Annotated in this window: 48 protein-coding genes and 3 pseudogenes (1 of these 51 only partly in view); 29 read left to right on the forward strand and 22 right to left on the reverse strand. The window is 61.1% G+C overall.

Annotated elements, in window-relative coordinates:
• Positions 1 to 612: pseudogene (locus AC1D2N_RS22785) on the forward strand (ISNCY family transposase); the annotation flags it as partial.
• A 347-nt stretch (positions 613 to 959) separates the two neighbouring features.
• On the opposite strand, the gene AC1D2N_RS22790 reads toward AC1D2N_RS22785, so the two are convergent.
• The 3 genes from AC1D2N_RS22790 to AC1D2N_RS22800 form a co-directional block, all read right to left on the reverse strand.
• Entirely contained in the window at positions 960 to 1,985 is a 1,026-nt protein-coding gene (locus AC1D2N_RS22790) for an ABC transporter permease (RefSeq protein ID WP_018242044.1), read from the reverse strand.
• A 42-nt stretch (positions 1,986 to 2,027) separates the two neighbouring features.
• Positions 2,028 to 3,569: a sugar ABC transporter ATP-binding protein gene (locus AC1D2N_RS22795; RefSeq protein ID WP_130652405.1), complete on the reverse strand. Its 1,542-nt coding sequence runs from the start codon at positions 3,567 to 3,569 to the stop codon at positions 2,028 to 2,030.
• An 82-nt stretch (positions 3,570 to 3,651) separates the two neighbouring features.
• Positions 3,652 to 4,614 (reverse strand): sugar-binding protein, encoded by a 963-nt coding sequence (locus AC1D2N_RS22800; RefSeq protein ID WP_018242042.1) that lies wholly within the window; start codon positions 4,612 to 4,614, stop codon positions 3,652 to 3,654.
• Positions 4,615 to 4,963: 349 nt separating this feature from the next.
• On the opposite strand from AC1D2N_RS22800, the gene AC1D2N_RS22805 reads away from it, so the two are divergent.
• The 6 genes from AC1D2N_RS22805 (at position 4,964) to AC1D2N_RS22830 (ending at position 13,561) form a co-directional block, all read left to right on the forward strand.
• On the forward strand, positions 4,964 to 6,052 hold the full coding sequence (locus AC1D2N_RS22805) for a LacI family DNA-binding transcriptional regulator (RefSeq protein ID WP_018242041.1): 1,089 nt from the start codon (positions 4,964 to 4,966) through the stop codon (positions 6,050 to 6,052).
• 419 nt (positions 6,053 to 6,471) lie between these two features.
• The gene (gene ilvB, locus AC1D2N_RS22810; RefSeq protein ID WP_130652404.1) at positions 6,472 to 8,178 is read left to right on the forward strand and encodes a biosynthetic-type acetolactate synthase large subunit; all 1,707 of its coding nucleotides are present in this window, start codon (positions 6,472 to 6,474) and stop codon (positions 8,176 to 8,178) included.
• A 245-nt stretch (positions 8,179 to 8,423) separates the two neighbouring features.
• Entirely contained in the window at positions 8,424 to 11,666 is a 3,243-nt protein-coding gene (locus tag AC1D2N_RS22815; RefSeq protein ID WP_130729475.1) for an adenylate/guanylate cyclase domain-containing protein, read from the forward strand.
• 74 nt (positions 11,667 to 11,740) lie between these two features.
• Complete coding sequence (locus AC1D2N_RS22820; RefSeq protein ID WP_028731909.1) at positions 11,741 to 12,421, forward strand: peroxiredoxin-like family protein; 681 nt, start codon at positions 11,741 to 11,743, stop codon at positions 12,419 to 12,421.
• A 111-nt stretch (positions 12,422 to 12,532) separates the two neighbouring features.
• Complete coding sequence (locus AC1D2N_RS22825; RefSeq protein ID WP_028731910.1) at positions 12,533 to 12,874, forward strand: hypothetical protein; 342 nt, start codon at positions 12,533 to 12,535, stop codon at positions 12,872 to 12,874.
• A gap of 159 nt (positions 12,875 to 13,033) precedes the next feature.
• A complete protein-coding gene (locus AC1D2N_RS22830) occupies positions 13,034 to 13,561 on the forward strand; it encodes a YidB family protein (RefSeq protein ID WP_018445331.1) in 528 nt (175 codons plus the stop codon).
• Between the two features lie 28 nt (positions 13,562 to 13,589).
• On the opposite strand, the gene AC1D2N_RS22835 is transcribed toward AC1D2N_RS22830, so the two are convergent.
• Positions 13,590 to 15,098 carry a winged helix-turn-helix domain-containing tetratricopeptide repeat protein gene (locus tag AC1D2N_RS22835; protein ID WP_130653540.1) on the reverse strand — a complete coding sequence of 503 codons (1,509 nt, stop codon included), beginning with the start codon at positions 15,096 to 15,098 and terminating at the stop codon, positions 13,590 to 13,592.
• Positions 15,099 to 15,246: 148 nt separating this feature from the next.
• On the opposite strand from AC1D2N_RS22835, the gene AC1D2N_RS22840 reads away from it, so the two are divergent.
• The 3 genes from AC1D2N_RS22840 to AC1D2N_RS22850 all read left to right on the forward strand — a co-directional run bounded on the left by AC1D2N_RS22840 (position 15,247) and on the right by AC1D2N_RS22850 (position 17,699).
• Complete coding sequence (locus AC1D2N_RS22840; RefSeq protein ID WP_130653539.1) at positions 15,247 to 16,413, forward strand: MFS transporter; 1,167 nt, start codon at positions 15,247 to 15,249, stop codon at positions 16,411 to 16,413.
• A gap of 117 nt (positions 16,414 to 16,530) precedes the next feature.
• Positions 16,531 to 17,019, forward strand: coding sequence for a MarR family winged helix-turn-helix transcriptional regulator (locus AC1D2N_RS22845; RefSeq protein ID WP_130652402.1), 489 nt, complete (start codon positions 16,531 to 16,533; stop codon positions 17,017 to 17,019).
• Complete coding sequence (locus AC1D2N_RS22850) at positions 17,019 to 17,699, forward strand: GNAT family N-acetyltransferase (RefSeq protein WP_130653538.1); 681 nt, start codon at positions 17,019 to 17,021, stop codon at positions 17,697 to 17,699. The genes AC1D2N_RS22845 and AC1D2N_RS22850 overlap by 1 nt, the downstream gene beginning before the upstream one ends.
• 14 nt (positions 17,700 to 17,713) lie before the next feature.
• Here AC1D2N_RS22850 and AC1D2N_RS22855 read toward each other — a convergent pair whose 3' ends face one another.
• Positions 17,714 to 20,560 (reverse strand): M16 family metallopeptidase, encoded by a 2,847-nt coding sequence (locus AC1D2N_RS22855; RefSeq protein ID WP_130652401.1) that lies wholly within the window; start codon positions 20,558 to 20,560, stop codon positions 17,714 to 17,716.
• Between the two features lie 300 nt (positions 20,561 to 20,860).
• On the opposite strand from AC1D2N_RS22855, the gene AC1D2N_RS22860 reads away from it, so the two are divergent.
• A complete protein-coding gene (locus AC1D2N_RS22860; protein WP_130652400.1) occupies positions 20,861 to 21,829 on the forward strand; it encodes a substrate-binding domain-containing protein in 969 nt (322 codons plus the stop codon).
• 71 nt (positions 21,830 to 21,900) lie between these two features.
• Here the strand turns inward: AC1D2N_RS22860 and AC1D2N_RS22865 are convergent, their stop codons facing one another.
• From AC1D2N_RS22865 to AC1D2N_RS22890, 6 genes and pseudogenes are all read right to left on the reverse strand, one after another.
• Complete coding sequence (locus AC1D2N_RS22865; protein ID WP_112903089.1) at positions 21,901 to 23,166, reverse strand: ABC transporter substrate-binding protein; 1,266 nt, start codon at positions 23,164 to 23,166, stop codon at positions 21,901 to 21,903.
• Between the two features lie 26 nt (positions 23,167 to 23,192).
• The gene (locus AC1D2N_RS22870) at positions 23,193 to 24,029 is read right to left on the reverse strand and encodes a carbohydrate ABC transporter permease (protein WP_130652399.1); all 837 of its coding nucleotides are present in this window, start codon (positions 24,027 to 24,029) and stop codon (positions 23,193 to 23,195) included.
• Positions 24,026 to 24,949 (reverse strand): carbohydrate ABC transporter permease, encoded by a 924-nt coding sequence (locus AC1D2N_RS22875; protein WP_130652398.1) that lies wholly within the window; start codon positions 24,947 to 24,949, stop codon positions 24,026 to 24,028. The genes AC1D2N_RS22870 and AC1D2N_RS22875 overlap by 4 nt, the downstream gene beginning before the upstream one ends.
• Positions 24,942 to 26,189: an ABC transporter ATP-binding protein gene (locus tag AC1D2N_RS22880; protein ID WP_130652397.1), complete on the reverse strand. Its 1,248-nt coding sequence runs from the start codon at positions 26,187 to 26,189 to the stop codon at positions 24,942 to 24,944. Before AC1D2N_RS22880 ends, AC1D2N_RS22875 begins: the two co-directional genes overlap by 8 nt.
• Positions 26,186 to 27,016, reverse strand: coding sequence for a metallophosphoesterase family protein (locus AC1D2N_RS22885; protein WP_130652396.1), 831 nt, complete (start codon positions 27,014 to 27,016; stop codon positions 26,186 to 26,188). The genes AC1D2N_RS22880 and AC1D2N_RS22885 overlap by 4 nt, the downstream gene beginning before the upstream one ends.
• A 198-nt stretch (positions 27,017 to 27,214) precedes the next feature.
• Positions 27,215 to 27,599, reverse strand: a pseudogene (locus tag AC1D2N_RS22890) (hypothetical protein).
• A 156-nt stretch (positions 27,600 to 27,755) separates the two neighbouring features.
• Here AC1D2N_RS22890 and AC1D2N_RS22895 point away from each other — a divergent pair.
• Complete coding sequence (locus AC1D2N_RS22895) at positions 27,756 to 28,058, forward strand: hypothetical protein (RefSeq protein ID WP_193442466.1); 303 nt, start codon at positions 27,756 to 27,758, stop codon at positions 28,056 to 28,058.
• A gap of 144 nt (positions 28,059 to 28,202) precedes the next feature.
• Positions 28,203 to 28,391: a hypothetical protein gene (locus AC1D2N_RS22900; RefSeq protein WP_130652393.1), complete on the forward strand. Its 189-nt coding sequence runs from the start codon at positions 28,203 to 28,205 to the stop codon at positions 28,389 to 28,391.
• Positions 28,392 to 28,410: 19 nt separating this feature from the next.
• Here the strand turns inward: AC1D2N_RS22900 and AC1D2N_RS22905 are convergent.
• Positions 28,411 to 30,783, reverse strand: a pseudogene (locus AC1D2N_RS22905) (alpha-amylase family glycosyl hydrolase).
• 261 nt (positions 30,784 to 31,044) lie between these two features.
• Here AC1D2N_RS22905 and AC1D2N_RS22910 point away from each other — a divergent pair.
• The 5 genes from AC1D2N_RS22910 (at position 31,045) to AC1D2N_RS22930 (ending at position 36,046) form a co-directional block, all read left to right on the forward strand.
• Positions 31,045 to 33,168 (forward strand): calcium-binding protein, encoded by a 2,124-nt coding sequence (locus AC1D2N_RS22910; RefSeq protein WP_130652392.1) that lies wholly within the window; start codon positions 31,045 to 31,047, stop codon positions 33,166 to 33,168.
• A gap of 131 nt (positions 33,169 to 33,299) precedes the next feature.
• Positions 33,300 to 33,602, forward strand: a complete 303-nt coding sequence (locus AC1D2N_RS22915; RefSeq protein WP_130652391.1) for a hypothetical protein — start codon at positions 33,300 to 33,302, stop codon at positions 33,600 to 33,602.
• Positions 33,603 to 33,643: 41 nt separating this feature from the next.
• On the forward strand, positions 33,644 to 34,150 hold the full coding sequence (locus AC1D2N_RS22920; protein ID WP_130652390.1) for a winged helix-turn-helix transcriptional regulator: 507 nt from the start codon (positions 33,644 to 33,646) through the stop codon (positions 34,148 to 34,150).
• A gap of 119 nt (positions 34,151 to 34,269) precedes the next feature.
• Positions 34,270 to 35,535, forward strand: coding sequence for a beta-ketoacyl-ACP synthase II (gene fabF / locus AC1D2N_RS22925; RefSeq protein ID WP_130652389.1), 1,266 nt, complete (start codon positions 34,270 to 34,272; stop codon positions 35,533 to 35,535).
• Positions 35,536 to 35,617: 82 nt separating this feature from the next.
• The gene (locus AC1D2N_RS22930) at positions 35,618 to 36,046 is read left to right on the forward strand and encodes a DUF4864 domain-containing protein (protein ID WP_130652388.1); all 429 of its coding nucleotides are present in this window, start codon (positions 35,618 to 35,620) and stop codon (positions 36,044 to 36,046) included.
• On the opposite strand, the gene tgt is transcribed toward AC1D2N_RS22930, so the two are convergent.
• The 5 genes from tgt to coaD form a co-directional block, all read right to left on the reverse strand.
• Positions 36,043 to 37,173, reverse strand: a complete 1,131-nt coding sequence (tgt, locus tag AC1D2N_RS22935) for a tRNA guanosine(34) transglycosylase Tgt (RefSeq protein ID WP_130652387.1) — start codon at positions 37,171 to 37,173, stop codon at positions 36,043 to 36,045. The genes AC1D2N_RS22930 and tgt overlap by 4 nt on opposite strands.
• The gene (queA, locus tag AC1D2N_RS22940; protein WP_130652386.1) at positions 37,174 to 38,256 is read right to left on the reverse strand and encodes a tRNA preQ1(34) S-adenosylmethionine ribosyltransferase-isomerase QueA; all 1,083 of its coding nucleotides are present in this window, start codon (positions 38,254 to 38,256) and stop codon (positions 37,174 to 37,176) included.
• Between the two features lie 76 nt (positions 38,257 to 38,332).
• Positions 38,333 to 38,842: a peptidylprolyl isomerase gene (locus AC1D2N_RS22945; RefSeq protein WP_003559389.1), complete on the reverse strand. Its 510-nt coding sequence runs from the start codon at positions 38,840 to 38,842 to the stop codon at positions 38,333 to 38,335.
• A gap of 29 nt (positions 38,843 to 38,871) precedes the next feature.
• Positions 38,872 to 39,444 carry a peptidylprolyl isomerase gene (locus AC1D2N_RS22950; RefSeq protein WP_130652385.1) on the reverse strand — a complete coding sequence of 191 codons (573 nt, stop codon included), beginning with the start codon at positions 39,442 to 39,444 and terminating at the stop codon, positions 38,872 to 38,874.
• Positions 39,445 to 39,502: 58 nt separating this feature from the next.
• A complete protein-coding gene (gene coaD / locus AC1D2N_RS22955) occupies positions 39,503 to 39,997 on the reverse strand; it encodes a pantetheine-phosphate adenylyltransferase (RefSeq protein ID WP_130652384.1) in 495 nt (164 codons plus the stop codon).
• A 136-nt stretch (positions 39,998 to 40,133) separates the two neighbouring features.
• On the opposite strand from coaD, the gene AC1D2N_RS22960 reads away from it, so the two are divergent.
• The 3 genes from AC1D2N_RS22960 to AC1D2N_RS22970 all read left to right on the forward strand — a co-directional run bounded on the left by AC1D2N_RS22960 (position 40,134) and on the right by AC1D2N_RS22970 (position 40,878).
• On the forward strand, positions 40,134 to 40,409 hold the full coding sequence (locus AC1D2N_RS22960) for a hypothetical protein (protein WP_047621835.1): 276 nt from the start codon (positions 40,134 to 40,136) through the stop codon (positions 40,407 to 40,409).
• A 142-nt stretch (positions 40,410 to 40,551) separates the two neighbouring features.
• Positions 40,552 to 40,707: a hypothetical protein gene (locus AC1D2N_RS22965; RefSeq protein WP_003539654.1), complete on the forward strand. Its 156-nt coding sequence runs from the start codon at positions 40,552 to 40,554 to the stop codon at positions 40,705 to 40,707.
• A gap of 36 nt (positions 40,708 to 40,743) precedes the next feature.
• Positions 40,744 to 40,878: a hypothetical protein gene (locus AC1D2N_RS22970; protein WP_018445350.1), complete on the forward strand. Its 135-nt coding sequence runs from the start codon at positions 40,744 to 40,746 to the stop codon at positions 40,876 to 40,878.
• 178 nt (positions 40,879 to 41,056) lie between these two features.
• Here the strand turns inward: AC1D2N_RS22970 and gyrA are convergent, their stop codons facing one another.
• Positions 41,057 to 43,897, reverse strand: coding sequence for a DNA gyrase subunit A (gene gyrA / locus AC1D2N_RS22975; protein WP_130652383.1), 2,841 nt, complete (start codon positions 43,895 to 43,897; stop codon positions 41,057 to 41,059).
• Between the two features lie 236 nt (positions 43,898 to 44,133).
• Between gyrA and AC1D2N_RS22980 the strand changes: the two genes are divergently transcribed.
• Complete coding sequence (locus tag AC1D2N_RS22980; protein WP_018242015.1) at positions 44,134 to 44,781, forward strand: MarC family protein; 648 nt, start codon at positions 44,134 to 44,136, stop codon at positions 44,779 to 44,781.
• Positions 44,782 to 44,881: 100 nt separating this feature from the next.
• Here the strand turns inward: AC1D2N_RS22980 and AC1D2N_RS22985 are convergent, their stop codons facing one another.
• Positions 44,882 to 45,391 carry a single-stranded DNA-binding protein gene (locus tag AC1D2N_RS22985; protein ID WP_130652382.1) on the reverse strand — a complete coding sequence of 170 codons (510 nt, stop codon included), beginning with the start codon at positions 45,389 to 45,391 and terminating at the stop codon, positions 44,882 to 44,884.
• Positions 45,392 to 45,674: 283 nt separating this feature from the next.
• On the opposite strand from AC1D2N_RS22985, the gene uvrA reads away from it, so the two are divergent.
• The 3 genes from uvrA to AC1D2N_RS23000 are packed head-to-tail and all read left to right on the forward strand — an operon-like array spanning position 45,675 to position 49,885.
• Entirely contained in the window at positions 45,675 to 48,596 is a 2,922-nt protein-coding gene (gene uvrA, locus AC1D2N_RS22990) for an excinuclease ABC subunit UvrA (protein ID WP_018242012.1), read from the forward strand.
• Positions 48,593 to 49,054: a GNAT family N-acetyltransferase gene (locus AC1D2N_RS22995; RefSeq protein WP_477982066.1), complete on the forward strand. Its 462-nt coding sequence runs from the start codon at positions 48,593 to 48,595 to the stop codon at positions 49,052 to 49,054. The genes uvrA and AC1D2N_RS22995 overlap by 4 nt, the downstream gene beginning before the upstream one ends.
• Before the next feature lie 24 nt (positions 49,055 to 49,078).
• The gene (locus tag AC1D2N_RS23000) at positions 49,079 to 49,885 is read left to right on the forward strand and encodes a DUF72 domain-containing protein (protein ID WP_130652381.1); all 807 of its coding nucleotides are present in this window, start codon (positions 49,079 to 49,081) and stop codon (positions 49,883 to 49,885) included.
• A 109-nt stretch (positions 49,886 to 49,994) separates the two neighbouring features.
• Here AC1D2N_RS23000 and AC1D2N_RS23005 read toward each other — a convergent pair whose 3' ends face one another.
• Positions 49,995 to 51,014: a DUF808 domain-containing protein gene (locus AC1D2N_RS23005; RefSeq protein WP_018242009.1), complete on the reverse strand. Its 1,020-nt coding sequence runs from the start codon at positions 51,012 to 51,014 to the stop codon at positions 49,995 to 49,997.
• A gap of 476 nt (positions 51,015 to 51,490) precedes the next feature.
• Entirely contained in the window at positions 51,491 to 52,963 is a 1,473-nt protein-coding gene (locus AC1D2N_RS23010; protein ID WP_018242008.1) for a bifunctional ADP-dependent NAD(P)H-hydrate dehydratase/NAD(P)H-hydrate epimerase, read from the reverse strand.
• A gap of 343 nt (positions 52,964 to 53,306) precedes the next feature.
• On the opposite strand from AC1D2N_RS23010, the gene AC1D2N_RS23015 reads away from it, so the two are divergent.
• From AC1D2N_RS23015 to hspQ, 3 genes are all read left to right on the forward strand, one after another.
• Positions 53,307 to 53,645, forward strand: a complete 339-nt coding sequence (locus tag AC1D2N_RS23015) for a P-II family nitrogen regulator (RefSeq protein WP_003579240.1) — start codon at positions 53,307 to 53,309, stop codon at positions 53,643 to 53,645.
• 78 nt (positions 53,646 to 53,723) lie between these two features.
• A complete protein-coding gene (gene glnA / locus AC1D2N_RS23020; protein ID WP_011651961.1) occupies positions 53,724 to 55,133 on the forward strand; it encodes a type I glutamate--ammonia ligase in 1,410 nt (469 codons plus the stop codon).
• A 159-nt stretch (positions 55,134 to 55,292) separates the two neighbouring features.
• Positions 55,293 to 55,622, forward strand: a complete 330-nt coding sequence (gene hspQ, locus AC1D2N_RS23025; RefSeq protein WP_018242006.1) for a heat shock protein HspQ — start codon at positions 55,293 to 55,295, stop codon at positions 55,620 to 55,622.
• 113 nt (positions 55,623 to 55,735) lie between these two features.
• On the opposite strand, the gene AC1D2N_RS23030 is transcribed toward hspQ, so the two are convergent.
• Positions 55,736 to 56,398: an invasion associated locus B family protein gene (locus AC1D2N_RS23030; RefSeq protein WP_017994059.1), complete on the reverse strand. Its 663-nt coding sequence runs from the start codon at positions 56,396 to 56,398 to the stop codon at positions 55,736 to 55,738.
• Positions 56,399 to 56,682: 284 nt separating this feature from the next.
• On the opposite strand from AC1D2N_RS23030, the gene AC1D2N_RS23035 reads away from it, so the two are divergent.
• On the forward strand, positions 56,683 to 57,474 hold the start of the coding sequence (locus AC1D2N_RS23035) for an extracellular solute-binding protein (protein WP_130652380.1). It continues 1,011 nt past the right edge of the window; the window shows 792 of its 1,803 coding nt (coding positions 1-792); the start codon lies at positions 56,683 to 56,685; its stop codon lies beyond the right edge, outside the window.

Genomic DNA, 57,474 nt, shown 5'->3' on the forward strand with positions numbered 1-57,474 from the left:
ATGAACCAGACATTGCAGGACCGATTGATCAAGGATATGCGATTGGCAGGGATCTGCGACATGCAGGCGGGCAATGCGTTTCTGCCGACGTTCATGGAAGGCTACAACGCGCGGTTTGCGGTTGCCCCTGCCCGATCTGACAATCTGCATCGGCCGGTGAACCTGGCGTTGGACCGGCTCAAGGACATTCTGTGCAAGCGTGAGCAGCGGTATGTCGGGGCGCAGCTGACGTTCTCGTTCGAACGCAAGAGGATCATGCTGGAGGAGACCGAGGTGACACGCGGTCTGGTCGGCCGCTATGTCGAGACCTATGCTTATGCGGATGGTCGCCTCGATGTGCGCTGGAAAGGGTATTCCCTGCCCTACACAGTATTCGACAAAGACCAGCGAGTGACGCATGCGGCAATCACCGAGAACAAGCGGCTCAGTGATATCCTGGCTTACGTCAAGGAGCGCCAGGACCAGCAGGTGCCGCCGGTCATCAAAACCAACAGTGACAAAAATGGCTATAAGCCGAGAGGTCGCAAGCCCGGAAGGCGCACAGATTACATGAACGATCCGGCGGTGATTGCCCGGCGAGCGAAAGCGCTGTCGCGACCTGCTGCCGAGTGAAGGATCGTTCGAATAGCCTCAAAGCTAAAGCCGAAGGGGTGGTTCTCACCCGCCCCGATCTGATCTTGCAACCGGGATCAGCCCGGTCAGATCGGGGCTGATCGTTGTGACGGGTAGCAGCCGAAATTGACATTTCTACTTTGCAAACCGGCGGACAATTCAACCTTGCCGCCACAATGTGTGTAGCCGGGTACATTCTATTTCCAAGTGCGACTTGCGAAAGATGCCAATGGGTTATCGTTCGCAAGGAAAGCGCAATGAGACACACCTACTCCCATATCGACCTGGATGAACGCCGCAAGATCGCTCGCTGGTCACGATACGCGTGGCCGCTCCCATCCACTGACCTAGTCCTGATTGGCAACCACTGGTAAACTGCCTTCGTTGGAATGACGGGTATCGGTCTGCCGGGCGGCAGAGACAAGGCGGCGCTTTGCGCGGATCGCGTGCCATTGTTGGTCGATCAGAACGCCGATGAGGATCACGCCACCCATGACAGCGAAATTCAACGACGAAGGGATACCAAGTAGATTCACGAGATTCTGCAACTCTTGGAGCAGGACCGTCCCCAGCACGACGCCGACGATCGATCCCTCGCCGCCGCGGAGCGAAAAGCCGCCTAGTACGGCAGCGGCAATCGCGTAGAGTTCGTAGAACTGACCATGGCTCGCCGGCGAGATCGAGCGTGTGTACATGGCGAAATAAATTGCCGAAAGCGCCGTTAGCAGCCCGCAGATGACATAGGCCGACATGACCATGCGGCCGGTACGGATACCAGAATAGCGGGCCGCCTCCTCGTTCTTGCCGATTGCGTAAAGATAACGCCCGAAGACAGAGCGATGCAGCATGACCCACATGACCACGGCAATGATGACGAGTGCGATGAAAGTGTTGGGAACGCCGTAAAACCGCCCAGCGGTGAGGAATTCGAGGTCTGGGAAATTCTGGCCGAAAGCAAAGCCCGCCGTTCCGTCGGCCGTATAGAAGCGCGCTGCCCCACGATAAATCAGGAGGCCGCAGAGGGTGACGACGAAGGGCTGCAGGTTGAGCCGGGTGATCAGCCAGCCGTGGACGGCGCCTATGACCGCGCCAAGCACGAGAATGAGCGGCAGCGCCAGCATCCAGGACATATCCTGGACCGCGATGAAATCGACGAACAGCACGCCGAGAAGCGCGACGAGCGAGCCCACGGAAAGCTCGATACCGCCGGTAATGATGACAAAGGCTTGGCCAATCGACAGGATGCCGAACAGGCCGATCAGGTTGGCGGTGTTGGCCAGGTTGATCGGTAGCAGGAAGCGCGGATTGATGATGGCGACGACGATGCCGACGACGACGATCAAAAGCAGCAGTCCGAGATCTTTTTTGATCATTCGAGATCCATCCCCGATACTTATTTATATTGGCCGCAGCCGCTATTTTACCCGTTTGCCGACAGCAAGCAAAAGGACGCTTTCCTGGCTGATTTCGTCCTCTTCCAATATGCCGGCGATCTGGCCCTCGTGCATGACGGCGATGCGGTCAGAAACGCCGATCACCTCTTCCATGTCGCTGGAGATCATCAGGATCGCCACTCCGGCATCGGCAAGCGCTCGCATCAGGCCGTAGATCTCGTTCTTCGCGCCGATATCGATGCCGCGCGTCGGCTCGTCGAAGATCATCACCCTCGGGCTCATCGACAACCATTTGGCAAGCACTACCTTCTGCTGGTTGCCACCGGATAGAGTGCCGGTTCGCGTCGAAACGGAGGGCGCCTTGATACCCAGGCGAACGCGCTGCTTTTCGGCAGCCGCCCTCTCCTGCTCAGCAGAAAGCATGAAACGGCTGGAGAGCTTGGGGAGGTCGGCAAGGGTTATGTTCTGGGCGATCGGGAAATCAAGAAGAATGCCGTTGCGCTTGCGATCCTCCGGTACCAGGAAAATGCCACGAGCGACGGCGTCCCGGGCAGAACTGACCGCAATTTGCCGTCCGTCCTGCAGAATGGCTCCGCCGTAGCTCCGGTCGATGCCGAAGAGTACTTTTGCAAGCTCGGTGCGGCCCGATCCCACGAGCCCTGCAAGCCCCATGATTTCTCCATAGCGGATTTCCAGATCAACGGGACGGCCGGGATAGGCCTCGGTGCGCACGCCGCTTGCCTTCAGCGCCACCGAGCCGGGCGAGCGCTGCGGTTTTGCGGTCCGGGCCGCAAGCACCCGGCCGATCATCAGCTTGACCATCTGGTCGTGGCCGATGTCTTTCTTGGCGAGCGTGCCCGCAAGCGTGCCGTCGCGCAGGACTATGACCCGGTCCGCGACGCGCTCAACCTCGTGGAGGCGATGCGAGATGAAAATTACGCTGATGCCGTCGGCTTTCAGCGATTTGATAATGCTCAGGAGCCGCTCGGTTTCGGCCAGCGGCAGGCTGGACGTGGGTTCGTCGAAGATGACGAGCCTGGCGTTGATGGACAGCGCCTTGGCGATTTCCACCATCTGCTGCTCGGCAAGGGAAAGCGATGCCACGGGTGTGTCGGCGGAAAAATGGGCCCCTACCCGCTTCAAGAGCGGCTTCACCATGTCTCGCAGCCGATCGCGGTCGACGAGCCTGAAAGGTCCGGCCTTCAGCGGTTCGCGGCCCAGGAAGATATTGGCAGCAACGTCGAGATTCTCAAAGAGATTGAGTTCCTGGTGCACAAAGGCGATGCCGGATGCGATGCTCGATTCCACCGTGAGGAAACGAAGCTCTGTGCGGTCGAGCAGGATCGTGCCTCGGTCGGGTGCGATCACGCCGCCAAGAATCTTCATCAGCGTCGATTTTCCAGCCCCGTTCTCGCCGACGAGGCCGATGACCTCTCCTGGCATGATGTCGATCGACAGGCCCTCAAGCGCAACGACGCCTGGATAGGTCTTGCCAACGCCGGAAAGCGACAGGAATGGCGTTGCAAGCGCGTCCGGTGACGGGATGTCGGAGCTGTGGTTCATCGCCTGTCCATGGCTGCCAATGGCTGTGTCGGCATGAGACGTCTTTCGCGGCAGCGGCAAGTGCCACCGCCGCGAAGGAGGATTATTTTCCGGACATAGCCTTCAGGCTGGCGGCATATTTGTCGACGTCATCCTTGCCGATGATCACCGTCGGGATGATGATCAAGCCGTTGCTGGGAACGCCTGATTTGTCGCCCTTGAGGTAGGCCGCCATCAGCTTCATGCCCTGATAGGCCCATTCGAACGGCTGCTGCACGACGGTCGCTGCGATCGTGCCTTCCTTGACACCGCCGAGCGTGATCGGATCGTCATCGAAGCCGACGACGGTGATCTGGCCGAGTTTGCCGGCGTCGCGCAGCGCCTCATAGATGCGCGGCGTATTGTAGGAGTAGAAGCCGACCATGCAGGTGACGTCGGGGCTGGCCACCAGCGCGTCCTCGACGTTCTTCTTTGCGCGCGTCTGGTCGATATCGTCGCCGCGTACATCTGTCAGCTCGATCTTCGTGCCCTTCAAGCCGTCCTTCATGCCCTGGATGCGTTCTTTGGCATTGTCGGCGCCGAGCAGGCCGACGAAGCCGATGCACTTGCCGCCGTCCGGCATCGCCTTCTTGGCGATTTCGGCGGCCTGCAAGCCGGCGTCGATATTGGACGAACCGATATAGGCGACGCGGTTGGTCTGCGGCGCGTCACTATCGGTCGTGAAGAGAGCAGTCTGCGAGCCGATCTTGTTCAAGCCGTCCGTCTGGGTCTTGGGATCGACCGCAGAGACCATGACCCCCTTGACGCCGGCACTGACCAAGTCTTCCATAAGCCGTTGCTGAACGGCGACAGATGCCTGTTCAGGGTACTTCAGCTCCATCTGGTAGTCAGGCATCTCGCCCTGCGCCTTCTTCACGCCCGCTTCTGCGGCTTTCCAGAAGTCGGATGCGCCGTTGACGACGAATGCAAGTGTCGGTTTGTCGGCAGCATGCGATACGGCAATCGGCGCCGCGCTCAGCATCAACCCGGCGAAGAACAAGGCTGCGTTGCGTTTCAGCTGTTTCATAATACACCTCCCGAGGGGCCGCGGTTGCACGGGCCCGTTTCCGATTTACGGCCGGCCGGATGCGCGCCCCCTCCTAGGGCCGTCGCCAAGCGACGAGTGGCATAGGTTCCGATCGCTCCCTGACGGTATACAAGAAATTTAATTAGTAAATAGTATTATCAATGCAGATCAAAACATTTCATCACGCAGTGGCCAGGATGGCTATTTTGTACTGGCAATGGCCAATAACTGATAGTGTTGCAACAATTCATGCAATTGCCAGCGCTTTCAGATAGATGCTAATATTAATTAGCCGAAACGACGATCAATCCACCCGACCCTATTATCCCGAGAGAGACAGTTTCCACGAATGCGAAAACCCAAGACCCAAAATAAGCCTGCGCGCGTGACGATGATGGACATCGCCGCGGCGGCTGGCTGCTCGCAGGCGGCCGTCTCCTTCGTCCTCAACGACACGCCCGGCACCCGTATCTCACAGCAGACGCGCGACCGCGTATGGGAGGCGGCGCGCGCGCTCGGCTACATGGAGAAGACCTATACGACGAAGGCCTCCTATTCGGGACTGGACAACGTCATCGGTTTCGCCGTGGATCAGCTCGCCACCAGCCCGGAAGCGATCGTTGCGATCGAAGGCGCGCGGCAAGCCTCCTGGAACGCCGGCAATGTCCTTTTGGTAACCCAGACGCTGAGTGATCCCGTCATGGAGCCGAAAGCAATCGAGGCGTTGACGAGCGGAGGCATATCGGCGCTCATATATATGACAATCTATACCCGCCAGGTGGAGCTTCCTTCCTATGTCCGCAAGCTTAACATCCCGACGGTCCTGCTGAACTGTTATACGGCGGACCATGCTTTTCCCGCCGTGGTGCCGAGCGAGATCGCGGGAGGGCAGAGCTCCACGCGACATCTGATCATGCATGGACACCATCGTATCGCGACGATCACCGGCGAAATCTGGATGCAGGCTGCGCAGGACCGGCTGACGGGATATCGCCGCGCGCTGGCGACCGCCGATATACCCTTCGATCCGGAATTGGTCATTGAAGGCGACTGGTCGGCCAGTGCCGGCTATGCCTCCACGATGAAACTGCTTGCTTTGAAAGAGCCGCCCACCGCGATCTTCTGCCAGAACGACCGCACCGCCATCGGGTGCTACGAAGCGCTCAAGGATGCAGGGCTTCGCATTCCCCAGGACATGTCGGTGGTGGGTTATGACGACGAAGAAATTTCACGACATCTCGTACCCCCGCTGACGACTTCGGTCCTTCCACATCTTGCCATGGGGCAATGGGCGATCGAACATCTCAACCCGGAAAGTACGCCCGGCAAGCGCTATCCGATTGCGAAGCTCGAATGCTCGCTGGTTAATCGTCACTCCGTAGCCGCGCCGCGGGCCGAGGCGCGGCAAATCCTCGATGGCGCATATACCTCGCCATAGGATTTGGGTTCGCGCCGGGACCGAACGCCGCCGGCTGGCACGGAACCCCTGACCGGCGCGCATTGGAGGAGTTGGTCGAAGTCGCTTCGCGGACGATAGAACGGGAGAGTTTGCCTTTGGTCGATAGGTTGCGAACGGGTTGCCCCCTGCCCTTGCTTTGTCACTGACCGAACCACTGATCTCAAAAATTCTCAACCACAGATAAAATCTGCGCAGAGACGTCGTTGACGACGTGTAGATTTGGAGCTAGCTCTATCGGCCATGAAAATCGCAATGGTTCTCGTAGTGGTGATTTCGCGCATGGGCAGGACGGTCTGATCGTCCGGCAATAGCCACCCATGCGCCGAAAACAGGTCCCTGACGGGGCCTTTTTTTATGCCCCGTCGCACCTATCACCTCACTCACGACGGAACCCAGATATGACCGGCGAGAAAGCCAACTCTTCCCTCAATACCCCTTCTGATCGTCTCATGAACGGCGGCGAGATCGTTCTGCAAGCGCTGCGCGACAACGGTGTCGAACACATTTTCGGTTACCCCGGCGCAGCGGTGCTGCCGATCTATGACGAAATCTTCCAACAGGAGGACATCAAACATTTCCTGGTGCGCCATGAGCAAGGCGCCGGACACGCAGCCGAAGGCTATGCCCGCTCGACGGGAAAGGTCGGCGTCATGCTGGTGACATCGGGACCAGGGGTCACAAATTCGGTTACGGCGCTGCAGGATGCGCTTATGGATTCCATTCCGATCGTCTGCCTCTCCGGTCAGGTGCCGACAAGCCTGATCGGCACGGACGCCTTTCAGGAATGCGATACGGTCGGCATCACCCGTCCCTGCACAAAGCACAATTTCCTGGTCCAACACATCGACGATCTGGCCAAAACGATCCATCTGGCTTTCCGGATCGCGGCGGCCGGTCGACCCGGCCCTGTTCTCGTCGACATGCCGAAGGACGTGCTCTTCGCCAGCGGGACCTACGTCTCACCTGACAAGGTATCTCCCCTGCCCAGCTACCAGCCCGCAATGCAAGGCGATCAGAACGCGATCCGGGCGGCTGTCGCATTGATGGCCGTAGCGCGACGACCTATCATCTATGCCGGCGGCGGCGTCATCAATTCGGGGCCGGAGGCGTCACGATTGTTGCGTGAGCTCGTCGACCTCACCGGCTTTCCCATAACGTCCACCATCTTGGGGCTTGGAGCCTATCCCGCCACCGGGCCGAACTGGCTGCGCGTCGCCGGACAGGGCGGCTCGCATGAAGCCAATATGGCAATCGGCGATTGCGACCTGATGATCGCCATCGGCGCGCGCTTTGACAACCTTGCGACCTCGCGCATCCATGAGTTTTCGCCTCACTCGAAGAAAATCCACATCGATATCGATGCCTCGTCGATCAACAAACGCGTTCCCGTCGATATCGGCATTCAAGGCGACGCCGCGCACGTGCTGGCGGATATGCTCCATGCCTGGCGGTCACTTTCCTCTGTCCCCGACCAGAAGCGGCTGCGGGCGTGGTGGACACAGATCGACCATTGGCGAGCCCGCCATTCGTTTTCCTACGAGCGGCTGGACCATACAATCATGCCGCAACACGCCCTGGAGCGTCTGCATGCGCTGACAAAGCCACACGACCCCATCATCGCCACGGAGATCGGTCTGCAGATGTGGGTGGCGCAGTTCTTCGGGTTCGACAAACCTAATCGCTGGATTACCTCAGGGGGATTGGGGACCATGGGCTTCGGTCTTCCTGCCGCCCTGGGGGCGCAGCTCGCAAATCCCGGCCGCCTTGTCATCGACATTGCCGGCGACGCGTCGGTGCAAACGACGATGAAAGAGCTGTCGACGGCGATACAGCATCAAGCGCCGATCAAGATCTTCATCTTGAGCGACGAGCATCCGGGCATGGCGCGAGAATGGGGTCAAGTGCCGGATGGCAATGGTCGATCGCGCGCATATTCGGCCTCGCTGCCCGATTTCACCAAGCTCGCCGAAGCCTATGGTGCCATCGGCCTTCGTTGCGAGAGCCCTCGCGAACTCGATGCCAGGATTGAGGAGATGATCAACGTGGACCGGCCGGTGCTCTTTGACTGCCGGGTTGCAAGGCTCGCCGACGCCCATCCGCAGTGACGGCGGATGATCGACACCCCAAAAGCAAGCCGTGCGATCCAGCAGCCGCCGCACGGTAAGTCCATTCGTTCGTGAACGCTCATGACGCCAAGATCGCCGTTCTCGAGCTGCCGAAGCTGTCCCCAGATCCGCCGCTCGTTTAGTGCTTGCGGGCCTGGGGCAGCAGGTTCATGCTTGTCCCCTGTCTGAGGCCTGCTGGTTGCGGCTGAAATAGCCGTACATCGGGGTTTCGTGAGATGCGTCCGATGGAGTGCAGCGGCTGCGGGTTCGATATTCAGAGCGGTTTTGCTTTCTGTCCGCGATGCGGCGCAAAGCAACCACTCTCCTGTGCTGCCTGCGGCCATCCTTGTCAGCCCGATTTTGCCTTCTGCCCCCGATGTGGTGCGTCGATACCAGGCACAGCGCAGTCCGCATCGAAGCCGAAGATCGAGGCGGTCCTGTCTAAATCGGAGGGTGACGCCGACCGGCGGCCGGTGACCGTGCTCTTTGCCGATCTCTGCGGCTTCACGACGCTGAGCGAGCAGATCGACCCTGAAGTCATGCGGGTGCTGCAGAACGAATTGTTCGAAGAGATGACCCAGGCAGTCGAAGCCTATGGCGGCTTCGTCGACAAGTTCGTCGGCGATGCGTTGCTGGCGCTGTTCGGCGCGCCGGTCGCTCATGAGGATGACCCCGTCCGGGCGCTCGGTGCCGCACTTGACATGATCGGTCGAGCGACGCAGGTCGGCGAGCGCTGGCATGCACGCGCCGGTGTGCCGCTGCGTCTGCATATCGGCATCAATAGCGGCCCTGTCGTCACCGGTGGCTTCGGTGCGGTCAGTACAAAATCCTATTCCGTGACCGGCGACACGGTGAATACCGCCCAACGCCTGCAGTCCATGGCCGGCGAAAACGATATCCTCGTCGGGCCGCTGACCTATCGCCTCACCCGCCACGCCTTTGCCTTCGAGAGTCTCGGCGCGCAGGCGTTGCGCGGCAAAAGCGGAAACGTCCTTGTCCATCGGCTGACCGGGCTGTCGGAAGCGCCGCATACGGCGCGCGGGCTCGAGAGTCTCGGCCTTCAGGCACCGATGATCGGACGGGATACGGAAATGTCGCGGTTGCTGACATGCCTCGACCTTGCCTGCGGCGGCGCGGCGCAGCTTGTCCGGCTGATCGGCGAAGCGGGCATCGGCAAGTCGCGGCTGGTCAACGAATTCGTCGCGATTGCCGGCAGTGCTGCCCGTTTCCAGGGCCTCGCCATCCGCAAAGCGACCTGCTCTCCGCTCGGCGAACAATCCTATGGCACGCTCGGCGCGGTCGTGCGCAGCGCCTACGGCATCGGCGAGCGGGATGATCTCGACAGGGCGCGGCAATTGCTGGCAACGGGGTTCCGCGCGCTCGATCTGACCCAGGATGAGGTCGAGGGACTTTTGCCGCTGTTTCTACATGTCCTCGGCCTCGGCGATCCCGATGGCGCGTTGCGGTACATCGAGCCGGAGCAGTTGCGGCGGCAGATCTTCTATGCCGTCCGCACGGTCTTCGAGCGGCGGCTGGCGCAAGGTCCCCTGCTGCTTGTCATCGAGGATCTGCACTGGGCGGACGCCACCTCTCTGGAAGTGCTTCGCTTCATGATGGACCGGCTGGAGCGCAGCCGGTTGATGCTACTTGCGGTCTACCGGCCGACATCGCAGACCGACCCTCTGGACTCCAATCGTGTCAGCGTCACCGTGCAGCGTCTTGCCCCACTCTTTGTGGCCGACGGGCAGAAGCTGCTTGCTGCGTTTTTTGGCGTGGATCATGGCAAGTTGCCGGCCACGATGCGCAAGCGCATCCTCGACCGCGCCGGCGGCAATCCGCTTTTCATCGAAGAAATCCTTCGGGCGTTGATCGACATGGGCACGTTGCACAATGACGGCCAGCGCTGGCATGTCGCAGCGGAAGACACGGATGTCGATATCCCGGTGAACCTGCAAGCCCTGTTGCTTGCCCGCGTCGATCGTCTGCCACAGGAGATCAGACGGCTGGCGCAAGAGGCGGCAGTGGTCGGCCCGAAGTTCGATACCGCCCTGCTCCGCACCGTCGCCACAGAGCCGGCCGCCATCGATGCTGCATTGGATCATCTCTGCGATGCCAATATCATCGAAGAATTGCGCGGGCCCGATGCGGGGCAATCGCCGGGCTATCGCTTCAGCCAGACGCTGATGCACGACGTCATCTATCACAATCTCCTGCTGCAACGGCGCATGGAACTTCATCGACGGATCGGCCAGGTTCTGGAACGTCAATATGGCGCAGCACCCGACCGGCCCGAGCACCTGGCGCAGCTCGGCCATCACTTCAGCCTGACCACAGAAAGGGCCAAGGGGGCCAGCTATCTGATGGCGGCGGGCGATCTGGCGCGCAAAACCTACGCCAATGACGATGCGATGCGCCTCTATCGTCAGGCCCTTGCCGCCCTCGCAAACGAGGTGGAGGTTACACCAGAGCAACGCGCGCTGCTGGAGCGTCTTGCCGATCTCTGCGGTCCCGCCGGTCTCCGCGACGCTGCCTTGAACCACTATCAGCGAGCGCTTGCGATCCACCGCAACAACAACCCTATCGCCGCAGCGCGGATATTGCGCAAGGTCGGCCGTTTGCATCTCGATGCAGGACGCCGCGATCAAGCGGAGACACATTTGGCCGAAGCCGAAGCAATAATCGCAACAATCGATGCGCCGGTCGAACGTGCACATGTCCTGCAGGAGCGCGGCCATCTGGCCTTCCGCATGGGGGATCAGGCCGCTGCCGCCGAGTGGGCGACGCTGGCACTGCAATCCCTGCAAACGCTGCCAATCGACGGGACGACCGAGGCCGGACGGGAGACGGCGCGAGCGATGGCGGAGGCGCTGAACACCAAGGGTGCGGCCTTTGCGCGGCTCGGACGTCGCCGCGAGGCCGTGCAGGAAGTGGAGCGCAGCCTCTCGGTCGCCGAAAAGGCCGATCTGCAAAGTGCTGCCTGTCGTGCCTATTCCAATCTCGGCGTTCTCTACACGATTGTCGATCCGGCCAACGCCATCAAGATCTGCCGGCGCGGACTGGAGCTTGCGACCCGTATCGGCGATCTCGGCTTCCAGGCGCGGCTTCTCGCCAACCTCGCAGTTGCCTGTTGCACCTTCACCGATCGCTGCGCTGCCGAGGGTGTACCGGCTGCGGAAAAGGCCGTCGAAATCGACCGGGCACTAGATCAGCGCGACCATCTCTCCGTACCGCTGATCGTGCTGGGCCAAATTCATCAATGCCACGGGCAGCCGAAGCTAGCTCGTAAGTATTACGAGGAAGCCCTTGAGGTTGCGAAGGAAATTGATGAACCTCAACTGCTCTTTCCGTGCTATGATGGCTTGGCGACACTCAGCCTTGAGCATGACGACATGGACGAGGCGGAACGGTATTTCACCCTGGCACAGGATGTGTGCATCCGCCACAACCTCGATCCTGGCACGCTCGTCGTCCTGCCGTTTCTCGACTGACTTGCCCTCGTTTCAGTGATCGCCGGAGATCGATTAGGCAAATCGATTCAACAATATAAAGGGAGGAACGAAACATGCATGAGAACCACGCCGGAAGCCCGCTAAAGCCGGGAGATCGCGCGCCGAACGTGGTGCTGGACGCAATCACCCGCCAGGGCAAGGTCGCCATCGACGATTTTCGCGGCCAGAAACCGGTGCTCGTCGGCTTGTTCCGCGGACTTCATTGCCCGTTCTGTCGCCGGCAGATTGCCGCCATGGCCGAACTCACCGATGCCTTGCAGGAGAAAGGCATCGACAGCCTGACCGTTGTCAACACGCCGATCGACCGCGCTCGCCTCTATTTCCGCTACCATCCGCTTCCCAATCTGCTGGCGGCCTCGGATCCGGAACGGGTATCGCACAAGGCCTTCGGCCTGCCGAACCTTGAGTTTACCGAAGACGAGAATGACTGGCCGCACAAAATCAGCATGAGTGCGGTGACGTCGATGCGCATCGACATGCCGGACGAGCTTCCAGCGCCCATGGACCTGATGGCGGCGGTGGACTACCTCGACAAGGCGGACGGCTATGAATTCACCGAGGACGACAAGCAGATGATCGCCACCGGCCACGGCCAACTTGTCGGCGAATTCCTGCTCGATCGGGATGGAATCGTGCGCTGGTGTTTCACGGAAGTGGAGGAGGATGGTCGCCATATGTTCGGCGGTCCCGCCCCTCGGGAAGTGATGTCGGCAGCGTCGAATATGGCTGTTTGAAGCGAATGATCTGGGACGGCGCGGCGTGCCCGCGCCCATTCCACTTATCTTGAGGAACAAAACTCGCATGTCGATGTTGTCCTTGCGATGGCATGGCCATGGGAGGTACTCATGCGGAAATCACTTCAGTTCATACTCATCGGCTCGGCGGCCTTAATCGGGTTGACGATCTCGCCGACGATCGCGGCGGCGCAAGATTTGGAGTTGCGTGTCGGCCCCGGTGGCCTCGGCGTTTACGAACGTGATCGCGACCCTGATCGATATGACCGATATGACCGGCGCGGACCACGGGGCTGCGATCCTGACGACGCTCTCGACATCGCACGCAGCGAAGGGTTTCGCAGGGCACAGATCGTACGCATGTCTTCCCGCACTATCGTTGTGCAAGGGATGACGCGCCGTGGACCGGAACGAATGACCTTTGCAAACAGGCGAGGTTGCCCGGAAATCTGACCGCTGCGTGAGCAATGAGGTGGACGGCCGGGCCTTCGAGGCCGCAAACGAATGCGGACGGCGCGGCCTTGTTTCCAAACCGGCCGGAACCTTTGAGCACTCAGGACATTGCGTCCTTGCGGCGCGCCGCGCTGCAGGAGCACCATAGGAGGATTCATCATGATGAGCGGTCAATTGAAGGCGCTTCTCGCCGTCCTTGCCGTTGCCGGCTACCAAAACAGAGACAAGATCGGGGAGCTCCTGCGGGGCATCCAGAACCCTCAGCAGGCGGGCGCAGGAAACCAGCAGCCCGGCGGACTTGGGGGCCTTCTTGGCGGACTGGGCGGCTCGGGTGGTCTCGGCGGCCTTCTCGGTGGGCTGACATCAGGCGGTATCGTCAGCGGTGGTCTCGGCGACCTGCTGAAGACGTTTCAGCAGAATGGTCAGGGTGACAAGGTGGAGTCGTGGATACAGCCCGGTCCGAATGCCGACATCGATGACGGCCAGCTCGCGGAAGCACTGGGTCCGGACGTTCTCAACGAGATCGCTGCCAATACCGGCCTTTCGCATCAAGAGATTCTTGGGCGACTGAAGCGCGATCTTCCCAAAGCTGTCGACGACCTGACCCCGAACGGAAAACTGCCCACCGCCGAAGAGGACTTTTTGTCTTCCGCGAGCCAATCAACTGCGCGGCCCGGCACCGTCTAGATCGAGCCGTCTTCGAGGCACGCCGGCGTCACCCCGGAAGCCCCGCCTTGCGGTAGCCGTCAACGAAATGCTCAAGCGTCCGAGCGTCGCGGAAGGGTTCCGTCGCCGCCCAGTGGCGGGTTGAAAAATGCGGGTTGGCGACGAGGAACAGTTCGGCCTCGGCGCGAGCCTCGTCGAGCCGGCCCAGTTGGGCAAGACTTGCCGCCAGGAAACGGCGTGAGCTTGTCCGATAGGTCTCGTCCCTGCGCAGCGTCTCGACGGCGGCTTCGTACTGGCCGGCGGCATATTGCGCCTGGCCGAGCGCCAGATAATACCAGCTTGCCGGAAATGGGTTCAGCCGGAAGGCCTTGGCGATATGCTCAAGGCCCTCTCCGACCCGCCCGGCCAAGACCGCAATGTCGGATAGTGCCGCAAAGGTGTCGGCCTCGTTCGGGTCAAGCTCGATGGCCTTGGCGAATTCCGCATCCGCCTCGGCAAAGCTGCGCTCATAGGCAAGCAAGTATGCCAGGATCCAGCGGCAGCCGGCATCATTGGGATCGATCATTACCGCTTTGCGCGCCAGCTCCAATGCAAGGCTACGGGTGGGGTGCGTTGGTCCGCCGGAATGCACCTCTCCCATCCAGTGGTTCATGGCAAGCCAGCGATAGGCCTCGGCATAGTTGGGATCGAGGGAAATCGCGCGCGTCAGCATCAGATGCGCTTCCCGCGCCGCCTGCGGCGTATCATCCATCAGTCTGCGCGCCCGCACGCAGAGATCGTAAGCCTCGAGATTTGTGGGCCGATTGCGCGATGGCGGTGCGCGCAGCCGCCCGAGCAGCGCTTCGACGATCTTGCCAGTCACCTCGTCCTGAACGGCAAAGATATCTTCGAGGCTGCGATCGAAGCGTTCCGCCCATAGATGATCGCCACTTGCCGCATCGACCAGCTTAGCATTGACGCGCACGTGCCCTGCTACGCGTCTTGCGCTTCCCTCCAGCAGGTAGCGCACGCCGAGCTCCTCGGCGATCTCGCCTACGTCCCTCGCCTTTCCCTTATAGGCGAAGGCCGAGTTGCGGGCGATGACGAACAGGCCCGGCATCCTGGACAGGTCGGTGATCAGGTCTTCGGTCAGCCCATCCGTGAAGGATTCCTGTTCGGGATCGTTGCTGATATTCACGAAGGGCAGCACCGCGATCGATGGTTTGTCAGGCAGCGGCAAAGGTTTTCGCTTCACGCCGCCAAGTTGATTGATGGCGCCTATGAAGCGGTAGCCGACGCGCGGCACCGTGGAGATCCATTCGCCGCCGTCACCGGTCGGACCGAGCAGCTTGCGCAATTGCGCGATCTGAACGGTGAGGTTGCCTTCCTCGACCGCCCTGCCCGGCCACGCCGCATCCATCAACTCGGCCTTACCAAGGATTTCGCCGGGCCGCCCGACGAGTGCGGCAAGCAGCATTACCCCGCGGTGGCCAACGGCAACGGGATCATCGTTCCGAAGAAGCGTTCCCGCGGCCGGATCAAGCACGAATGGTCCAAAGGCAAAACGCGATCCCTGCATGGGGCGCATCTATAGTCCCTTTGGACGTTTTTGAGAACTTTTTGGGAAAACTTAAGTACGGCATTCCCGGCCTCCTGCAGAATTCATCCTCTTTGACGTTGTGGCTTTCTCGGCCCTTCAAACCATACGGTCTGACGAGGACATCTGCATGACTGCTGAAAGCATCACATCAGCGCGCACTGATCGGATCCCATGGGCCGCCATGGCGGGTATCATCGCGGCCGTCACGGTATTCGCCGTGGCACAGGGGCTGACCTATCCGCTGCTCAGCTTCATCCTGGAGCGGCAGGGAACGACATTTGGCCTGATCGGCCTGTCGGCGGCGATGACGCCGTTGGGTTTTATCCTATCCGCGCCCTTCATTCCGGCGCTGTCGCAGTGCCTGGGCGGGGCGCGGCTGGCGATCCGTTGTTCGATCCTGGCTGCCCTCACCCTGATTACGATTGCCTGGATGCAGGACATCTGGGCCTGGATGCCGCTGCGCTTCCTGCTCGGCTTCTTCGCCAATCCGCTTTACGTGATCAGCGAAACCTGGTTGATTTCGATCACGCCGGCGCCGCGCCGGGGCCGGATCATGGGCCTCTATTCATCGATCGTTTCGGGTGGCTTCGCCATCGGCCCACTGTCGCTCGGCCTCACCGGCACCGAGGGATGGCCGCCCTTCATGATCGGCATTACGGCCTTTCTTCTTTGCGGCCTGATCGTGCTTGCCGTCGCCGCGCGCCTGCCCGAGATGCCTAACGAAGGCGAGGCAACCTCGGTCGGAGGCTTCTTCGTACTGGCGCCGCTGCTGCTGTTTGCGGTTTTCACGGCCGCCGCCTTCGAGCAGATTCTGCTTTCCCTGTTCGCGGTCTATGGCTCCGCACTCGGCAGCGCCGAGGGACGCATCGCGTCGCTCATCACCTGTTTCATCGCAGGCAATGCCGCGCTGCAGATTTTGCTCGGGCGGGTCGCCGAACGGTTTGGCTCGACGCGGATCATGTTATTCTGCGTCCTGGCTTGCCTGGCCGGCTGCCTGCTGCTGCCGTCGGTCTTCACCACGTGGCTTATCTGGCCGCTGGTGTTCGTCTGGGGCGGGGTCTCGTTCGGGATCTACACCCTGTCGCTGATTCAGCTCGGCGAGCGTTTCACCGGTCAGGCCCTGATCGCCGGTAACGCGGCCTTCGCCTTGGTATGGGGCGTCGGCGGCATCGTCGGCTCGCCCGCGACAGGACTGGCGATGCAACTGATTGGACATCAGGGTCTGCCATTGTCCCTTGGGCTGCTCGGCTGCGTGCTGGCGGTGTTTCTGATGGCCAGGACATGGCGGGGCTGATTGAGGCTTTTGCTCGTGCCGCCGTGCCCTGGCCTCGTCTGCCGACCACATTCGAAGGAGAATTGCCATTCAATATATAACACGTTATATAACATCCAATACAAATGAGGAGTTGGCATGGTCGAGGATGTAGTCCGGACGCTGGGGTTTCTGTGCATGGGCAGTCGGCTGCGGCGCATCGGAGAAAGGCTGCAGGCGGATACGCAACAGGTCATCGACGAGGCCGGTCTCAGGATCCAGGCGGGCCAGTATCCGTTCCTTGCAGCAATCGACCGGGCCGGACCGCTGACGATCGGCGAGCTTGCGCAGGCGGTGGGCATCACCCAACCCGGCGCAACGCGGACCACCGGCCAGCTTCTCGAACTCGGTTACGTCTACATGCAGCCGGCACCGGACGATCAGCGTCGCAGACTGGTCTCGCTGACCGCCAAGGGACAGGACCTCGTCGATCATTCGAAGAAGGTGATCTGGCCGCGCATCGCCGCCGCCGTTGCCGATCTCTGCGGCGATCTCGACGGACCGATCCTCGAACAGCTGGCCGCCATCGAGGACGGGCTTGCGGTGGCGCCGCTTGCGCGCCGCAGCCCTGTCAAGGAGGAAGGATGATGAAACATATTCTCGACCGGCCAATCTGGAGCGCACTGGAAACCGCACATGCAGATCTCGCAGAAGGCAATGAGAAGGCACGGCGATACCCGCCGTCGATCGTCCCCTTCGCGGCGTCCGCCGACGATGCGCCGGAAAGCCTCGACGCCCTGGAGGAACTGCCGGCGCCGGAGGAGAGCATGATCCTCGTCGAAGCCGGGCCGATCGCCATTCCACCAGGTCTTGCCGTCGTGACCGAGGCGTCGGTGGTCCAGATGGTGGCCGAGCGGCCCCATGAGAGGATTTCAGATTCCCGCATCGAGCCCCTGACGGAGACCGATGCCGCCGACATGCTGGCGCTGGCGACACTGACCAAACCCGGGCCGTTCACCCTGCGAGCCCAGAGCCTCGGCAGCTTCTGGGGGATCAGAAGCGAGGGCCGCCTGGTGGCGATGGCCGGGCAGCGGATGCGGCAGACTGGCTTTACCGAGCTTAGCGGGCTTTGCACCCATCCCGATTTCCAGGGGCGCGGCCTCGGCACCCTGCTCTTCCGTTTCGTCGCCGGCGAAATCGCATCCACCGGCGACACGGCCTATCTACATGCCTATGCGGCGAATACCTCGGCCATTTCCCTCTACGAAACCCAGGGCTTCGCTCTTCGCTCGGAAATGAAAATGCGCGTGGTCAAACGCCGTTCGTGAGCGGAGCTCGGCACCTATCGTACCGCCGCCGGCAGCACCTCGAATTTCCAGAATTTTTCAGGGCTGAAATAGGCCGTGGCAAACGCGCGGATATCCCCGGCAGTGACCTTGCCGTAGCCGCTGAGACTATCGCGTATCCGGTCTAAACGACGCGAATCCTCTTGGGCGTGGTGCAGGTATGCGATCCAATATTCGTTGCCCTGCTGCTGATGCTTCAAGGTCTCGATGATGGGTTCCCGGGCGCGCGCGAGCTCGTCTTCGGAGACGTCATGCGACCGCAGATCATTGGCGGTCTCGTCGACAAGTGCATAGAAACGCGCAACCTTTGCCGGCTCGGTCTCGACGTAGAAATATGCGTAGCCGTAGCCCGGGATTTCCCTTGACAGGTCAACGTCGCCCTGCACGGCATAGCTTGAGCCTTCTGCAATGCGAAACTGGTCGATCAGCCTGTTTTGGATAATCTGGGTGGCAATATTGGCGGTGAAGGACCGGGGCAGATCGGAGAGCAAATCGCCGATGGAAGCCCCTACGGCGGCGGCGGCATTGTCTGCCCTACCGCTATGGGTCTGCAAAACGGGCTTCTCGGTCGTCGCCGGAAAACGCACGTCGTCCCGATCGTTGCTCAAGGCCGCCTCCGGGCGCGGCGGCAATGCGCCAAAGGTTTCAGCCGTCAGGCGGATTGCGTCGTCCACTGTTACGTCGCCGACGATGGTGATGTCGATCGGGCCATTGGAAACCATAGGCCGGAACATTGTCTCGAATTCGTCTGGCTTGGCGGCGGACAACTGCGCGCGGTCGGGGAAGGTCCAGCGCGGGTCGCCGGAATGCACGAGACCTGCGAAATCGCGGCTGAAAACGCCGCCGGGCGACGCGTCATACTGATCGAGGCCGCTCAAATAGGCCTGCTGCACACGCTTGAACGCCTCGGCGCGATAGGCGGGATCGGAGGTGTATGCGCTCATCAGCTGCAGCTGCGTCGCAAGATCTTCAGTCCGTGTACGACCGTCGAACCTGAAGGAACTGTCGCCGACCGAGAAGTCGACGCCGACAATGTTGGCCGTCAGCGCTTTCTGTATATCCTGGTAATCCATGGCCTTTACGCCAGACAGCACGACGGCCGGAGATGCCCAGATCGCGGCGGAACGGTCGTGCGGCAGGTCCAACCGACCGCGGCCGATATCTTCGCGCACTAGCACTTCATTGGCACGCAGCTTGGTTGGCTTGACGGTAAGCCGTACGCCGTTGGAAAAGCGCACCATGGTCAAGCCGAGATCTTCAACCGCACGACGTTCGATCACAGCGCCCGGTTCGCCGAAATGGGTGTAGGGCCAGGCAACGTCAGTTGTACCGGATGGTGCCGAGACGGCAATGGCCTTTGAAGCGTCATAGACCCGCCGAACCGTGTCGGCTCCGCCCTCAGGTGATTGGTCCGCCTGTAGCACGACCTGCGGACCGTTGCCGGAGAAAGCACGCTGCAGGGCCTGATTGACCTCGTCCGCCGTGACGCCGTTCGTCATAGTCTCGAACATCGAGAGGTCTTCGGCGGGCGAGGTGAAGACTTGATCGTCATCGACGCTGCGAGCCAGCATGGAAGCAATGTCGGTGGTCATCCGCGTCGCGGCTCCGGCCGCAGCAGCCTGCAGGGCCGAGCGATATTCGCGGATTTCGCGATCGATCTCCGCCTGCGCAACGCCGAACTCCTGGATCCGGCGCTGTTCCTGGTCAATGGCCGCGAGCGCCGCTTGCCATTTGTCCGGCTCCGAATTCGCCGCGATCAGGACGACATGGGCGGAATCGAGGAGATCCTGGGAGCCGACGTCCGCACTGATGAAAGGAGCATCCGCCTTGCTGGCGATGGCGCTCACCCGACGTTTGAGCACCAGGAAACCGAGATCCTCAATAAGCCCAGCGCGGCGCTTGGCGAAGGTGTCAGGCGCGGCGTCATAGGGACGCGTCCAGGCGATCTGTATGCTGGTCATGCCGCCGGGAACGACGATGACCTCGGCGCTTTCGCGTTTCGTCACAAGCGCGCCAAGATCCGCTTTTTTCGGCGCCAGACCCACGGCCTTCCAGTCGCCGAAGCGCTGCCGGATTTCGACTTCCATGGCGGCGGGGTCGATATCGCCCACCACTATCAGCGTTGCCCTATCGGGTCGGTAATTGGCCCGGTAAAAATCACGGACGAGCTCCACGGGCGCATTGCTGATGATGTCGGCTTTACCGATCGGTGCGCGCATGGTCGCGCGCTGGCCGGCGAGCAGCGAATTCATGATTCCGAGTGATGCGCGATACTGCGGCGTGTCGCGCAACCGCTCCTCCGACAGGATGACGCCGCGTTCGCGATCAAAGGCGCTGGCATCGAGGGTCAGCTCGCTCGCCGTGTCGCGCATCAGCATCAGGCCCGTCGAAATTGTGTCTGCATCGACCTCGGGCAGATCGAGCGCATAGACGGTCTCGTCATAAGAGGTATGGGCGTTGGTGTCCGGCCCAAAGGCCAAGCCCTTGCGCTGCAAGATACGGACCATCTCCCCTTCGGCGACATGTGTCGAACCCTTGAAGGCCATGTGCTCGAGAACATGCGCCAGGCCCTGCTGGTTGTCGTTTTCGTCGAGCGAACCGGAGCCAATGCGAAAGCGGATAGCTGCCTGTCCGGGCGGCGTGACATTGCGCATGATCGCAAACCGCATACCGTTGGCGAGCGTGCCAAAATGCACGTCGGACTCGGCTTGGATGTCGCTTTGCGTTTGCGGCCAGGGCACGGACGGGGTGTCCGCATAGGCTGGCAACACGAAGTTTGCGACAAACGAGGCCGTCGCTAAAAACCGCCACGCCGTGGAGCATTCTATTTTTTTGTGAGACATTCTTGTCCAGGTGATGAGAATGAAGTGGGTAGATGGCGTCAACCTGACTATTCCACAGGTTGCATTCCCCAGCAACTTCCATGTGTGTGAATAAATAAGAAGTCGATAATTCTGCCTAGAACAGGATGATTTTAGGCCCGTCGGCCTAAAATCTGAATCCTGTTCTCAATTGAAGAGTTAAGCATGATGTCGTCCGAAAACCGCTCACACTTTTCGGCATCATGCTCTGGGTGTCAGATCATTGTCATCGAACCCGCCTAAAGGATTGCGCCTCGATGCTGTCACCAGGAGGCGCTTTCGATGGCGACATTGGAGCAGGTCGCATTCCGGGCAGGCTGCTCGCTGGCGACCGCAAGCCGTGTTCTCAACCGCAACGGACCAGCCAGCGATTTGATGGTGCGCAAGGTGCGCCGCGCGGCCGCGGAACTCGGTTATCACTCCGCCGGCCGGCTGGGGCGCAGGCCGGTGGTCGGCGTGCTGATCCCGAGCATCACCAATCCGGTCTTTGCCTCGTCGCTGTCAAGCATCCAGAATCGCATGCTGGTGGCCGGCCACGGCGTCTTGATCGCCCAGTCGAATTACGATCCGGCGCGCGAGGCCGATGCCGTCGCCGCACTCTTGAATGACCGGCCGACCGGGCTGATCCTCACTGTCTGCGATCCATCGACCAGCAAGGCGCTGCTTGCGAAGCTCCCGCCGACCGTGCTGCTCAACAACCTGCCGACGGCGCAGTTTCTGGCGGCTGTTACCGCCGACAACCGCGGCGCGGGCCGCGACATCGCAAGCTTCCTGATCGGCATGGGTCATCGCCGCATTCTCTTTCTCTCCGGCAATTTCGCCACCTCCGACCGCGCCCATCTTCGCTACCGTGGTTATCTCGACGCGGTGGCCGAGAACGGGCTGACACCCCTCGATGCGGTGCAGATCCCCTTTGTCAGCGGTTATGACCAGCTCGATCTTGGCGTCGCGATGAGCGCCCTTGCGCCGACGGCGATCATCGCCTCCAATGATCTCCTGGCGCTCGGCGTCATCGGTGCGCTGAAGCGCGAGGGGCTGTCGGTGCCTGGAGATGTTTCAGTCGCCGGCTTCGACGGCATCGCCATCGGCCGGCTGATCGACCCGCCGCTGACGACCATCGAAATGCCGGATGCCAGCATGGGCGCGACGGCCGCCTCGCTGCTGCTCGACATGGCGGAGAATGCCGCGCCCGCCCGCCATCTCGACGTCGCCTATACGCTGCGCCGCGGCGGCACGGTGCGCGCCATCTGAAGCTTGCGAAACGGGAAGGCCGCCACACGCGCGGCGTGGCGGCCCTGCCCTATTCCCAGTAAGGAAGGCGATCAGCTGCGCGGCAGCATGTCCTCGACGTCAGCGGCTGCGTCGTCGAGTGCTTCCTTCGGTTCGGCCGACTGGTCGACGATGCGCGAGAGGTTGTCGACGATCGTCTGCGTGACCTTGACGCCGTTCGAGCCGGGGAAGGCATACCACGGGGTCATCACCGGCATCTGGCTGAGGCCTGCCTGGAACAACGGGTTCTGCTTGTAGAAGTCGCCGAGATAGTCGGCAGATTTCGCGGCGAGTTCGTTGTTCGGGACATAGCCGGTGCCGGGGACGACGACGGAGGCGCCGTAAGGGCCGGCAGCGAATTTGGCAAACTTCCAGGCAGCATCCTGCTTGGCGGCGTCATGCGTCAGGATGACGACGGCGTTGCCGCCGGTCGGCAGATGTCCGTTCACCGGATCGATCAGCGGGATCTTTGCCGTGCGCAGATCGAACTTGTTGCCGACATTCTTGATCGTGTTGCGCAGCGCGCCTGTTGTCTGGAACTCGAAACCGACCTTGCCGGCTGCAAAAGCCTGTTCGCCGGCGGCCTTGGTGAACACAGGCATGCCGCCTTCGGTAACCAGGCGATGCAGGACCTCGACGGCCTTCTGGCCTTCCGGACCGTTGAAGGCGACCTTGCTTTCGTCATCGCTCAGCATCTTGCCGCCGGCGCCGAAGAGCAGTGCCGAAAACATCCAGTCATCGCCCTGCCAGCGGAAATCGATGCCATCGACACCATTGCCGAGCGCCTTGATCTTGCCGCCGAGCGCGATCACCTCATCCCAGGTTTTCGGCGGGTTTTCAGGGTCGCCACCGGCCGCCTTCACGAGATCGGCGTTGTAATACATGATCGGGTTCGAGGTCGCGAAAGCCAGGCCCACCTGCTTGCCCTTGACCTGGGCGAGCTTGAGGATCGTGTCGGAGAAGCCCTGCTCCGCCATGTTGCCGTCCTTCTGGACGAGCGGGCCGAGGTCGACGGCGACGTCGCGTTCATTGAGCATGCGCAGGCGGTTGAGGCCGATGAAGGTGATATCGGGCATTTCGCTGGTACCGACCTGGCGAAGGATCGTCTGGATGCCTTCTTCATAGGTGGCCGACGGGCTGGCGAACTGGATCTTGATATCGGGATTTTCTTCCATGAATTTCTTCGAGATCGTGTCCATCACGTCCTTGAAGAAGCCCGGCATCGGGTAATGAACCGTCAGCGTCGTCTCGGCATGCGCGGGAAGCGCGATTGCCATCGAGACGGCCGCTGCGGCGAGAAGCTGGGTGATATGTTTCATCGCTCGTTCTCCTGGGTTGAAACCGGTCAGCCTTTGAGACCGGTCATGGTGATGCCCTCGACGAAGCGCTTCTGCGCAAGCAGGAAGGCGATGACGAGGGGAAGGGTAATGATGAGGGTCGCCGCCATCAGCGCGCCGTAGTCGTCGCCGGCCTCGGCGGCGCGGAAATACATCAGGCCCAGCGGCGGCGTGGCGTAATCCTGCTTGCTGATGACGATCAGCGGCCAGTAGAGATCGTTCCAATGGGCGACGACCGAAAAGATGGCGAAGGCGGTGACCGCCGGCCAGGCATTCGGCACGATGACGCGGGCGACAATGCCGAGTTCCGACATGCCATCGAGACGCGCGGCATGGATGAGGTCATCAGGCATGGCGCGGAAGAACTGCAGGAACATGAAGATCGCGAAGACCGAAATGGTGAAGGGCGCGACAAGGGCGGCATAGCTGTTGAGCAGCGCGGCGCGGTCGAAGGCGACATAAAGCGGCAGCGCGGTCGCATGAATCGGCACCAGCAGACCGAGCATGACAAGCACCATCATGGCGCGGGCAGCGCCGAAGCGCAGCTTCGCCATGGCGTAGGCGCAAGGGATCGCCACCAGCACCTGGAAGAAGAAGATCAGCCCGCAGACGACGACACCGTTCCACAAGAGCTGCGCCATCGGCACCCGGCTCAAGGCCTTGGTGAAATTCTCGACATAGGTCAGGTGCGCCGGGATCAGCGACAGCGACGAGGTGAAGATGTCGCTTTGGGCCTTGCCTGCAGTCGAGATCATGAAGACGTAGGGCGACAGGAAGATCATTGCGCCGAGGGAAAGCAGTGTCAGCCGGATGATCCTGCCGAGGGAAAGAGCGCTCGTCATCATGTGTAATGCACCCGGTGATCGAGAACGCGGTACTGCAGGAACATCAGCACCACCAGGATCAACAGAAAGACCACCGTCATCGCCGAGGCATAACCGACGCGCAGATAGACGAAGCCTTCCTGGTAGATCGTGAAGAGCAGCACTTCCGACGCCTTGTTCGGGCCACCCTCGGTCAGCGTCTTCACAGTCTCGAAGACCTTGACTGAATTGGTGATGCTGATGGTGATGACGAAGAGCGTCGTCGGCCCGAGCATTGGCCAGGTCACGAGCAAGAAGCGGTCGAGGGAGGATCTGGCCCCATCCACTTCGGCCGCCGCGTAAAGCTCGCGCGGGATCGCCGTCAGTCCGGCGAGGAACAGCACCATGTTGAAGCCGGCCGATTGCCAGACGCCGATGATCGAGAGGCTGTAAAGCACCGTGCCGGAGCTGCCGAGCCAGTTCGGGCCGGGAAGGCCGACGAGGGCCAGCAGCGCGTTGAGCGGGCCGATTGTGGGGTGGAACATATATTGCCAGACGGTCGCCATGGCGACGATCAGCGAGGCGACCGGCAGGAAATAGGCAGTGCGGAAAAAGCTGCGCGCCTTCGTCTCGCTCTCGATCAGCATGGCGATGCCGAGGCCGAGAAGGATCGAGACGGGTGCGACGATCGCCGTGTACACCGTCGTATTCCACAGCGACTTGCGAAACGTGCGGTCGGTGATCAGATGCGCGTAATTCTCGAAGCCGACGAAACGGAACTTGCCGTAGCCGAGTTCGAAATCGGTGAAGCCGAGCACGATGACTGATACAACCGGCAAAAGCACGAAGAGGAACAGCAGAACCATCGCCGGCATCACCAGCATCCAGGCGATGCGGGCCTCGCTGCGCCGATGCGCAACGGCGGCATCCTGCGGCACGGCCATGGAGACGATGCTAGCCATGCGCCCTCTCCCGCTGAGCATCGCTATCGGCGAGCCCGGCATCGCTTGCAGCAAGCCCGGCATCGCTTGCAGCAAGCCCGGCATCGCTCTTGGCGAGCCCGGCATCACCCATTGCAACGCCGCCGGCCAGCCGGCTGCCGTCCTCGGCAAAGATCAGCGTCCGGCCGGGCGAAAGCCGCAGCCCGACCGGATCTCCGGCCACAAGGCCGGAGGCTTCGGCCGGTTGAACTTTGGCGACGATAGTCTCGCCGATCGCTTCGAGCCGGCAATGGAGGATGACTTCGGAGCCCAGGAATTCGACGCGTTCGGTCCGGGCGGCAAGGCCGTCATGCCGGCTCTTGGAAAGAAAGACGAATTCGGGGCGAATGGCGATCGTGACCGGCATCTTTCTGTCAGGTGCATTTTCGAGCGTCAGGCGCAGGCCGCCGCAGAGAATGACGCCGCCTTCGGCAAAGGCCGGCAGCAGATTGATGCGCGGCTGGCCGATGAAGCGGGCGACCTCGATATGGGCGGGATCGTCATAGATCACCTCGGGGCTGGCAATCTGCAGCAACTTTCCGCCCATCATCACAGCGACCCGGTCGGCCATCGACAGCGCTTCCGCCTGGTCGTGGGTGACATAGAGCGTCGGCACGCCGGCGCGGCGATGCAGGTCAACGATCTCGCCGCGGGCGTGGACGCGCAGATTGGCGTCGAGATTGGAGAGCGGTTCGTCCATCAGGAAGATGCTCGGCTGGCGCACCATGGCGCGGGCAAGCGCCACGCGCTGGCGCTGGCCTCCCGACATCTGGCCGGGCTTGCGGTCGAGCAGGTGATCGATCTTCAGCGACGTAGCCATATCCCTGACGTCGCGGGCGATCGCCCTGCGGGTGGCGCGCTGGCCCGGATTCAACGACCCGATGAAGGGCAGCCGCTGCATCCTCGACAGCCGGCGCATCGCTAATGGCACGGCGATATTCTCAGAGGCAGTCAAATGCGGATAGAGCGCGTAGGACTGAAAGACCATGGCGATGTTGCGGTCGGCGGCCTGAACGCCAGACATGTCCTGCCCGCCGATCAGGATCTCGCCGCGGTCGGCATGATCGAGGCCGGCAAGGACGCGCAGCAGCGTGCTCTTGCCGCAGCCGGAAGGGCCGACCAGCGCGATGAATTCGCCGGCGGCGACATCCAGGCTGACGCCATCGAGGATCTGGTTGCCGCCGAAAGCCTTGGTGATGCCGCGAAGCGAGAGCGCGCTCATTCGACGGGCTCCCGCTGCTTCACCGCCTGGGGATAGACCTCGTGCACGACATCGTCGAGCACATATGCGGTCATGCCGGGAACGGCAACGATCATGCTTTCGACTGTCGTATCGAATTCGTGGACGACTGCGCCGATCAGGCGTTCGCCCGGCATCTCGCGCTCCATCTTGTCGATGATGAAGGCGGCCGACGGACCCCATGTCAGCTGGGTATTGTCAAAGCGCCCCTGCCAGGCCCAGTGAAGATGGCCGCTCGCAAACAGCGCCACGTCATGAGCCGCGATCAGATCATAGAGCCGCCGGCGCTGAGCCGGGCGAACGCTCCAATATCCAGTATCGCCTTCGTCGGGGGCATCGACGAAGAGCGGCTTGTGCGCGAACAGCGCCACGCGCCGCCCTGCCCTGTCGGAGAGCGCCTGATGGAGCCATTCGAACTGAGCCTCCTCCTCGTCATCCTCATGACCGAGAAGCAGCGAGTTCAATCCGATGAACCGCCAGCCGGCCGCATCCTCCAGCCAGCGGTCGTCGCCGGCAAGGCTGCGCCAGCGGGACAGCCGCTCGGCATTGACGGGCTGGTCCGATCCCTTGAGGTGGCCGACATCATGATTGCCGGGCACGATCAGCATTGGGATCGATACCTGGCGCATCAGATCCATCGAGAAGGTGATATCCGCGTCCTTGTCGGCGCCGTCGACGGTGAGATCGCCGGTATGGACGATCAGGTCTGCGCCGGTCTCTTCGATCCAGGTCAGAAGCGGCGCCCAGTTACCGTTGAAATGCGGCTTGTCTGGGCTGAAGTGGGTGTCGGTGATCTGAATGATTTTCATGGGCGCGTCTCCGAGACGTCGGCAGCGCGTCACCCGCGCCCCTTCTCGTGCCCTCTCTAGAAGGCTCCCATGTCAATCACACAGCTGAAGTTTTCAGCTGTTTTTCAGTTTTGACATCAATCTGTCATGCAAGAAGAAGGCTGCCCGCGGGAACCGGGGCAGCCTTCGCCTGCATCTGGAATTGAGATCGCGGCGAAATCAATGCCGTGGTGCGTTGGCGGGAATGGACGACACCGTTGCCGAGACCGGGTCGCTTGCAGGAAAGCTGTCCTCAAGGCCCTCATCGAGTTCCTCTTCCAGCGTTTGCTTGTCGCCGGCCGAGCGGACCGATCAAGCCCTTACTGCCTTCGTCGAAATTGCCGTTGCTCAAGGCATCGTAGCGATTGATGCTGCCGTCTGCTTCCGCGCCGGCAAATGCGGTCATCTGAACCATCATGACCTTGGCGCGGTCGACCGCCGTCGTATTGTCCAGCTCGCCGTGGGAGCTGTCGATTTTGACGGAAATCGATTCTCCTCCCTCGCCCAGGAATTCGACGGTGAAGATGTCGCCGGCCTGTGTCACTCGCGTATCGATCAGCTGCATGGAAACCTCCTGTGTTCATGCACTCAACGGCCATCCAGGTCCGGAGTTCCACGGCAACGCCATTTCCGCGCAAGGCGATGGGTCACCGAGCAAATGGGCCAGCTCGGAACAAAAAACGCTTATGCGAGTTCACAGGCAGTTCAACAGGTCGCATCCATGCCGAAATCGCCGCTATCGCCTTCGGAGAAACGCTCGTTCTCCAATATTCCAGCAGACCAGAAACTCGCTTTGATATCGAGCTATTCGGAGGCACTGCGTAAGCTCGCGAGATCGACTGAGGCGGTCGGACGCGCCGATATGCTACCGAAACTGATCCAGGTGGCGGACGGACTGGACGGAATGGCAACCGCGATTGCCGAGACGGAGGCCGGAACCGAGGTGATGGCGCGTACAGCGCGGCTGATCCGGGCGACCGAGGGGATGCTGGCATCGATGTCCTCGTCATCAATCGTCCACTAATGTCAGCCCTTGCGAGGATGACGGGATCGATAAGGCGATACCCTTGCCCTTAAGCTTTATGGTTAATTTATTAATAATTCGGGGTTTATAAACGGAACCAGACGGCCTTTTCGAGTGTTGATGGTGCGCCGTGGAGGAACCCGGATGATCCTGAAAATTCTTGCCCCCAAGCTCGATGCCGATTGCCATGACACCGGCACCTGGCCCGACGGGATCTTCGCCGAAAACCGGATCGATCTGTCCGCTCGCGGCGACAGCCGTCGTCGCTCGCCGCATGAGCGCGATTACGGCAATGACAGGAAAGTCGAAAATCTGCCGCTCGGCTTCGTCTGACCGTTCCGGGCGTGGCGCGTCACAGCCTGCGAAAGACCAGAACGCCTGATGCCGGCAGCACGGCATCGAGCACTCCTGCTGTCGCTCTAATTCTTCCGCCGCCGTTGCCGACGTTCCAGCCGCCATATTTGTGAGCATCGGTATTGAAGATCTCCTCCCAGAGATCATCCCCCAGACGTTCGCTGTGCAGCCGGTAGCCGTGTTCGAAGGGAGCGTCGTTCAGCGACCCCACGACAAGGAAATCCTCGCCGTCGTCCCATCGATGAAACGCGATCACCCGATTTTCGTCGTGAACCAGGGGAATGGCGATATTGCGCGAGCGAATGGCGTCCTGGTGGATGCTGAGCGCAATCAGATCGCGATAACAGCTGATCATCCCTGCCCCGTCACCATCCGATTCGCCGAGAATATTCTCCCGGTTCTCGAGGAAATCATTGTAGCGATAGGGCTTCTGGGCGCCGATTTCCTCGCCCATGAAAAACATCGGCGTCCCAGGTGACAGCAGCGTCATCGCCGCTGCGAACCTCGATCTCGCCTCCGCCCATGCCCGGGTCTCGCCGACAACAGGCGCGAAGTTGACCGCAATAACCGCCGTTCGTGCCGATCCTTCACGATTGCCGCAATCGTCATGCGACTGGTTGTAGACCACCTTGGATCGCGCGCTCGTCTGCAATGCGCCGGCAAAAGACGACATGGTCAAAGCCCGCTTGTCTCCGAAACCGGCATTCTTCAACAGCTGCGCCTGTGCGCCGCCGTGATATTCGACGAGGTTGTGATGAAAATCGCCGTACCAGGTCGCATCGAAGCCGAGTCCGTCGCCGGTCAGGCTTGGTTCCGTCATCGCCGACCAATCCGAATAGTCTTCGGCCGTCAGGAAAAGCTGTGGCTTGATCAGCCGCATCGTGCGGGTCCACTGCTTCAGGAATTTGGCGCCGAAGGCGGCAGCCCGATCGGCGCGCCGGCCGTCGGCATGCAGGACCGGATATTGATGGATCGAACTCGGCTGATCGAGCCGGAAACCATCGATATGGCAGACGGAGACGAGGAATGCAGCGCTCGAGATGAAAAGCTGGCGGACGGCTTCCTCATCGAAGCGAGGCGCCCACCCCGTGGAGATGTTGTCGATGTAGCCGCCTCTGGGATCGGCGTAGTCGCCGGGATTTCCCTCCTACCAATAGTAGATATTGCGGGTGTGATCGTTGGAATCATAGGCCCATTGCGCCCGCTCGCCATCCGGATCGAAGTGATTGTAACAAACATCGAGGATGACGGCGATGCCGCGCTGGTGGCAGACCTTGACGAACATCTTCAGGCGGTCGGTGCCGCCAGCACCCTGGTCGGCGGCAAAGAAATGCGAGGTGCCGTAGCCCCAGTTGGCCCGGGTCTCGAATTCCGCAATCGGCAGCAATTCCACGGCGTTGACGCCGAGCGCTGAGAGATGCTCGACGAAGGCGATGGCATCATCAAGCGTGCCGGGCGCGGCCTTGCCGAAACCGAGGGCGCCGACGTGCAGTTCATAGATCACCAGATCCTCGAGCCGATCGGGAAGCTTTCGGCCAGCAATGAATTCGTCAGCCCAGAAGGCCTCGGCGGCAAGCTCCTGCCCGGACGGGAGCACCACCCGCTTCGGGTCGCAGACGACCGAACAGCTTTGCGGTCCGTCCAATGCCGCCGGCGATCCGTGATAGGTTGCTCCATCGGGATCGAAGTCTCCGGCGCCAATCTGCATGAGGGACCAGATATCGGTGCGGTAGGCGAGCGATCCATCATCCTTGGTAACGCGGTACATGTACGGCGTGCCGACCATGCTGTCGAAATCTAAAAGGCCATCATCGTCGCCGGTTTCGGCGATCCAGAATCCGTCGACGGTTCTTCGCATTTTGATGGTTGCGACCGCCCCGGTGCCGTCATCGGCGATATAGCCGATGGCCGGATCGGCCAGGACCAGCAAGACATCCTGGGCGTTCGGCGCCCAGACCGAAAAGCGGATGCCATCGGCAGCGTCGCGCTTTTCAACCCGGTTCGCTCCCAGGCGGCCGATCCATGTCAGATAATAGGTCTGCGGCCCGATCCCCTGCTGGAGATCGAACGAGCGTTCGCGACGCGACGAGGCCTCGTCGTCCAATTCGCCGGCGATCGCCCACAGGCTTGAAGCGCCGGGTCGACCCAGTTCGATCCCCCATCGAAAATGCGTGCCGATCTCGTCATCGGGAAAGGGAACCCTGATGACAAAGATATCATAGCCATCCTCGTCACGAGAGCGCTGCATAGGAACAGACGTCCAATCATTCGAGGGGTGACCTTGCTCGTCCCAACTTCCGCGGAGACGGACATTGTCGAACGCCAGTAATGGCAAGCCGCTGCGAAACCGGAATTGAACATTGACGGTCATCGCATCCTCCAAAACCATGTCGGATTTCGCCAGACTCTGCCTATGGGCCGCCCCACTCGCGCATGATCAGCCGGCCGAACGAAAAAATGCAAGCGCAGATTACATAATAAATACAATCCGAATTGAGCCACATTCGCAACAATATATCATGGATAACGAGTCATCGCCGCACGACCCTCCTCGTGTATTAAATTGAATTGGCGCCAACAAATGGGGATTCATTCCCATTGCCACTTCCCTCGTAAACCGGGAGAAAAGCTTATGGCTCAAGCCGTTAGAATAAACGATATTATTCGTTCCTTTGGAATTGATACGCATATCGACTACACCGACGGAAAATATTCCAATGTCGGAGAAGTTGTTAAGGCTCTCGATTATCTTGGCCTTGATACGGTTCGCGATCACGCCCCCAACTCCGCTTCCGATCCCAACGGCCAAACGCATCTCGGCGATGCGGCAGAGGCCGGCGTGCAATTCGTCTTCAGCGCCCAGCGGGAAGTCGACCCCGCCACCGTGGCCCAGCGGCTGCATGATTTCGTGCAGGCCCATCCCGGGTCGGTCGTCGGCATCGAAGGCCCGAACGAAGTCAACAACTGGCCGGTCAGCTATCACGGCCTGAGCGGGCAGGCAGCAGCGGTCGCCTATCAGAAGGACCTCTCAGCCGCCGTCAACGCCGATCCCTTGTTGAAAAATATCCCGGTGCTCGGCTTTACCGGATATACCGTCGCTTCCGCCTCGGACTACACGACGATCCATACCTATGCGAAGGATGGCGACCAGCCGTACTCGTGGCTTTCCCGAGAAGCCGGCGTTCAGCGCGCTGCCGATCCGGGCAAGCCCCTGGCAATCACCGAGACCGGTTACCACACCTCGCTGACTGCCGACACCAATGGCGGCTGGGAGGGCGTCAGTGAAGCGACGCAGGCAAAGCTCCTTCTCAACACGCTGATGGACGGCGCCGCACTCGGATCGAAAAATACATTCATCTACGAGCTGCTGGACGCCTATTCCGATCCTCAGGGCACCAATCAGGAAAAGCATTTCGGCCTTTTTCATCTCGACTATTCGGCCAAGCCGGCTGCGACGGCGATCCATAATCTAACGGAAATCCTTGCGGACGACGGCGCTCAGAAGGCAAGTTTCAGCGCGGGGACCCTCAATTATTCGATCGACGGCATGCCGTCCTCGGCCCGCAGCCTGCTGACGGAGAAATCGGACGGAAGCTACCAGATCATCATCTGGAACGAGCCCGATATCTGGAACCAGTCCACCGACACGGCCATCCAGGCCGCGACGACAGGCGTCAAGGTCAATCTCGGCGCATCCTTCGGCTCCGTGAAGGTCTTCGACCCTCTGACCGGAACGACGGCGATCAAAAGCCTCAGCAACGTCTCGTCCCTGACGCTTGACGTCGTCGACCATCCCCTCATCATCGACATCGGAGGCGGCAGTGCCAGCACGCCGCCGGCAACCAACCATATCTATGGCGGCACCGGCAACGACATATTCACCGTGAGCAACCCCGCGCAAATCGTCGACGAAAGCCGGGGTGGCGGGACGGATACCGTCATGTCGTCGATCAGCTTCAGCCTCAAGGATACGACGCACACGATCGGAAACGTCGAGAACCTGACGCTGACCGGCACGGCCAATCTGAACGGCACGGGAAATGGCCTGGCAAACACTCTCGTCGGTAATTCCGGCAACAATATTCTCGACGGAAGCACCGGCGCGGACCATATGTCGGGGCGCGCCGGCAACGATACCTATGTGGTCGACAATGCCGGCGATTTTGCCGATGAGACAGGCGGGGCCGGCAAGGACACCGTCAAGGCTTCGACCTCGTTCAACCTGGCCGACCAGAAGCACACAGCCGGAACGATCGAAAATCTCGCCTTGACCGGCACCGCCAATCTCAGCGCGACAGGCAACAACACGGCCAACGTTTTGACCGGCAACGATGGAAGCAACACGATCAATGGCGGCAAAGGCGCCGACCAGCTGACCGGCGGCCTCGGCAATGACAAGCTGTTCGGGAAAGCCGGTGCAGACACGCTCACCGGTGGCGGAGGAGGCGATACCTTCGTCTTCGATGTGAAGCCCGACAATGTCAGCGTCGACAAGATCCGGGATTTTTCTTCCGCGGCGGGCGACAAGCTGATGCTCGATCATTCGATTTTCGCCGCGCTCAGCCTATCCGGATTTTCGGATGAGAATTTCGTGCTGGGAACGAAAGCGCTGGAGGCTGATGACAAGCTGATCTACGATCAGGCGAGCGGCATTCTATCCTTTGACGCAGATGGAAGCGCAGCAGGCACGGCCATCCACGTCGCGGATCTCGATAATTCCGCAGCACTTCACTTCAAAGACATCCTGCTTGTCTGACCCGGTCGGCCCATCGCCTTTCAGGCGGCGGGCCTACAGCGTCACGGGCAGTCGCGCCTCCTCCTCTTGCCGGAGCCGAAATCCCGGCCACATTCTCCGTTGACGCCACTCGTGCAGCTCAGGAGAAGCCTTTGCCCTGGATCGCCTATATCGCCCATCTCATCGCCGCGGCATTTCTGACCAACGGCGTCCCACATTTCGTCAACGGCGTCAGTGGCAGGCCGTTCCGCATCCCATTCGTGCAAGGGGCAAAGCTTGGCTCGCCGACGGCCAATGTCGTCTGGGGCTGGGCGAATTTCCTCGTCGCCTTCCTGCTCTTTGCCAATGTCGGGCCGCTCTATATCGGCACGCCGGGCGATACGATCTTCGTGGCGGTCGGCATGCTCGTCACCGGCATTCTGCTCGCCCGCATTTTCGGGGGCGACGCCAGATAGTAACTTGCATGATGATAGTCACTGCTATAATGACAGCAGCCATGCAGCGAACAAGCTTCAGCGATTTCAAATGCCCGGCGGCGCGCGCGCTCGACAGCGTCGGCGATTGGTGGAGCATGCTGATCCTGCGTGACGCCTTCCAGGGGCTTTCGCGCTTCGACGAATTCCAGAAAAGCCTCGGCGTGGCGCCGAACATCCTGACGCGGCGGCTCAAACATCTGACGGAAAAGGGGGTGTTCGAACGGCGGCTCTACCATCAGCTCCCTGCCCGCTACGAATATCTGCTGACGGACAAGGGCCGTGATTTCTTTCCTGTTCTGATGACGCTGTTTTCCTGGGGAAGCCGGCACATCCCCGCAGAGGACCTGGCCTTTCTCTTGAGCGATGCCGCTTCCGGCAGAGAGCGCGAGACGATGCTGGTCGATGCGCGGACCGGCGAACAAATGACACCCGAAAACACCAGCCTGCTTGCAGGCCCCGCCGCCGATGATGAAGTGCACGAGCGGATCGCCCGCATGCGCGCCTGGTATCTCGGCATCGACGCCTGATGCATCATTTCATCCTCAAAATCGGAAGCGATTTGCGGATGAAATGATGCATTAATTCAAAAAGTTACAGCGTCCTTTGCGCGTCTGAAAGACGCGTGGCGCTGTCGGAGGAAAATACAATGGATCGCATCGTTGTCACCGGCATGGGACTTGTCTCGCCACTCGGGACCGGCGTCGAGCCCGCCTGGAAGCGCCTTCTCGACGGCGGTTCCGGGCTGAGGGTGCTGGCGGAGGATATCGTCGGCGACCTCTCGGCCAAGGTAGGTGGTATCGTTCCCGACATCGCTGAGGATGCAGAGGCTGGCTTCGATCCGGACCGTTACATCACGCCGAAGGACCAGAAGAAGATGGACCGCTTCATCCACTTCGCCATGGCGGCGACGGAAGAAGCGGTAAAGCAGGCCGGCTGGATGCCGACCGACGAAGGCGAGCGTGAACGCACGGCAACGATCATCGCGTCGGGCGTCGGCGGCTTTCCGGCGATCGCCGAAGCGGTGCGGATCGGCGAAACGCGCGGCGTGCGGCGGCTGTCGCCCTTTACGGTGCCGTCCTTCCTCGTCAACCTTGCCGCCGGCCAGGTCAGCATCCGCTACGGCTTCAAGGGGCCGCTCGGCGCTCCGGTGACGGCGTGTGCGGCCAGCGTCCAGGCGATCGGCGATGCGGCGCGGCTGATCCGCTCCGGCGAAGCGGATGTGGCGATCTGCGGCGGTGCCGAGGCCTGCATCGACAAGGTGAGCCTCGGTGGCTTTGCCGCTGCGCGTGCGCTTTCCACCGGTTTCAACGAGACGCCGGAGCTGGCATCACGCCCCTTCGATACGGCGCGCGACGGTTTCGTCATGGGCGAAGGCGCCGGCATCCTGGTCATCGAAACACTGGAGCATGCGCTTGCCCGCGGCGCGACGCCGCTCGCTGAACTCGTCGGCTACGGCACGGCGGCGGACGCCTACCACATGACCTCAGGCCCCGAAGACGGCAACGGCGCCCGCCGGGCGATGGAGGCAGCACTCAAGCAGGCGAAGATCCCGGCTTCGGAGGTCAGGCATCTGAACGCACATGCGACCTCGACACCGGTCGGTGACAGGGGCGAGATCGCTGCGATCGGCACGGTGTTCGGCCGCAATGGCGGCATTGCCGTCAGCGCGACGAAATCGGCGACCGGCCACCTGCTTGGCGCCGCCGGCGGGCTGGAAGCGATCTTCACCATCCTTGCGCTGCGCGACCAGATCGCGCCGCCGACCCGCAACCTGGAACATGCGGATCCGGCCGCCGACGGCATCGATATCGTCGGCAAGACAGCGCGGCCGCTGGCGATGGACTACGCGATAACCAACGGTTTCGGCTTCGGCGGGGTGAATGCCAGCGCCCTCTTCCGGCGCTGGTCGTAAAGTCCGCTTTTCTTGCGCCAGAAATCGCCTACACTTCTGCCCGTCGGGGGATCGTTTCCCTGACGGAGCCGGAGATCAATCCATGCGCGCCTTCTTCGCAGTTCTCATCCTGTGTGCCGCATCCGCCCTCTCCCCCGTATCGGCCCGCGCCGAAGATCCGATCGAAACGACGCGGACGATGATCGAGGAACAGATCAAGGCCTTCCTCAAGGACGATGCCGAGACCGCCTATTCCTTCGCCGCCCCCGGCATCAAGGCGATGTATCCCGACAAGAACCTGTTCTTCGCCATGGTGAAGAAGAGCTACGAGCCGGTCTATCATCCCGGCAACTACGCCTTCGGGCGCAGCCGCTCGATCGACGACGGCGCGCTGATCTATCACGAGGTGCTGATCTCAGGCCGCGACGGCAAGGACTGGACGGCGATCTACCAGATCATGCGCCAGCCGGACGGCAGCTACAGGATCAACGGCGTGCAGATCGTGCCGGACGCGGACAGCAAGGGTATCTAAACGGGTTGGAGATCACCCCTCGCCCATTCCTCCTGTGTTTCCGCCATGAAATCGGCGAAGCGGCTTTCGGCGATCGCTTTACGGATGCCCTGCATCAGTTCCTGGTAATAAGCGAGATTGTGCCAGGAGAGCAGCATGCCGCCGAGCGCTTCGTTGGAGCGGACGAGATGGTGCAGATAGGCACGCGAATAGTCGCGTGAGGCCGGGCAGTTCGACTGTTCGTCGAGCGGGCGCATATCTTCGGCATGGCGGGCATTGCGGATATTGACCTTGCCGCGGCGGGTGAAGGCCAGGCCATGACGGCCGGAGCGGGTCGGCATGACGCAGTCGAACATGTCGATGCCACGCGCAACCGATTTCAGGATATCGTCAGGCGTACCGACGCCCATGAGGTAACGCGGCTTTTCGCTGGGGAGTACCGGCAGTGTCGTCTCCAGCATCTGCAGCATGACGTCCTGCGGCTCGCCGACGGCAAGGCCGCCGATCGCATATCCCTTGAGATCGAGCTGGCTCAACGCCTCGGCCGAACGGATGCGCAGTGCCGGGATATCGCCGCCCTGGACGATGCCGAACATCGCCTTCCCTGGCTGGTCGCCGAAGGCGACCCTGCAGCGCTCGGCCCAGCGCAGCGACATTTCCATGGCGCGCTCGATCTCCTTCGGCTCGGCCGGCAGCGCCACGCATTCGTCGAGCTGCATCTGGATATCGGAGCCGAGTAGCCCCTGAATTTCGATGGAGCGCTCTGGCGACATGTGATGCAGGCTGCCGTCGACATGCGACTTGAAGGTGACGCCCTGTTCGTCGAGCTTGCGCAGGCCCGACAGCGACATGACCTGGAAACCGCCAGAGTCCGTCAGGATCGGATGTTCCCAGCGAATGAGCTTATGCAGGCCGCCAAGGCGGGCGACGCGCTCGGCCGTCGGGCGCAGCATCAGGTGATAGGTATTGCCGAGAATGATGTCGGCGCCGGTCTCGCGCACCTGGTCGAGATACATGGCCTTAACAGTGCCGACAGTGCCGACCGGCATGAAGGCCGGCGTGCGGATCTCGCCGCGCGGCATAGAAATCTGGCCGAGGCGGGCGCGGGCATCGGTTTTCTTCAGGGTGAATTGGAAGGTCTCGGTCATCTAGTCTTTCCGGAAGAGAAGGCTGGCATCGCCATAGGAATAGAAGCGGTAGCCCGTCTGGATGGCGTGGTCATAGGCGGCGCGCATGGTATCGAGGCCTGAAAAGGCCGAGACCAGCATGAAGAGCGTCGAGCGCGGCAGGTGGAAATTGGTCATCAGCATGTCGACGGCCTTGAAGCGGTAGCCCGGCGTGATGAAGATGCCGGTGGCGCCACTCCAGGCGCGGATTTCGCCGCTCTCTTCCGCTGCACTTTCGATCAGACGCAGCGAGGTCGTGCCGACGCAGACGATGCGCCCGCCGTTCGCCTTGACGGCGTTCAGCCGTGCAGCCGTCGCAGCGCTGACGGTACCGCTTTCCAGATGCATCCGGTGATCGGCGGTATCATCAGCCTTGACGGGCAGGAAGGTGCCGGCGCCGACATGCAGCGTGACGAAATGGCGTTCGATGCCGGCCCTATCAAGCGCCTCGAACAGGCCAGGCGTGAAGTGCAGGCCGGCGGTGGGTGCAGCAACGGCGCCCTCCTCGCGGGCATAGATCGTCTGATAGTCCGCGCGGTCACGCTCGTCCTCGGGGCGCTTGGCGGCGATATAAGGCGGCAGCGGGATATGGCCGACGGCGGCGATCGCCTCGTCGAGCGCCGGGCCGGAGAGATCGAACAGCAGCGTCACTTCGCCGGCCTCGCCCTTCTCCTCGACGGTGGCATCGAGCGAGCCGAGGAAGCAGCTTTCGCCGGAATGGCCGAAGGAGATGCGGTCGCCCTGTTTGATGCGCTTGCCCGGCTTGGCGAAGGCCTTCCAGCGGTTGGGGCCGATGCGCATGTGCAGCGTGGCAGACACCTGCTGGCCACCGGCGCCGTCGCGATGGCGGATACCCTCGAGCTGAGCGGGAATGACCTTGGTGTCGTTGAAAACGAGCGCGTCGCCAGCCTGCAGGAAGGACGTGAGATCGCCGACGCGATAATCAGACAGGTGGCTTTCCGCATTCGGATCGACGACGAGCAGGCGCGCGCTGTCGCGTGGCTCGGCGGGCCGTAACGCAATGCGTTCATCGGGCAGATCGAAATCGAAAAGGTCTACGCGCATCAGGGCACTTTCAGGCAAAGCGAAACCCGCCCCCGCGCGGTTGACACGCAAGGGCGGGTTTCAGCAGAAATCACAATCAGACGTCGGCGGCAACCCGCATGGAGACGATCGAATCCGGATCGGAAACCGGCTCGCCGCGCTTGATCTTGTCGACGTTATCCATGCCTTCGATGACCTGACCCCAGACAGAATACTGCTTGTTCAGCCACGGCGCGTCAGTGAAGCAGATGAAGAACTGCGAATTGGCCGAGTTCGGGTTCTGCGAACGGGCCATCGAGCAGGTGCCGCGCGTATGCGTGGTGGCGGAGAATTCGGCCTTCAGATCCGGCTTCGACGAGCCGCCCATGCCGGCGCGGCCGGGATTGAAGGTTTCCGAGCCCTTCTTGCCGAATTCGACGTCGCCCGTCTGGGCCATGAAATCCTGGATGACGCGGTGGAAGACGACGCCGTCATAGGCCTTCTCGCGGGCGAGTTCCTTGATGCGGGCGACATGCTCCGGGGCGACCTGCGGCAAAAGCTGAATGACAACCTTGCCCTTGGTGGTTTCCAGAATGACGGTGTTTTCGGGATCCTTGATCTCGGCCATTATCTTTTCCTCTAGCTTTCTCTCTTAACTTACTTCTTGCCCAGGGTGACCTTGATCATCCGGTCTGGGCTTTTGACTTCGCCGTTCTGGCCTTCGCCGCGCTTGATCTTGTCGACGTTCTCCATGCCGGAGACGACCTTGCCGACGACGGTGTACTGGCCGTTCAGGAAGGAGCCGTCGGCGAACATGATGAAGAACTGCGAATTGGCGGAATTCGGATCCTGCGAGCGAGCCATGCCGACTGTGCCGCGCACGAACGGGGTCTTGGAGAATTCAGCCGGAATATCCGGCAGGTCGGAAGAGCCGGTGCCGGCAAGGCTCGCATCGAAGCCCTTTTCCATGTTGCCGTATTTGACGTCGCCGGTCTGAGCCATGAAGCCGTCAATGACGCGGTGGAAGGCGACGTTGTCATATTCGCCCTTCTTTACCAGCGCCTCGATCTGGGCGACATGCTTCGGCGCCACCTCAGGCATGAGCTGGATGACGACAGGGCCGTTCTTCAGCTGGACGGTGAGATAATGATCGGACGACTGGGCGAAGGCATCCCCCGCGAAGGAAGCGAGGTACAACACGCCGGCAAATGCGAGATAGAAGAGTTTCATATGAGCTCCATTGCGGCGGGGTCCGCCTGGTCTTTGCGCTTGCTAGTCTTTGTTCTTACTAGTTTGGGCGCTTGGATGTGAGGGCTTGCAAGACGGCGGCTGGCACGAAAGCGCTGACATCGCCGCCCATGGCGGCGATCTGGCGGACCAATGTGGCGGTAATGGGCCGCGAGGCCGTACCCGCCGGCAAAAAGATCGTCTGGAGATCGGGCGCCATCGTCCGGTTCATGCCGGCCATCTGCATTTCGTAATCGAGATCGGTACCGTCGCGAAGACCGCGGATCAACAGCGTGGCGCCATGGGTGCGAGCGGCATCGACGACCAGATTGTCGAAGGCGACGACGGTGATATCGCCGGCCTTGCCGGGCAGCGCTTGCGCCAGAGAACGGCGGATCAACTCGGCTCTCTCTTCGAAGGAGAAGAGCGGCGCCTTGCCGGGATGGATGCCGATCGCGACGATCACCTTTTCGGCAACGTTCAGCGCCTGGACCAGAACATCCACATGCCCATTGGTGATCGGGTCGAAGGACCCCGGATAGAAAGCTGTCGTCATGTGGTCCGGCCGTTGGTTTGACGCCTTTTGTCACGGATGACGCCTTCTCGCAAGTGATTTACCCAGCTCCGGCTAGAGCGCCGCGCGTCTTTTCAGACACGTAAAGGACGTTATGCGTCGGGCGGTTAAACGGCGGATGAATGGCCCGTTCAAGACCGTTTCAGACAGGATCTGCTTAACTCGGATCATCAAAGCAGCCGATGCCATTCCGGCATCCGGCGCTCCCCGAAAGACCAGGTCCATGCTGATCGTGCTCGTTGCAGTTGCCGTCGTTTTCTCCCTCGCCGCCGAGATGGCCTATGGTTATTTCGCCGATCGTTACGAGATGAGCTGGGTGCGGCCAGAGCTTGCCGAACATACGGCGATCGTACGCGCCCAAGGCCGGCTGCGCGAAAACGGACTTCGAATCTGAACGCCAGATGAACGAGACATTCAAGGAGGCTTCAGATCGCCATTGGTAAACACCCCTCAACATCCGGCGGAACCATTTTCAAACGGATGCGTTCATTCAACCGACCCCATAGATGCGATTAGCGCGGCAGGAAGGACTAAAGATGCCCGGTAAGATTACGATGATTAACGTGCTCTGGATGGTAATGGTCACGGGCATGCTGACCGCAACTGTCGCTCTCTATGATCAGAAGGTCGATACGTCCAAGGTTTATGGTCCCTATGCTTCGGCCCGGACGGCCGTGCTGGGCCAGTACTGAGGGGCGAGAACGCAACTCCCCAGGAAAGGAATGCCTATGTTCACGATCTTGACAGTGCTCACCGCCCTCATCAGCGTCATGTTCATCGTGTCTGTGGCCTCGACGATTTCAGCGCTCCGGCGCGAAGGCGAAGAGGTGAAAGCTCTGAACGAAAAACATAGAGCGTTCTGACGTTCCTTCCTCTCCTCTTCCCACCCTTGAGCGGCACCCTTCCGTCGCCAGGGCTATTCAAAGCCGGATGCACCCAGCGTTCGGCTTTTTCTTTGGGCGTGATCTCAATCCGCCTCGGACTTGAGAAAAAGGGCGTCTGAAAAGAAAAGGGCGGCTCGAAGCCGCCCCGTTCATCTGATCATTCCTCGGCTGGCCCGGCCGGATCGCCATCGGCAATCGGCGCCTCGTCGCCGCCACCTTCGTCGGCAGCACCTTCCTCGATAGCAGCAGCAGTACCTTCGGCGACCTCGACGTTCTCTTCCGTCTCATCCTCCTCCGGCTCGCTGATGCGTTCGACCGAGACGACCTTTTCGTCCTTGGCCGTCGAGAAGATGGTGACGCCCTTGGTGGCGCGGCTGGCGATGCGGATACCGCCGACCGGCACGCGGATCAGCTGGCCGCCATCGGAGACCAGCATGATCTGGTCGCCGTCATCGACCGGGAAAGCCGCCACCAGTTCGCCGATCTCGCCTGTTTTCGACGTATCGGTGGCGCGGATACCCTTGCCGCCGCGGCCGGAGATGCGGAAGTCGTAGGAGGACGAACGCTTGCCGAAGCCCTTTTCGGAGACGGTCAGGACGAACTGCTCCAGCTGCTTCAGCTCTTCGTAACGCTCGTCGCTCAGCTGTCCCTCCTCGGTGACTTCCTCGCCAACCAACGCGATCTCCTCGGCCTCGCCCGTTGTCAGGCGCCTGTCGTTGGCGGCGCGCTTCAGATAGGCAGCACGCTCCCAAGGTTCGGCATTGACATGGCGCACGATGGTCATCGAGATGATCCGGTCACCGCCGGCAAGCGTGATGCCGCGCACGCCGATCGAGTTGCGGCCGGCAAAGACCCGGACATCGTCGACGGAGAAGCGGATGCACTGACCGAGCGCCGTCGTGAGCAGCACGTCATCATCTTCGGTGCAGGTCTCGACGGAAAGGATTTCGTCGCCCTCCTCCTCGAGCTTCATGGCGATCTTGCCGTTGCGGTTGACCTGGACGAAGTCCGACAGCTTGTTACGGCGAACCGTGCCGCGCGTCGTCGAGAACATGACGTCGAGATTGTCCCAGCTCGTCTCGTCCTCGGGCAATGGCAGGATCGTGGTGATGCGCTCGCCGGGTGCGAGTGGCAGCATGTTGATCAGCGCCTTGCCGCGCGAGGTCGGCGTACCGATCGGCAGGCGCCAGACCTTCTCCTTGTAGACGATGCCACGCGAGGAGAAGAACAGAACCGGCGTATGGGTATTGACGACGAATAGCCGGCTAACGAAATCTTCGTCGCGGGTGGTCATGCCGGAGCGACCTTTGCCGCCACGGCGCTGGGCGCGATAAGTGGTGAGCGGCACGCGCTTGATGTAACCGAGATGCGAGACGGTGACGACCATGTCTTCGCGGGCGATCAGATCCTCGTCGTCCATTTCAAGGCCGCCATCGACGATCTCGGTGCGGCGCGGCGTGCCGAACTCGTCCCGGACGGCGAGAAGTTCGTCCTTGACGATGGTCTGGATGCGGACGCGTGAGGAGAGAATATCGAGGTAGTCCTTGATTTCCTCGCCGATCTTGTTGAGTTCATCGCCGATTTCGTCGCGACCAAGGGCCGTCAGGCGGGCCAGGCGCAGTTCGAGGATGGCGCGCGCCTGCTCTTCCGACAGATTGTAGGTCAGGTCGTCATTGATGCGATGGCGCGGATCGTCGATCAGACGGATCAGGCTTTCGACATCTGCCGCCGGCCAGCGGCGGGTCATCAGCTCTTCGCGGGCCGACTGCGGATCGGGCGCCTGGCGGATGACGCGGATGACCTCGTCGATATTGGCGACGGCAATGGCGAGACCGACCAACACGTGGGCGCGATCACGCGCCTTGCGCAGCAGGAATTTGGTTCTCCGGCTAACAACTTCTTCGCGGAACGAGACGAAAGCGCGCAGCATGTCGAGCAGGGTCAGCTGTTCGGGCTTGCCGCCGTTCAGCGCCACCATGTTGCAGCCGAAGGACGTCTGCAGCGGCGTATAACGATAAAGCTGGTTGAGGATGACTTCGGCATTGGCATCGCGCTTCAGCTCGACGACGACGCGATAACCCTGGCGGTCGGATTCATCGCGCAGGTCGGAGATGCCCTCGATGCGCTTGTCGCGCACCAGCTCGGCCATCTTCTCGATCATCGTCGCCTTGTTCACCTGGTAGGGAATCTCGGTGATGATGATCTGCTCACGGTCACCGCGCATCGGCTCGATGGCAGCGACGCCGCGCATGATGACGGAGCCGCGGCCGGTCTCATAAGCCGAGCGGATGCCGGCACGGCCGAGGATCTTCGCACCCGTCGGGAAATCGGGGCCGGGAATGATCTGGATCAGTTCCGGCAGCTCGATTGCCGGATCGTCGATCAGCGCGATGCAGCCGTCGATGACTTCGGAGAGATTGTGCGGCGGGATATTGGTCGCCATGCCGACGGCGATGCCGCCGGCGCCGTTGACGAGCAGGTTCGGGAACTTGGCGGGCACCACGACCGGCTCGGAGAGAGTGCCGTCGTAGTTGTCGCGGAAATCGACGGTTTCCTTGTCGAGATCGTCGAGCAGCGAGTGGGCAGCCTTTTCGAGGCGGCATTCGGTATAACGTTCGGCCGCCGGCGGATCACCATCGACCGAGCCGAAATTGCCCTGACCGTCGATCAACGGCAGCCGCAGCGACCAGGGCTGCGCCATGCGGGCGAGCGCATCATAGATCGCAGAATTGCCGTGCGGATGGAATTTACCCATCACGTCACCGGTGACGCGGGCGCATTTGACGTATTTCTTGTTCCAGTCGATGCCGAGCTCGGACATGCCGTAGAGGATGCGCCGGTGCACGGGCTTGAGGCCGTCGCGCACGTCGGGCAGCGCGCGGCTGACGATGACGCTCATGGCGTAATCGAGATACGACCGCTGCATTTCCTCCATGATGGAGATGGGCTCGATGCCTGGCGGGAGCTTCCCGCCGCCGGGGGGTGTTTGCTCAGTCAAAACAGATCACGATCTCTTCTAGAATCACTTGAAGATTTATAGCGGAAAGCCTGTTCCCGCGCCAATTTCACAGCGCGTTTTGAACAGGCTTTTGCGGCTTAAAGACGGTAAAACATGCAAGTTGCGCGGCCGGACCGGACAAATCCGCCGCGGGCCGCTGCGGGATATTTGCCAAATCGGAATCCCCGCTTCACAATCATAAAAACCACGCACTCATATGGGGTTCCGGAGAGCCGATGGCAAGCGCCGACCAATTGATCAACGCCTTCACGACGCTTCTCGTCACCATCGATCCGCCGGGGCTCGCACCGATCTTTCTGGGGCTGACGACAGGCATGAGCCGCAGTGAGCGCACGCAGGTGGCGCTGCGTGGCTCGACCATCGCCTTCATCATCCTCGCCGTCTTCGCTCTGTTCGGCGCCGGCGTGCTCAGCGTGCTCGGGATTTCGATCGGCGCCTTCCGCATCGCGGGTGGTCTGCTGCTGTTCTGGATCGCCTTCGAGATGGTGTTCGAAAAGCGCCAGGACCGCAAGGAGAAGGCGACCGAGGTGGCGATCACCAAGGATCACATCGAGAATATCGCCGTCTTTCCCCTCGCCTTGCCGCTGATCGCCGGCCCGGGCGCGATCTCGGCGACGATCCTGCTTGCCGGCACGCTGGCGACATCCGTCGGAAAGGCGCAGCTGATCGGCGTCCTTGCCGCCAATCTGTTGCTGACTTTCCTCATGCTGCTCGTCGCCGAACGGCTGGACCGTTTCCTCGGCGTCACCGGCCGGGCGATCCTGACACGGCTTCTCGGCGTCATCCTCGCTGCCCTTGCCGCACAATTCGTCGTCGACGGCGCGAAATCGGCGCTCAACCTCATCAGCGCGACACCGCACTGAAAATCGCGGCATCTGCCGCGAAATCAAAGAAAAAGAGCATGACGCCATCCAAGGCATCATGCTCTCTCACCTCTTTCACAAAGCCAGCAAAGGCTATCGATCAGAACGGGATATCGTCGTCGAGATCCCGCGAGAAGTTGCCACCGCCGCCACTGCCGCGGCTCGGCGATGAGGCGGGAGCCGGGGCGCCGTAATCGTCGCCGTAATCGTTGCCGCCAGCGGCACTGCCACGGCCGCCGCTCGCGCCGCCGCCTTCACCGCGGCCGTCGAGCATCGTCAGCGTCGAACCAAACCCCTGCAGCACCACTTCCGTGCTGTAACGATCCTGGCCCTGCTGGTCCTGCCACTTGCGGGTCTGCAACTGGCCTTCGATATAGAGCTTGGCGCCCTTCTTCACATATTGCTCGACGACCTTGCAGAGGCCCTCGTTGAAGACGACGACAGTGTGCCATTCGGTCTTCTCACGGCGCTCGCCGGAATTGCGATCGCGCCAGGTCTCCGACGTCGCGATACGAAGATTGGCGATCGGCCGGCCATCCTGAGTGCGGCGGATTTCGGGGTCTGCACCGACGTTTCCAACCAGAATTACCTTATTCACGCTACCAGCCATACTTCTCACCCTGCCTGCCGCCCTGACCGGCGGCGTTTAATCGATCGGCGCACCTTAAACCATCACGGACCGCCGATGCGCATGGGCGGCATTTAATCCACATGTTTATCCATCAGACAGCCGCATGCATTCATCAGGAATTTTGTTCTTTATTTGTTCTAGTTTATCCGTATGATCCTGTCAACAGAATCGAAAACCTTGAGCCCTTGCGGATATTCAGCCTCGACTCGCCCGTCGGCATCACTAAATAAGGGCTGTCATCCAGAAAACCAAAGCAGAGACGATGAGCGAACTGAAGACGATCTCCATCCGCGGTGCGCGCGAGCATAATCTCAAGAGCATCGATCTCGATCTGCCGCGTAACAAGCTGATCGTCATGACCGGGCTGTCGGGTTCCGGCAAATCCTCGCTCGCCTTCGACACGATCTATGCCGAGGGCCAGCGGCGCTATGTCGAGAGCCTGTCGGCCTATGCCCGCCAGTTCCTCGAAATGATGCAGAAGCCGGATGTCGACCAGATCGACGGGCTGTCGCCGGCGATCTCGATCGAGCAGAAGACCACCTCGCGCAACCCGCGCTCGACGGTTGGCACCGTCACTGAGATCTACGACTACATGCGCCTGCTCTTTGCCCGCGTCGGTGTTCCCTATTCGCCGGCGACCGGCCTGCCGATCGAGAGCCAGACCGTCAGCCAGATGGTCGACCGCATCCTCGATTTCGGCGAGGGCACCCGTCTTTATATTCTCGCGCCGCTCGTGCGCGGGCGCAAGGGCGAATACAAGAAGGAACTGGCAGAGCTGATGAAGAAGGGCTTCCAGCGCGTCAAGGTCGACGGCCAGTTCTACGAGATCGCCGAGGCGCCGGTGCTCGACAAGAAATACAAGCATGACATCGACGTGGTGGTCGACCGCATCGTCGTGCGCTCGGATGTCTCAGCGCGCCTGGCGGACAGTCTCGAAACGTGCCTGAAGCTCGCCGACGGGCTGGCGGTCGCCGAATTCGCCGACAAGCCGTTGCCGCCGGAAGAGACGTCAGCCGGCGGATCCGCCAACAAGTCGCTGAACGAGACGCATGAACGCGTGCTGTTTTCGGAGAAGTTCGCCTGCCCAGTCTCTGGCTTCACCATTCCCGAGATCGAACCCAGGCTGTTCTCCTTCAACAACCCGTTCGGCGCCTGCCCGACCTGCGACGGCCTCGGCGCCCAGCAGAAGATCGATCCGGATCTGATCGTGCCCGAGCCCGAGCGGACGCTGCGCGACGGGGCGATCGCACCCTGGGCCAAGTCGACCTCGCCCTATTACAATCAGACGCTGGAAGCACTCGGCAAACATTACGGCTTCAAGCTCGGCACTCGCTGGAACGATCTTTCCGATGAGGCCAAGGACGTCATCCTCAACGGCACCAACGACAAGATCGAATTCCACTACGCCGACGGCGCCCGCTCCTATACGACCCAGAAGAATTTCGAGGGCATCATCACCAATCTCGAGCGCCGCTGGAAAGAGACCGATTCCGCCTGGGCGCGCGAAGACATCGAGCGCTTCATGTCGGCGGCCCCCTGCCCGGCCTGCAACGGCTTCCGCCTGAAGCCGGAGGCCCTGGCGGTGAAGATCGACACGCTGCATATCGGCGAAGTGACGGGTATGTCGATCCGCGTCGCCCGCGACTGGTTCGAGACACTGCCGGCAAGCTTCAATGCCAAGCAGAACGAGATCGCCGTGCGCATCCTCAAGGAGATCCGCGACCGGCTGCGCTTCCTCAACGATGTCGGACTGGAATATCTCAGCCTTTCGCGCAATTCCGGCACGCTGTCGGGCGGCGAGAGCCAGCGTATCCGGCTCGCCTCGCAGATCGGCTCCGGGCTGACGGGCGTGCTTTACGTGCTCGACGAACCGTCGATCGGCCTGCATCAGCGCGACAATGCCCGGCTGCTCGACACGCTGAAGCACCTGCGCGACATCGGCAACACCGTCATTGTCGTCGAACATGACGAGGATGCGATCTTGTCGGCCGACGACGTCGTCGATATCGGCCCGGCGGCCGGCATTCACGGCGGTCAGGTCATCGCCCATGGTACGCCGCAGGATATCATGGACAGTCCGAATTCGCTGACCGGCAAATATCTCTCCGGCGAACTCGGCGTTCCCGTTCCCGACGAGCGCCGCAAGCCGAAGAAGGGCCGCGAGATCAAGGTGGTCGGGGCGCGAGGCAACAATCTGAAGAACGTTACGGCGTCGATCCCGCTCGGTGTCTTCACGGCGGTGACCGGCGTTTCCGGCGGCGGCAAATCCACCTTCCTGATCGAGACGCTCTATAAATCGGCGGCACGCCGCGTCATGGGCGCGCGTGAAAATCCGGCCGATCACGACCGCATCGACGGCTTCGAGCATATCGACAAGGTGATCGATATCGACCAGTCGCCGATCGGCCGCACGCCGCGCTCGAACCCGGCGACCTATACTGGCGCCTTCACGCCGATCCGAGACTGGTTCGCCGGTCTGCCGGAGGCCAAGGCACGCGGCTACCAGCCGGGCCGTTTCTCCTTCAACGTCAAGGGCGGACGCTGCGAGGCCTGCCAGGGCGACGGCGTCATCAAGATCGAGATGCACTTCCTGCCCGATGTCTACGTCACCTGCGACGTCTGCCATGGCAAGCGCTATAACAGAGAGACGCTCGATGTTACCTTCAAGCAGAAGTCGATCGCCGAGGTGCTCGACATGACGGTGGAGGAAGGCGTCGATTTCTTCGCGGCAGTGCCTGCGGTGCGCGACAAGCTGCAATCGCTGAAGGATGTCGGCCTCGGTTACATCAAGGTCGGCCAACAGGCGAATACGCTCTCCGGCGGGGAAGCGCAGCGTGTCAAGCTTGCCAAGGAGCTGTCAAAACGCTCGACGGGGCGCACGCTCTACATTCTCGATGAACCGACGACCGGCCTGCATTTCCACGACGTCGCCAAATTGCTCGAAATGCTGCACGAACTGGTCAACCAGGGTAACTCGGTGGTGGTGATCGAGCACAATCTCGAAGTCATCAAGACGGCCGACTGGGTGCTCGATTTCGGCCCCGAAGGCGGCGACGGCGGCGGTGAGATCGTCGCGACCGGAACGCCGGAGGCGATCGTCAAGGAGAAGCGGTCCTATACCGGGCACTTCCTGAAGGAATTGCTGGAGCGACGGCCGGTGAAGAAGGCGGTTGCGGCGGAATGACGATGAGGCCAGCGTCGCCCGATGATCTGGAAACGATCGCGATGCTGACAACCGCCGCCTATCGGCCCTATAACGAGTTGTTCGGCGCTCCGCCGATCCCGGTGAGGGAGGATTACGCGCCGCGGATCCAACGCGGCGAGGTCTGGCTGCGCGAGATCGGCGGGCAAACGGCCGGCCTGGTGGTCGTCGAGCGGCATGCCGATCACCTGATGCTGTTCAGCATCGCGGTCTCGCCGGCCTTTCAGGGTGCCGGGCATGGAGTGGCGATGCTGCGCTGGCTGGAGGGCAAGGCGCGGGAATGGGCCGTGCCGGAGATCCGGCTCTACACCAATGCGCGGATGGAGCGGAACATCGCTCTCTACAGCGCCTTCGGGTTTCAGGAAACGGGTCGCCGGCCGAGCCCATATCGGCCAGGATGGACGCTCGTCGATATGACCAAAGAGATCGATGCGGCCTGAGCGGCTGCGAATGGGGAGGACAACATGACGAAATCCGGCACTATCCGCACCGGCATCGGCGGCTGGACCTTCGAGCCCTGGCGCGGGCATTTCTTTCCCGATGACCTGAAACAGAAGGACGAGCTGAATTACGCCAGCCGCCAGCTGAAGGTCATCGAGGTCAACGGCACCTATTACAGCACGCAAAAGCCTGCGGTCTTTGCCAAATGGGCGGCGGACGTGCCCGACGGGTTCATCTTTTCGCTGAAGGCGACACGTTTCGTCACCAATCGGCGGGTGCTTGCCGAAGCCGGTGAATCGATGGAGCGATTTCTGTCATCGGGCATCAGCGAACTCGGCGATCATCTCGGGCCGCTGCTCTGGCAGTTCGCGCCGACGAAGAGGTTCGATGCAGACGATTTCGAAGCCTTCCTGAAGCTGCTGCCGGCAAAACAGGACGGGCTGACGCTCCGCCACGTGGTCGAGGTACGGCACGATTCCTTCAAGGTGTCGGAGTTCGTGGCGCTGCTTTCGAAATACGGCGTGGCGCCGGTTTGCGCCGAACATTTCGAATATCCGATGATCGCCGACGTGACCGCCGATTTCGTCTATGCGCGGCTGCAGAAGGGCTCGGACGATATTGCGACCTGCTATCCGGAAAAGGACATGAAGGCCTGGGCAGACCGGCTCAAGACCTGGGCCGAGGGCAAGGTTCCTGATGACCTGCCGCTGATCGATGGCGATCGCAAAGTGAAGACCGAGCCGCGCGACGTCTTCGCCTTCATGATCCATGAGGGCAAGGTCAATGCGCCGCATGGGGCAATCGCCCTGCAGCAGGCGCTAGCGAAATAGGCGAGGCTGGATAGTCACAACAGGGATCGTGACATTGTGGGTATCACATCGTCGGTCACGCATTCCATGAGGCTGGATATGACGCCTTGCTCGTCGACGGACTCTGGCTTTATTTTTTCCCGTCCGCCAGCGCCTCTTTTCGCCGGCGCGGCAGGAGCGATTTGAGGTACCGCCATATCGGCGAGACGGCGTAGCCTGTGACCGGAATTGCGATCAAGCCGACGACGATACCGACGATGCCCGCGCCTGCGGCCTCGACGATCCAGCGCAGCACTGATGCCAGAACGGGAACTGCATGCGCCGTCGCCTCGCCGGCATCATGGATCAGATGCGCAAGTCCGCTGATGCCATAGGCTTCGAGGCCATGAACGATGATGCCGCCGCCGACCCAGATCATGGCCGCCGTTCCGACGATGCCGAGCACTTTCAGAAAATAAGGCATGCCCGTGACAAGCCCCTTCCCGATCGAACGCAAGAAGGCGCCCATTGGAGATGCCGTCTGCAGACGCGCCAGCATCAGACCCAGATCATCGGCCTTCACGATAAGCGCCACGCCGCCATAGACCATGATCGTGATCCCCAGTCCAACGACGGCAAGGATGAGGGCCTGCGTGAACATGCTGCCTGACGGCACCGCAGCGAGCGTAATCGCCATGATTTCGGCCGACAGGATGAAATCCGTCTTGATTGCGCCGGCAACCTTCTCGTCTTCTAGCGATTTGGCATCGAGGCTTGTCGTCTCGAGTGCCGATTCATGGGCATGGGCTGCATGCGGCATCACCAGTTCGTAGACTTTTTCCACACCCTCGTAGCAGAGATAAAGCCCGCCGATCATCAGCAGCGGCGTGATCGCCTGCGGTGCGACAAGGCTCAGGATCAGTGCTGCCGGAAGCAGGATCAGAAGCTTGTTCTTCAGCGAGCCGAGCGTGATCTTGCCGATGATCGGCAATTCGCGTGCTGCCGAAAATCCGGTGACGTAGCGGGGTGTGACTGCCGCATCATCAATGACGACACCAGCCGCTTTCGCGCCTGCCTTGGCAGCCTGGCCGGCAATATCGTCGAGCGACGCCGCAGCCACCTTGGCCAATGCCGCGATATCATCAAGAAGGGCGATCAGGCCAATACTCATTCGAGCCTCCGTCGAAGACAGACTTACGCAGTAAAAAACGGAAAGCCCGTCAACGAGAGGTGGAATCCTCCGCCGGGAAGATGCCACGCAAGGAGCGCGACGACAATGGCCGTTATTCAGCCGACATAGGGCTCAACCCGCCCTCGTCCAACGAAGGACGGACCTGCCCATTCCCGTTTCTGCGAAATCCGCGACAGAACACCCTGGCAGCATTTGCAATTGTAAAACAACCCAGCCTGCGCCCGGCCACACAGGTCGGGTGACGATGCGGATTGCTTCCGCGTTCGAGGTGCCGGAAGCCCGCAGCGCGCAGATCCGCCAGATGGCCGGATCCGCGGCGTCCGCGCTCCTAATCCTGGCCCATGCGGAGGCGCACGCGCATCGGCCCGAAAATCGGAATCGATTGCCGGAAAGCACGATGCGAGGATTAAAAGAGTTAGAGCGTCCTTTGCGCGTCCGAAAGGACGCACGGTGCTCTAAAGCGGCAATACACGGGCTGCAAGCTCCTCCGCCGTCAGCCCCTTGCCGGCGCGTTGACCTGCCTCGCCATGCAGCCAGACGCCGGCAGCCGCTGCCTCGAAGGCCGGCAGGCCCTGGGCGAGCAATCCGCCGATGATGCCGGCAAGCACGTCGCCGGAACCGGCGGTGGCAAGCCAGACGGGAGCGTTGGTATTGATGAGCGCCCGTCCATCAGGCGCGGCGATGACGGTATCGGCGCCTTTGTAAATTATCGCAGCATTGGCGCGGCGGGCGGCGGCCAAGGCCTTGTCCACCTTGCCGAGCCCCTCGTCGCCGCCGATATCGGGAAAGAGCCGCGCGAATTCGCCTTCGTGCGGCGTCAGCACCAGACGCGGCTCACCCCGGAAAAGATCAAACAGCTGTTGCGGATCGTCCTTGAACGAGGAGATGCCGTCGGCATCGAGCACCAGATGGCGATCGGCAAGGGCCGAGACGAAGCCGCGCGCCCTGGCGCCGATGCCGAAACCGGGGCCGAGGACGAAGGTTTGCAGCCGCTTGTCGGAGAGCCAGTCGCCGAGGTCGGCCTCGTCGTCGATGGCATGCAGCATGACGGCGGTCAGATGTGCGGCATTGGCGGCCATGGCCGCGCGGGGGGCGGCGATCGTCACCAGGCCGGCGCCGGCCTTCAGGCCCGAGATTGCCGACATGCGCGCGGCACCCGTCTTGTCGGCCGCGCCTGAGAAGACGACCAGATGACCGCGCTTGTATTTGTGGGTTTCCAGCTGCTCGGCCGGCAGCGCACGCTTCCAGGCGTCCGGCGTGTTCTCGGCGATGACACCGCCCGCCTCAGCGCGGATGATGCGGGCGGGAATGCCGATATCGAAGACCTCCAATTCACCGCAAAGCTCCCTGCCCGGCATCAGGAGATGGCCGGGCTTGCGGGTCATGAAGGTGATGGTATTACAGGCCCGGAAGGCAGCCCCCAGCACCTTGCCGGTGCGGCCGTCGAGGCCGGAGGGCAGATCGATGGCCAGCACGGGAATAGCGGTCTCGGTGACGCGGCCGATCAGCGCGCGCACATCGGCCGGCACCTCGCGGCCAAGCCCCGCCCCGAACAGGCCATCGATGACGACGTCGCCGGTTTCGGGCCGATAGAGGTCGAGGTTTTGCCCCTGGAGCACGCAACCGGCTTGGGCACGGGCGGCATCGCCCTTCAGCCTGGAGGGATCGCCGAGGTGGAAGAGCGCCACCCTCGCCCCGCTCTCATGCAGATGACGTGCTGCGACATAGGCGTCGCCGCCATTGTTGCCGGGTCCGCAGAGTACGACGAAGCGCAACGCTCCGGGATGAAGGCGCAGAGCAGCGGCCGCGACCGCGGCGCCTGCCCTCTCCATCAGGCCGAAGGAGTCGATGCCGGATGCGGCAGCGGCCGCATCGACGGCGGCCATTTCGGCAGGCGTGAGAAGAAGGTCGGACAGATGTTTGATCATCACCCTATTCAATCAAAAAACGCCTAAAAAACAACCGCCTGAAACACCAAAGAGAAGGACGCAATTTAAGCATTTGCCTATATTTTCATCTCCTCGAGATGTGTATTCGCAGTTGCGAAAATACCTGACTTTTTCCGTTTCGGATGTGATTTTGATCGGAGACAATGTTTTTCCACCTATTCCGGCACCAAAACGACATGGAATTCCCCGCAAACGCGCCGGTTTTGGCAGAATCGACGACTTTTTTCGATAAGATGGATTTCAAACTGGCACGATATCTGCATCATATCCGGCGAGCGGGAAAATTCCTGCCATAACAAGAGAAGCGGAGAGACATTTTCTCATGAAAAAGATCGAAGCGATCATTAAGCCTTTCAAGCTGGACGAAGTGAAGGAAGCCCTTCAGGAAGTTGGCCTGCAGGGTATCACGGTCACGGAAGCCAAGGGTTTCGGCCGTCAGAAGGGCCACACGGAACTCTACCGCGGAGCTGAATACGTCGTCGATTTCCTGCCGAAGGTCAAAGTCGAGGTCGTACTGGCCGACGAGAACGCGGAGGCCGTCATCGATGCGATCCGCAAGGCGGCGCAGACCGGCCGCATCGGCGACGGAAAGATCTTCGTCTCCAATATCGAAGAAGTTATCCGCATCCGCACCGGCGAGACCGGCATTGATGCCATCTGACCACTTTGCCAATCGCGCAAAGTCCGTTACCGTCATCGCCGACCTAGACCGTCATCGCAAATCGGAGGAAACTCATTAATGGCGACCGCAAGCGAAATTCTGAAGCAGATCAAGGAGAACGACGTAAAGTTCGTCGATCTGCGTTTCACCGACCCGAAGGGCAAGCTGCAGCATGTGACGATGGACGTTGTCTGCGTCGATGAAGACATGTTCGCTGACGGCGTGATGTTCGATGGCTCCTCGATCGGCGGCTGGAAAGCCATCAACGAGTCCGACATGGTGCTGATGCCCGACACCGAAACGGTGCATATGGACCCGTTCTTCGCCCAGTCGACCATGGTCATCGTCTGCGACATCCTCGATCCGGTCTCCGGCGAGGCCTATAACCGCGATCCGCGCGGCACCGCCAAGAAGGCCGAAGCCTATCTCAAGGCATCCGGCATCGGCGATACGGTCTTCGTCGGCCCGGAAGCCGAATTCTTCGTCTTCGACGACGTCAAGTATAAGGCCGATCCTTATAACACCGGCTTCAAGCTCGATTCGACCGAACTGCCGTCGAATGACGACACCGATTACGAGACCGGCAACCTCGGCCATCGCCCGCGCGTCAAGGGCGGGTATTTCCCGGTTCCCCCTGTCGACAGCGCCCAGGACATGCGTTCGGAAATGCTGACGGTGCTCTCCGAGATGGGCGTCGTCGTCGAAAAGCATCACCATGAAGTCGCTGCCGCCCAGCACGAACTCGGCATCAAGTTCGATACGCTGGTGCGCAACGCCGACAAGATGCAGATCTACAAATATGTCGTGCACCAGGTAGCCAACGCCTATGGCAAGACGGCGACCTTCATGCCGAAGCCGATCTTCGGCGACAACGGCTCGGGCATGCATGTGCACCAGTCGATCTGGAAGGGCGGCAAGCCGACCTTTGCCGGCGACGAATATGCTGGCCTCTCCGAGAGCTGCCTGTTCTATATCGGCGGCATCATCAAGCATGCCAAGGCGATCAACGCCTTCACCAATCCGTCGACGAACTCCTACAAGCGTCTTGTCCCGGGTTACGAAGCACCTGTGCTGCTCGCCTATTCGGCCCGCAACCGTTCGGCCTCCTGCCGCATTCCGTTCGGCTCCAACCCGAAGGCCAAGCGCGTCGAAGTCCGCTTCCCGGATCCGACTGCCAACCCCTATCTCGCCTTCGCCGCCATGCTGATGGCCGGCCTCGACGGCATCAAGAACAAGATCCATCCCGGCAAGGCCATGGATAAGGATCTCTACGACCTGCCGCCGAAGGAATTGAAGAAGATCCCGACCGTCTGCGGCTCGTTGCGCGAAGCGCTCGAAAGCCTCGACAAGGACCGCAAGTTCCTGACAGCCGGCGGCGTCTTCGACGACGATCAGATCGATGCCTTCATCGAGCTGAAGATGGCCGAGGTGATGCGTTTCGAAATGACGCCGCATCCGGTCGAATACGACATGTATTATTCGGCCTGATCGGGCTCTGAACACAGAAAGTCCCGGCTCGCCGGGGCTTTCGCCTCCCAGGTCATGGACGCCACTAGGAGGATATGACGTTCATGTGACGAACTCGCGCAAAAATCTTGATTTGCGCGACACCAATCACCAAATTTGGTGATGAAAGGAAGTCGTACCATGAAAGAAAGAATAGCAAAGTTCAGTATTGGCGAAGTGGTTCGGCACAAGGTATTTCCGTTTCGCGGCGTCATCTTTGACGTTGATCCGGAGTTCGCGAATACGGAGGAGTGGTGGAATTCCATTCCGGCCGAGGTGCGCCCGAGCAGGGACCAGCCCTTCTATCACCTGCTCGCTGAAAATGACGAAAGCGAATATGTCGCCTACGTCTCCGAGCAGAACCTGATGAACGACGAAAGCGGCATGCCGCTTCGCAACCCACAGATCTACCAGATTTTCGATCAGGCCCCGTCAGGGCAGTTCAAACCCAAGATGAGCTTCGCCCACTAACTCAGTCGTGCCGATCGTTGAATCAAGGCCTCGCTTCTCCCGGCGAGGCCTTTTCTTTGCGCAACAAAAAACCCGGCGCAAAGCCGGGTTTCTGTTTAGTGATGGCGGCAGGATTACTGCGCCTTGGCTGCCTTCTGGGCGTCTTCCAGTTTCTTGCGGGCTTCCTCGGCCTTCTTCTGCATGCTGTCCTGCAGGCTGCGCTGGCTTTCGGCAAGCTTGGATTCGGAAACTGGTTCGCCGTCATACGCGCCAGTGAAGCCTTCAAGCGAAATCTTGATCGGGTTCGGAGCGCGGCGGAAGTTGATCGAGGTGAAGATCACGTCGCTGCCCTTCTTGAGGCTGGCGATCATCGCGTCGGTCAGCGGAATTTCGGCGGTGCACTTGTCTGGCAGGCAGACAGCGTAGTCGAGCTTCTGGCCCTTGCCGCCGTCGATCTGCATGATGACGCCGGGAGGAACGAGGCGTGCCGTGGGAACCGAGACCTGCAGGAGCTTGCGGTTGATCTTGCCGGAAACCGAGATCAGGCCGACGGCCGTAACGAGCTGGCCGCCATTGGCGAGGATCAGGTTCTGGACAACACAGATGTCGTTGTCTTCCTGCTTGCTGCAGGTCTTGTACCAGCCGAGCTTCGGCGCTCCTGCGGCCTGTGCCGGGGCATCGGCCGGAGCCTGCGCCGCCGCATCCTGTGCGAAGGAGGAGACCGGAGCCGAAGCGCCGAACACCACCGCCAGAACGGACAGTGCTGCCCGCATTTTCTTTTCAGACTTGAACATCATAACGAATTCCGTCTCCTGATATCCGTTCGGGGCAGCGTCTTGCCGCCCCAACCATCGGGTCGTTCGGCACTCCACCTCTTAAAAAAATAAGGCAAATGCATGACCCCGAAACTTCGGGTTCACCTGTTACATCGCAGCGTTCAAGATATCCAGCATTTCTTTGGCAATTTGAGGTGCATTTCGTCGCGATGCCAAAGAAATCGCCGCTCCGTGTTGGAATCGGTCGACCCCATGATAATCTCCGCGGTGAATCATGCCCGTTTTCACGGATCAAGGATTGCCGAATGCTCCGGATCGTCGTCCCCCTCGTCCTCTCGCTGCTGTGCGGCACCGTCGCCGCCGAGCCGCTGCATGGCATCGCGATGCATGGCGAGCCGGCTTTGCCGGCCGATTACAAACACTTCCCTTACGTCAATCCCGACGTGAAAAAGGGCGGCAAGATCACCTATGGCGTGGTCGGCACCTTCGACAGCCTCAATCCGTTCATCCTGAAGAGCATGCGCACGACGGCGCGCGGCATGTGGGATCCGGACTACGGCAATCTCGTCTACGAATCGCTGATGCAGCGCTCCAGGGACGAGCCCTTCACGCTCTACGGCCTGCTCGCCGAAACGGTCGAATGGGACGACGACCGGAGCTTCATTCAATTCGACCTCAATCCGAAGGCGAAATGGGCCGATGGCCAGCCGGTGACGCCCGAGGATGTGATGTTCACCTTCGAGCTGATGCGCGACAAGGGCCGCGTGCCCTTCGCCAACCGCCTCAACGTCGTCGCCAAGATGGAAAAGGTCGGCGAGCGCAGTGTGCGTTTCACCTTCAACGACAAGGCCGACCGGGAGACGCCATTGATCTTCGGTCTCTTCCCGGTGCTGCCGAAACATGCGATCGACCCCGAAACCTTCGACCGTTCGTCGCTGACGCCGCCGGTCGGCTCCGGTCCCTACAAGGTGAAGACGGTGAAGCCCGGCGAGAGCATCACCTATGAGCGCGATCCGAACTACTGGGGCAAGGACATTCCCGCCAAGGTCGGCACCGACAATTACGACCAGATCACCGTCCAGTATTTCCTGCAGGAT

The organism is Rhizobium sp. P1_B8 (assembly GCF_056406515.1).

Coding starts and splice junctions, on each gene's coding strand:
- AC1D2N_RS22790 (WP_018242044.1), bottom strand. CDS start 1,985: ATGATCAAAAAAGATCTCGGACTGCTGCTTTTGATCGTCGTCGTCGGC.
- AC1D2N_RS22795 (WP_130652405.1), bottom strand. CDS start 3,569: ATGAACCACAGCTCCGACATCCCGTCACCGGACGCGCTTGCAACGCCA.
- AC1D2N_RS22800 (WP_018242042.1), bottom strand. CDS start 4,614: ATGAAACAGCTGAAACGCAACGCAGCCTTGTTCTTCGCCGGGTTGATG.
- AC1D2N_RS22805 (WP_018242041.1), top strand. CDS start 4,964: ATGCGAAAACCCAAGACCCAAAATAAGCCTGCGCGCGTGACGATGATG.
- ilvB (WP_130652404.1), top strand. CDS start 6,472: ATGACCGGCGAGAAAGCCAACTCTTCCCTCAATACCCCTTCTGATCGT.
- AC1D2N_RS22815 (WP_130729475.1), top strand. CDS start 8,424: ATGGAGTGCAGCGGCTGCGGGTTCGATATTCAGAGCGGTTTTGCTTTC.
- AC1D2N_RS22820 (WP_028731909.1), top strand. CDS start 11,741: ATGCATGAGAACCACGCCGGAAGCCCGCTAAAGCCGGGAGATCGCGCG.
- AC1D2N_RS22825 (WP_028731910.1), top strand. CDS start 12,533: ATGCGGAAATCACTTCAGTTCATACTCATCGGCTCGGCGGCCTTAATC.
- AC1D2N_RS22830 (WP_018445331.1), top strand. CDS start 13,034: ATGATGAGCGGTCAATTGAAGGCGCTTCTCGCCGTCCTTGCCGTTGCC.
- AC1D2N_RS22835 (WP_130653540.1), bottom strand. CDS start 15,098: ATGCAGGGATCGCGTTTTGCCTTTGGACCATTCGTGCTTGATCCGGCC.
- AC1D2N_RS22840 (WP_130653539.1), top strand. CDS start 15,247: ATGACTGCTGAAAGCATCACATCAGCGCGCACTGATCGGATCCCATGG.
- AC1D2N_RS22845 (WP_130652402.1), top strand. CDS start 16,531: ATGGTCGAGGATGTAGTCCGGACGCTGGGGTTTCTGTGCATGGGCAGT.
- AC1D2N_RS22850 (WP_130653538.1), top strand. CDS start 17,019: ATGAAACATATTCTCGACCGGCCAATCTGGAGCGCACTGGAAACCGCA.
- AC1D2N_RS22855 (WP_130652401.1), bottom strand. CDS start 20,560: ATGTCTCACAAAAAAATAGAATGCTCCACGGCGTGGCGGTTTTTAGCG.
- AC1D2N_RS22860 (WP_130652400.1), top strand. CDS start 20,861: ATGGCGACATTGGAGCAGGTCGCATTCCGGGCAGGCTGCTCGCTGGCG.
- AC1D2N_RS22865 (WP_112903089.1), bottom strand. CDS start 23,166: ATGAAACATATCACCCAGCTTCTCGCCGCAGCGGCCGTCTCGATGGCA.
- AC1D2N_RS22870 (WP_130652399.1), bottom strand. CDS start 24,029: ATGATGACGAGCGCTCTTTCCCTCGGCAGGATCATCCGGCTGACACTG.
- AC1D2N_RS22875 (WP_130652398.1), bottom strand. CDS start 24,949: ATGGCTAGCATCGTCTCCATGGCCGTGCCGCAGGATGCCGCCGTTGCG.
- AC1D2N_RS22880 (WP_130652397.1), bottom strand. CDS start 26,189: ATGAGCGCGCTCTCGCTTCGCGGCATCACCAAGGCTTTCGGCGGCAAC.
- AC1D2N_RS22885 (WP_130652396.1), bottom strand. CDS start 27,016: ATGAAAATCATTCAGATCACCGACACCCACTTCAGCCCAGACAAGCCG.
- AC1D2N_RS22895 (WP_193442466.1), top strand. CDS start 27,756: ATGCCGAAATCGCCGCTATCGCCTTCGGAGAAACGCTCGTTCTCCAAT.
- AC1D2N_RS22900 (WP_130652393.1), top strand. CDS start 28,203: ATGATCCTGAAAATTCTTGCCCCCAAGCTCGATGCCGATTGCCATGAC.
- AC1D2N_RS22910 (WP_130652392.1), top strand. CDS start 31,045: ATGGCTCAAGCCGTTAGAATAAACGATATTATTCGTTCCTTTGGAATT.
- AC1D2N_RS22920 (WP_130652390.1), top strand. CDS start 33,644: ATGCAGCGAACAAGCTTCAGCGATTTCAAATGCCCGGCGGCGCGCGCG.
- fabF (WP_130652389.1), top strand. CDS start 34,270: ATGGATCGCATCGTTGTCACCGGCATGGGACTTGTCTCGCCACTCGGG.
- AC1D2N_RS22930 (WP_130652388.1), top strand. CDS start 35,618: ATGCGCGCCTTCTTCGCAGTTCTCATCCTGTGTGCCGCATCCGCCCTC.
- tgt (WP_130652387.1), bottom strand. CDS start 37,173: ATGACCGAGACCTTCCAATTCACCCTGAAGAAAACCGATGCCCGCGCC.
- queA (WP_130652386.1), bottom strand. CDS start 38,256: ATGCGCGTAGACCTTTTCGATTTCGATCTGCCCGATGAACGCATTGCG.
- AC1D2N_RS22945 (WP_003559389.1), bottom strand. CDS start 38,842: ATGGCCGAGATCAAGGATCCCGAAAACACCGTCATTCTGGAAACCACC.
- AC1D2N_RS22950 (WP_130652385.1), bottom strand. CDS start 39,444: ATGAAACTCTTCTATCTCGCATTTGCCGGCGTGTTGTACCTCGCTTCC.
- coaD (WP_130652384.1), bottom strand. CDS start 39,997: ATGACGACAGCTTTCTATCCGGGGTCCTTCGACCCGATCACCAATGGG.
- AC1D2N_RS22960 (WP_047621835.1), top strand. CDS start 40,134: ATGAATGGCCCGTTCAAGACCGTTTCAGACAGGATCTGCTTAACTCGG.
- AC1D2N_RS22965 (WP_003539654.1), top strand. CDS start 40,552: ATGCCCGGTAAGATTACGATGATTAACGTGCTCTGGATGGTAATGGTC.
- AC1D2N_RS22970 (WP_018445350.1), top strand. CDS start 40,744: ATGTTCACGATCTTGACAGTGCTCACCGCCCTCATCAGCGTCATGTTC.
- AC1D2N_RS22980 (WP_018242015.1), top strand. CDS start 44,134: ATGGCAAGCGCCGACCAATTGATCAACGCCTTCACGACGCTTCTCGTC.
- AC1D2N_RS22985 (WP_130652382.1), bottom strand. CDS start 45,391: ATGGCTGGTAGCGTGAATAAGGTAATTCTGGTTGGAAACGTCGGTGCA.
- uvrA (WP_018242012.1), top strand. CDS start 45,675: ATGAGCGAACTGAAGACGATCTCCATCCGCGGTGCGCGCGAGCATAAT.
- AC1D2N_RS22995 (WP_477982066.1), top strand. CDS start 48,593: ATGACGATGAGGCCAGCGTCGCCCGATGATCTGGAAACGATCGCGATG.
- AC1D2N_RS23000 (WP_130652381.1), top strand. CDS start 49,079: ATGACGAAATCCGGCACTATCCGCACCGGCATCGGCGGCTGGACCTTC.
- AC1D2N_RS23005 (WP_018242009.1), bottom strand. CDS start 51,014: ATGAGTATTGGCCTGATCGCCCTTCTTGATGATATCGCGGCATTGGCC.
- AC1D2N_RS23010 (WP_018242008.1), bottom strand. CDS start 52,963: ATGATCAAACATCTGTCCGACCTTCTTCTCACGCCTGCCGAAATGGCC.
- AC1D2N_RS23015 (WP_003579240.1), top strand. CDS start 53,307: ATGAAAAAGATCGAAGCGATCATTAAGCCTTTCAAGCTGGACGAAGTG.
- glnA (WP_011651961.1), top strand. CDS start 53,724: ATGGCGACCGCAAGCGAAATTCTGAAGCAGATCAAGGAGAACGACGTA.
- hspQ (WP_018242006.1), top strand. CDS start 55,293: ATGAAAGAAAGAATAGCAAAGTTCAGTATTGGCGAAGTGGTTCGGCAC.
- AC1D2N_RS23030 (WP_017994059.1), bottom strand. CDS start 56,398: ATGATGTTCAAGTCTGAAAAGAAAATGCGGGCAGCACTGTCCGTTCTG.